The 57,671-nt window shown below is 58.7% G+C and carries 47 protein-coding genes and 3 pseudogenes (2 of these 50 cut by a window edge); 26 read left to right on the top strand and 24 right to left on the bottom strand.

Features of this window, described 5'->3' with window-relative positions:
• A protein-coding gene (locus AKN84_RS11075) for an MFS transporter (protein ID WP_050420739.1) crosses the window boundary here: on the top strand, positions 1–721 show its 3' portion. 611 nt of this gene lie to the left of the window's left edge; the window shows 721 of its 1,332 coding nt (coding positions 612–1,332); its start codon lies beyond the left edge, outside the window; it ends in the stop codon at positions 719–721.
• Between the two features lie 105 nt (positions 722–826).
• Here AKN84_RS11075 and AKN84_RS11070 read toward each other — a convergent pair whose 3' ends face one another.
• Complete coding sequence (locus AKN84_RS11070; RefSeq protein ID WP_050420738.1) at positions 827–1,831, bottom strand: nucleotidyl transferase AbiEii/AbiGii toxin family protein; 1,005 nt, start codon at positions 1,829–1,831, stop codon at positions 827–829.
• Positions 1,824–2,423: a DUF6088 family protein gene (locus AKN84_RS11065; protein ID WP_050420737.1), complete on the bottom strand. Its 600-nt coding sequence runs from the start codon at positions 2,421–2,423 to the stop codon at positions 1,824–1,826. Before AKN84_RS11065 ends, AKN84_RS11070 begins: the two co-directional genes overlap by 8 nt.
• Positions 2,424–3,194: 771 nt before the next feature.
• Between AKN84_RS11065 and AKN84_RS11060 the strand changes: the two are divergent.
• The 5 genes and pseudogenes from AKN84_RS11060 to AKN84_RS11045 all read left to right on the top strand — a co-directional run bounded on the left by AKN84_RS11060 (position 3,195) and on the right by AKN84_RS11045 (position 9,953).
• Positions 3,195–4,723, top strand: a pseudogene (locus AKN84_RS11060) (Wadjet anti-phage system protein JetA family protein).
• The gene (locus AKN84_RS11055) at positions 4,713–5,351 is read left to right on the top strand and encodes a DUF4194 domain-containing protein (protein ID WP_050420736.1); all 639 of its coding nucleotides are present in this window, start codon (positions 4,713–4,715) and stop codon (positions 5,349–5,351) included. The pseudogene AKN84_RS11060 and the gene AKN84_RS11055 overlap by 11 nt, the downstream one beginning before the upstream one ends.
• Positions 5,348–7,159, top strand: coding sequence for an ATP-binding protein (locus AKN84_RS48885; protein WP_244485024.1), 1,812 nt, complete (start codon positions 5,348–5,350; stop codon positions 7,157–7,159). The genes AKN84_RS11055 and AKN84_RS48885 overlap by 4 nt, the downstream gene beginning before the upstream one ends.
• Entirely contained in the window at positions 7,156–8,781 is a 1,626-nt protein-coding gene (locus tag AKN84_RS48880) for an SbcC/MukB-like Walker B domain-containing protein (RefSeq protein WP_244485023.1), read from the top strand. Before AKN84_RS48885 ends, AKN84_RS48880 begins: the two co-directional genes overlap by 4 nt.
• Before the next feature lie 2 nt (positions 8,782–8,783).
• The gene (locus tag AKN84_RS11045; protein WP_050420734.1) at positions 8,784–9,953 is read left to right on the top strand and encodes a Wadjet anti-phage system protein JetD domain-containing protein; all 1,170 of its coding nucleotides are present in this window, start codon (positions 8,784–8,786) and stop codon (positions 9,951–9,953) included.
• 690 nt (positions 9,954–10,643) lie between these two features.
• On the opposite strand, the gene AKN84_RS11040 is transcribed toward AKN84_RS11045, so the two are convergent.
• The 3 genes from AKN84_RS11040 to AKN84_RS11030 all read right to left on the bottom strand — a co-directional run bounded on the left by AKN84_RS11040 (position 10,644) and on the right by AKN84_RS11030 (position 13,885).
• Positions 10,644–12,449: an ABC transporter ATP-binding protein gene (locus AKN84_RS11040; RefSeq protein ID WP_244485022.1), complete on the bottom strand. Its 1,806-nt coding sequence runs from the start codon at positions 12,447–12,449 to the stop codon at positions 10,644–10,646.
• Between the two features lie 571 nt (positions 12,450–13,020).
• A complete protein-coding gene (locus AKN84_RS50335; protein WP_347337320.1) occupies positions 13,021–13,569 on the bottom strand; it encodes a Ulp1 family isopeptidase in 549 nt (182 codons plus the stop codon).
• Between the two features lie 109 nt (positions 13,570–13,678).
• Positions 13,679–13,885, bottom strand: coding sequence for a hypothetical protein (locus tag AKN84_RS11030; RefSeq protein ID WP_050420731.1), 207 nt, complete (start codon positions 13,883–13,885; stop codon positions 13,679–13,681).
• A gap of 1,166 nt (positions 13,886–15,051) precedes the next feature.
• Here AKN84_RS11030 and AKN84_RS11025 point away from each other — a divergent pair.
• Positions 15,052–15,954: a hypothetical protein gene (locus AKN84_RS11025; RefSeq protein WP_050420730.1), complete on the top strand. Its 903-nt coding sequence runs from the start codon at positions 15,052–15,054 to the stop codon at positions 15,952–15,954.
• 904 nt (positions 15,955–16,858) lie between these two features.
• Here AKN84_RS11025 and AKN84_RS11015 read toward each other — a convergent pair.
• The 3 genes from AKN84_RS11015 to AKN84_RS11005 all read right to left on the bottom strand — a co-directional run bounded on the left by AKN84_RS11015 (position 16,859) and on the right by AKN84_RS11005 (position 21,535).
• Positions 16,859–19,087: a hypothetical protein gene (locus tag AKN84_RS11015; protein WP_050420728.1), complete on the bottom strand. Its 2,229-nt coding sequence runs from the start codon at positions 19,085–19,087 to the stop codon at positions 16,859–16,861.
• 600 nt (positions 19,088–19,687) lie between these two features.
• Complete coding sequence (locus tag AKN84_RS11010; RefSeq protein ID WP_050420727.1) at positions 19,688–20,041, bottom strand: hypothetical protein; 354 nt, start codon at positions 20,039–20,041, stop codon at positions 19,688–19,690.
• A gap of 255 nt (positions 20,042–20,296) precedes the next feature.
• Positions 20,297–21,535 carry a cytochrome P450 gene (locus tag AKN84_RS11005; protein WP_050420726.1) on the bottom strand — a complete coding sequence of 413 codons (1,239 nt, stop codon included), beginning with the start codon at positions 21,533–21,535 and terminating at the stop codon, positions 20,297–20,299.
• 930 nt (positions 21,536–22,465) lie between these two features.
• Between AKN84_RS11005 and AKN84_RS11000 the strand changes: the two genes are divergently transcribed.
• Positions 22,466–23,344, top strand: coding sequence for a radical SAM/SPASM domain-containing protein (locus AKN84_RS11000; protein ID WP_128970661.1), 879 nt, complete (start codon positions 22,466–22,468; stop codon positions 23,342–23,344).
• Positions 23,345–23,811: 467 nt separating this feature from the next.
• On the opposite strand, the gene AKN84_RS44955 is transcribed toward AKN84_RS11000, so the two are convergent.
• Complete coding sequence (locus AKN84_RS44955) at positions 23,812–24,096, bottom strand: hypothetical protein (protein ID WP_193399644.1); 285 nt, start codon at positions 24,094–24,096, stop codon at positions 23,812–23,814.
• A 27-nt stretch (positions 24,097–24,123) separates the two neighbouring features.
• Here AKN84_RS44955 and AKN84_RS10990 point away from each other — a divergent pair, with 27 nt between their 5' ends.
• A complete protein-coding gene (locus tag AKN84_RS10990) occupies positions 24,124–24,387 on the top strand; it encodes a Pycsar system effector family protein (protein ID WP_050420723.1) in 264 nt (87 codons plus the stop codon).
• Positions 24,388–24,427: 40 nt separating this feature from the next.
• Here the strand turns inward: AKN84_RS10990 and AKN84_RS10985 are convergent, their stop codons facing one another.
• Entirely contained in the window at positions 24,428–25,168 is a 741-nt protein-coding gene (locus tag AKN84_RS10985; protein ID WP_050420722.1) for a hypothetical protein, read from the bottom strand.
• A gap of 1,715 nt (positions 25,169–26,883) precedes the next feature.
• Positions 26,884–27,324 (bottom strand): VirK family protein, encoded by a 441-nt coding sequence (locus AKN84_RS10975; protein ID WP_050420720.1) that lies wholly within the window; start codon positions 27,322–27,324, stop codon positions 26,884–26,886.
• 1,483 nt (positions 27,325–28,807) lie between these two features.
• On the opposite strand from AKN84_RS10975, the gene AKN84_RS48875 reads away from it, so the two are divergent.
• From AKN84_RS48875 to AKN84_RS10950, 4 genes are all read left to right on the top strand, one after another.
• Positions 28,808–28,996 carry a hypothetical protein gene (locus AKN84_RS48875; protein ID WP_244485021.1) on the top strand — a complete coding sequence of 63 codons (189 nt, stop codon included), beginning with the start codon at positions 28,808–28,810 and terminating at the stop codon, positions 28,994–28,996.
• A 2,020-nt stretch (positions 28,997–31,016) separates the two neighbouring features.
• Positions 31,017–31,706 carry a response regulator gene (locus AKN84_RS10960; protein WP_050420717.1) on the top strand — a complete coding sequence of 230 codons (690 nt, stop codon included), beginning with the start codon at positions 31,017–31,019 and terminating at the stop codon, positions 31,704–31,706.
• A gap of 26 nt (positions 31,707–31,732) precedes the next feature.
• Complete coding sequence (locus tag AKN84_RS10955) at positions 31,733–33,187, top strand: type II and III secretion system protein family protein (RefSeq protein ID WP_050420716.1); 1,455 nt, start codon at positions 31,733–31,735, stop codon at positions 33,185–33,187.
• Positions 33,188–33,196: 9 nt separating this feature from the next.
• On the top strand, positions 33,197–33,829 hold the full coding sequence (locus AKN84_RS10950) for a CpaD family pilus assembly lipoprotein (RefSeq protein WP_050420715.1): 633 nt from the start codon (positions 33,197–33,199) through the stop codon (positions 33,827–33,829).
• A 183-nt stretch (positions 33,830–34,012) separates the two neighbouring features.
• Here AKN84_RS10950 and AKN84_RS10945 read toward each other — a convergent pair whose 3' ends face one another.
• The 12 genes and pseudogenes from AKN84_RS10945 to AKN84_RS10895 all read right to left on the bottom strand — a co-directional run bounded on the left by AKN84_RS10945 (position 34,013) and on the right by AKN84_RS10895 (position 43,117).
• Positions 34,013–35,050: an EscU/YscU/HrcU family type III secretion system export apparatus switch protein gene (locus tag AKN84_RS10945; protein ID WP_050420714.1), complete on the bottom strand. Its 1,038-nt coding sequence runs from the start codon at positions 35,048–35,050 to the stop codon at positions 34,013–34,015.
• Positions 35,047–35,862 (bottom strand): type III secretion system export apparatus subunit SctT, encoded by an 816-nt coding sequence (gene sctT, locus AKN84_RS10940; protein WP_050420713.1) that lies wholly within the window; start codon positions 35,860–35,862, stop codon positions 35,047–35,049. The genes AKN84_RS10945 and sctT overlap by 4 nt, the downstream gene beginning before the upstream one ends.
• 300 nt (positions 35,863–36,162) lie before the next feature.
• Positions 36,163–36,330, bottom strand: coding sequence for a hypothetical protein (locus AKN84_RS48640; protein WP_210168519.1), 168 nt, complete (start codon positions 36,328–36,330; stop codon positions 36,163–36,165).
• Between the two features lie 231 nt (positions 36,331–36,561).
• Entirely contained in the window at positions 36,562–36,837 is a 276-nt protein-coding gene (locus AKN84_RS10935) for an EscS/YscS/HrcS family type III secretion system export apparatus protein (protein ID WP_025038819.1), read from the bottom strand.
• Between the two features lies 1 nt (position 36,838).
• Positions 36,839–37,504 carry a type III secretion system export apparatus subunit SctR gene (gene sctR / locus AKN84_RS10930; RefSeq protein ID WP_050420712.1) on the bottom strand — a complete coding sequence of 222 codons (666 nt, stop codon included), beginning with the start codon at positions 37,502–37,504 and terminating at the stop codon, positions 36,839–36,841.
• Positions 37,497–38,552 carry a type III secretion system cytoplasmic ring protein SctQ gene (gene sctQ / locus AKN84_RS10925; protein ID WP_050420710.1) on the bottom strand — a complete coding sequence of 352 codons (1,056 nt, stop codon included), beginning with the start codon at positions 38,550–38,552 and terminating at the stop codon, positions 37,497–37,499. Before sctQ ends, sctR begins: the two co-directional genes overlap by 8 nt.
• A 57-nt stretch (positions 38,553–38,609) precedes the next feature.
• Entirely contained in the window at positions 38,610–39,146 is a 537-nt protein-coding gene (locus AKN84_RS10920; protein WP_050420708.1) for an HlyD family secretion protein, read from the bottom strand.
• Positions 39,122–40,477: a type III secretion system ATPase SctN gene (gene sctN, locus AKN84_RS10915; protein ID WP_050420707.1), complete on the bottom strand. Its 1,356-nt coding sequence runs from the start codon at positions 40,475–40,477 to the stop codon at positions 39,122–39,124. The genes AKN84_RS10920 and sctN overlap by 25 nt, the downstream gene beginning before the upstream one ends.
• Entirely contained in the window at positions 40,474–41,097 is a 624-nt protein-coding gene (gene sctL, locus AKN84_RS10910) for a type III secretion system stator protein SctL (RefSeq protein ID WP_050420706.1), read from the bottom strand. The genes sctN and sctL overlap by 4 nt, the downstream gene beginning before the upstream one ends.
• Positions 41,094–41,714 carry a hypothetical protein gene (locus AKN84_RS10905; protein ID WP_050420705.1) on the bottom strand — a complete coding sequence of 207 codons (621 nt, stop codon included), beginning with the start codon at positions 41,712–41,714 and terminating at the stop codon, positions 41,094–41,096. The genes sctL and AKN84_RS10905 overlap by 4 nt, the downstream gene beginning before the upstream one ends.
• Before the next feature lie 22 nt (positions 41,715–41,736).
• Positions 41,737–42,599, bottom strand: a pseudogene (sctJ, locus tag AKN84_RS10900) (type III secretion system inner membrane ring lipoprotein SctJ).
• Positions 42,600–42,607: 8 nt separating this feature from the next.
• The gene (locus AKN84_RS10895; protein WP_157863280.1) at positions 42,608–43,117 is read right to left on the bottom strand and encodes a nodulation protein NolB; all 510 of its coding nucleotides are present in this window, start codon (positions 43,115–43,117) and stop codon (positions 42,608–42,610) included.
• A 205-nt stretch (positions 43,118–43,322) separates the two neighbouring features.
• Here AKN84_RS10895 and AKN84_RS10890 point away from each other — a divergent pair, with 205 nt between their 5' ends.
• From AKN84_RS10890 to AKN84_RS10850, 10 genes and pseudogenes are all read left to right on the top strand, one after another.
• Entirely contained in the window at positions 43,323–44,024 is a 702-nt protein-coding gene (locus AKN84_RS10890) for a secretin N-terminal domain-containing protein (protein ID WP_244485019.1), read from the top strand.
• 300 nt (positions 44,025–44,324) lie between these two features.
• Positions 44,325–44,951 (top strand): hypothetical protein, encoded by a 627-nt coding sequence (locus AKN84_RS10885; protein WP_128970659.1) that lies wholly within the window; start codon positions 44,325–44,327, stop codon positions 44,949–44,951.
• 616 nt (positions 44,952–45,567) lie between these two features.
• The gene (locus AKN84_RS10880; protein WP_050420806.1) at positions 45,568–47,373 is read left to right on the top strand and encodes an HrpF/NolX family T3SS translocon protein; all 1,806 of its coding nucleotides are present in this window, start codon (positions 45,568–45,570) and stop codon (positions 47,371–47,373) included.
• Positions 47,374–48,236: 863 nt separating this feature from the next.
• Positions 48,237–48,533 carry a hypothetical protein gene (locus AKN84_RS44945; protein ID WP_128970658.1) on the top strand — a complete coding sequence of 99 codons (297 nt, stop codon included), beginning with the start codon at positions 48,237–48,239 and terminating at the stop codon, positions 48,531–48,533.
• A gap of 73 nt (positions 48,534–48,606) precedes the next feature.
• Positions 48,607–48,813 carry a hypothetical protein gene (locus AKN84_RS10875; protein ID WP_050420703.1) on the top strand — a complete coding sequence of 69 codons (207 nt, stop codon included), beginning with the start codon at positions 48,607–48,609 and terminating at the stop codon, positions 48,811–48,813.
• A gap of 115 nt (positions 48,814–48,928) precedes the next feature.
• Positions 48,929–49,816: a SctD/MshK family protein gene (locus tag AKN84_RS10870; RefSeq protein WP_050420702.1), complete on the top strand. Its 888-nt coding sequence runs from the start codon at positions 48,929–48,931 to the stop codon at positions 49,814–49,816.
• A 33-nt stretch (positions 49,817–49,849) separates the two neighbouring features.
• Positions 49,850–50,389, top strand: coding sequence for a hypothetical protein (locus AKN84_RS10865; protein ID WP_050420701.1), 540 nt, complete (start codon positions 49,850–49,852; stop codon positions 50,387–50,389).
• Between the two features lie 2 nt (positions 50,390–50,391).
• On the top strand, positions 50,392–50,820 hold the full coding sequence (gene sctY / locus AKN84_RS10860; RefSeq protein ID WP_050420700.1) for a type III secretion apparatus assembly chaperone SctY: 429 nt from the start codon (positions 50,392–50,394) through the stop codon (positions 50,818–50,820).
• Between the two features lie 8 nt (positions 50,821–50,828).
• Positions 50,829–52,939, top strand: a pseudogene (gene sctV / locus AKN84_RS10855) (type III secretion system export apparatus subunit SctV).
• Between the two features lie 104 nt (positions 52,940–53,043).
• Positions 53,044–53,553 (top strand): tetratricopeptide repeat protein, encoded by a 510-nt coding sequence (locus AKN84_RS10850; RefSeq protein ID WP_244485018.1) that lies wholly within the window; start codon positions 53,044–53,046, stop codon positions 53,551–53,553.
• Positions 53,554–53,876: 323 nt separating this feature from the next.
• Here AKN84_RS10850 and AKN84_RS50650 read toward each other — a convergent pair whose 3' ends face one another.
• Positions 53,877–54,062 carry a hypothetical protein gene (locus AKN84_RS50650; RefSeq protein WP_128970657.1) on the bottom strand — a complete coding sequence of 62 codons (186 nt, stop codon included), beginning with the start codon at positions 54,060–54,062 and terminating at the stop codon, positions 53,877–53,879.
• Positions 54,063–54,839: 777 nt separating this feature from the next.
• Here AKN84_RS50650 and AKN84_RS10845 point away from each other — a divergent pair.
• The 3 genes from AKN84_RS10845 to AKN84_RS10835 all read left to right on the top strand — a co-directional run.
• Complete coding sequence (locus AKN84_RS10845) at positions 54,840–55,550, top strand: hypothetical protein (RefSeq protein WP_244485017.1); 711 nt, start codon at positions 54,840–54,842, stop codon at positions 55,548–55,550.
• Between the two features lie 739 nt (positions 55,551–56,289).
• Positions 56,290–57,039, top strand: coding sequence for a P-loop NTPase family protein (locus AKN84_RS10840; RefSeq protein WP_050420699.1), 750 nt, complete (start codon positions 56,290–56,292; stop codon positions 57,037–57,039).
• Between the two features lie 60 nt (positions 57,040–57,099).
• A protein-coding gene (locus AKN84_RS10835) for a hypothetical protein (protein WP_050420698.1) crosses the window boundary here: on the top strand, positions 57,100–57,671 show its 5' portion. Its footprint extends 148 nt past the window's final position; the window shows 572 of its 720 coding nt (coding positions 1–572); the start codon lies at positions 57,100–57,102; its stop codon lies off the right edge, out of view.

Raw genomic sequence — 57,671 nt, 5'->3', positions numbered from 1 at the left:
GCTCGGCGCCGTTACGCTGCCGTTCGGATTTTGGCTGCGGAGCGGCTTGCCCGAAACGTTGCACCGGCCCCAAGCGCCGGCTCCGGGCGTTCACCCTGTAAGAAGATTGCCTGCCACTCGCCGTATTATGAGCTTGGGATTCGTCGTCCTGGCCAGTTGCACGATCATCACCTACGTCACGGGATATATGACCACCTATGCACTGAACACCCTACAAGTTTCCGCGCCTCTCGCCTTTGGCACGACGCTCGTTAGCAATACGGTAGGAATTGCTGCCGCGCTGCTGGGCGGCTGGCTCGCAGACCGCGCGGGCCGCCGGCACATCATGATATGGCCGCAGATCGCTGCGTTGTTGATGACCTATCCGGTGTTCTTCTGGATCTCAGAGAGCCGCAGTGCCCTCGCACTTCTCGGGGGTCTCGGCGCGCTCACACTTATCGGAACGATTCCGTACAGCGCCTTCTATGTGGGCATGGCCGAAGGTTTGCCCAAGAACATTCGTGGTGGCGCCTTCGCGATCATCTACGCTTTTGCGATAGCGATCTTCGGAGGCACAGCTCAACCAGTCGTCACCTGGCTGATCTATCTTACCGGGAGCGCGCTGGCGCCCGCCTGGTACATGCTTATCGCTAGCGCGGCTGGGCTCCTTGCCATGCTCATGATGCCGGAGACGGCACCGCTCAAAATTAACAGCGCTGTAAACAAGCAAAGCCCGCTATAGCGGGGCGAACGTGCAGCAGCGCGTGCTGGGGCTCATCTTCGGCAATCCTCAGCACAGCTTCTATACGTCGGAAATCTTTCGAAGCGTCCGTTCCAGCAACCGGCCTTACTTACTATTTGCGCGCCGCTGCAGAGCTTCACAGCGCTTCATGAGCTGCTCAAACGGCTCAGGTTCGCCGAGAAGTAATCCAGCGTCGATCGTCTTTTGATAATCGGCCTCAAGGTCCTTACGCATCTTTTCGTCAGGAACTAACTGAAGCTTGCCGGATACCGCGGCGTGATAGTCGATGACATTGCCGTCGCGATCTTTCTCCCGGAAGAACTTGCTCTTCCAATCGGCGACTTCCTGCGCCAGCACTTTGTCATCGAAGGCAGCTTGCGCAAATCCCTTATCATCGAGCTTCACGAGATCGTACCAATGGCGCGATACACGATCGCTCGCGATACCCTGAGCGCAAAGAACGTGGACGGCCGTTGCTTTCTCCCAAACGGTGCGCTCGGGAAGCATGATTTTTGGGGTCGCTACAGGAAACTCGAGTCCGGGCAGGGATTTCGCCGCATCGCAGGTGATCTCTCTCGTCTCGGACGGCTCACCGGTCGAGCGCGCACCGAATTCAAGCTTGATCCAGGGCGGAACATAGTCCGAGCCCTGGATCAGCTTTTCATAGTCGACATAGATGACATCGTTCTCAACACGGAACGTGACGTCGACTCCTGTAGCTGCTGCGTGTTTCTGTAGGACAGGAAGGGTCTTGTCTTTGACCCAGTCGGTGAGCCGCTCGCGCGCAAGCTTTGTCCACTTGTCGGCCTGGCTTCGCGAAGCGGGTATGGGTGGGTCGCCCGTGGCAAGCTCAGGAATGATCCGGCGGATATCGTAAGTGAGATCGATATTCTCCGAGAAACGTTCGATGACGTCGTAACCTTTGGAGAGGGACGTACCTCCCTTAAAGACAAGATGCTCACCCAATTCAGAGTCAAAGAGTCCTTGCAGGGCCCAAACGGCCCAGATGTCCTTCTCCAAAAGATGGACCGGGCGGCCTGAGGCGGTGGCGGCGACGCCAAGTGCCTCAAGCCTCTCGTCACGAGAGAGCGTCAGGTAAAGTTCAGCCATGATTTAGAAGGGATTGGCTGACGGATTTCGACATCCACGGAGGCATCGCGCGACGCAGCGCGACGAGATCCTGCAAAGTGTCGTCGGGCAGCTTGCGCTTCAATACCTTAAGAGCCTCGCCCGCCTCTCGCTCGCCGAGCCAGGCAAGAGCCCGGATTGCCTGTCCAGCAATCGAGTCTGTCGGCAGAAGCATCCAGTGCGGTGCATGCCGCATCTCAACCGTCTGTGCTCCGAGACGAAACTGACGATCAGGACCGGAGGTCAAATAGACGAGCTTCGTCGGCACTTGCGTAGTGAGACCAAGTTTATTCGCGGCCGCGGCTCCGTGTGGAACGATCGTTTCCGCGTGCGTGGAAGCCAGCGCTTCGATGACCTTTTCGGCAGCCGGCGCGCGTATGCCAAAACGTGTTTTCACCGGCAGAGCGTAGAGCCCATGGGCAAGACGCATCAACTCGTTGCGTTTGGCGAGACGCTTCAAAGCTTGATCGACCGCAGCACGGCTTCCCAAATGCAAAACTTCCTTAGCACCGATCAAAGTGCCTTCTGGAAGTGCTTGGGCGTAACTCAAAATACGCTCGGCGACGGTTTGCATGGCTTCCCTGCGTTGTCAGAAACATAAGCCAATTTCTGACAATACGCAAGGTTTATCTAAATAAACAATAAAAATCAACAACTTATCCGCTGCTTGATATTACTTAGCAGGGGCCTAACGGCAAGTGAGCGTGTAGGGTCTCATTGCTCGGGGCATCGAACGGTGGGCTCAATCCTCAAGCCCTCCGTCGGCAAACGCGATAGAGGCGGCAGAAGCGCGGCGTGGAGGGCCAGGAAAAAACGTGGGATCGGACATCGCGAGCGCGATTCCGACTCTCCCTTGAACACTCTATTATGGGTGCTGGGTATCGAAGAACACGCACACTGAAAGATTGGCCGTTGCACACTTCAGCGGTTAGCAGGGCACAAACTACAGATCGCGACTACCTTAGCACCACGCCCGGCTTGGATACTCAACGGAGCCCTGCTCGTCCGTCAGCCCGGAGGCTTCCGTCCTCAATAGTTCTTCCCTAAGATCTCCGCGCCTACTTCGGCCGAATAGCGGGGCTTTTTTGTCTCAACATAGCTTGCCGAAGTTCTTAGAAAGGCCCTTCTCCGAAGACCCATCCCTCCTCAAAGTGCCGGCACGGAGCCCTGAGGCTCGACAGCTTCCGTTCGGCAAGCTATATACGAACATACAGCGAACAAAACCCTTCTAGTTGCGAGTGCCTCGCGATACATCTCGACTGAAGTATTTCCCCAGTAGATCATGAAGTTAGGGGCAGGCAGCTCGCCCCTTTTCTGGATGACGCCGACTCTGGAGTGGTAGCGATTGTCCTTGTTCCGTCATTTGCATGACGAGGCTTTTTTGGCCTTCTCGCGCGATCACAAGCACCTGTACGCGGCTTGTCTGCTCGACCTCCTTGAACGCTTCTTTTCAGGCGCGCCGTCGTTCCCAACTCCGCAACAGGTCGTCCACGCGATCTACGACGTCATGCGCGCCAACCCGGGCCTCTGGAGCGAAGGCGATGACTTCGGCACCCTGCCGGAAATGATCTCGGCAGGTCGCCGCCGTATCCGGAAGGCCGACATCGCGCTCGCGTCCGAGAAGGGCGACAAGGCGCTCGGTCTGGCGCGGCAACTCTACGCGCGGCTGCTCGCCTGGGGTTGGCTTGAGGAGGAGGAATACGGGCTCCGTGTCACGGTCGACATGGCAATGGGACCGCTGCTCGTGATCCAGCGGCTCGCGAGCCTCAATAAGGATCTCTCGCAGCGATTCGGCGGCTTGATCGTGCAGATCCGCCTCAATCTCGAAGCCGTCGAAAAGCTGAGGCCCGAGATCACCGACCGCAAGCAGCGCGAAGCCGCGCTCGCTGTCCGCGAAGCACGCAACCAGGCCGACCAGTTTACCAAGAGCCTGCGGGCCATTCTGGCCGACCTGAAGCGGATCCGACGGACCGTCATGGAATCGAAGACAGTGGCTACCCGGCTGGAAGCTTCTTCGAGGAGTTCGTCGACCAGCTCCTGCTGAAGGATTTCGAGTCCATCCTCACCGTCAACCATCCGTACCGCTTCCGCGATGCCATCGTCGATCTCGCACGGCGAATCTCCTACACCCCGGACACCATGCAGGTCCTCGCCGAGGAGTACACCGCTTCCAGCATGGCCGCCGACGTCGAGGACGGTCGAATGGCGGCGGCCGACGATCTGCTCGCAATCGAAAACATCTTCGAACAGATCGGCGAGATGTTCGAACGGATCGAGGCCTTCCGCAGGCAGCTCGAAGCCCGGGTCCGCAACACCATCAAGTACGCCGAGCGCGGCGGGCAGGGACTCGTCGGCCGGGCCGGCGACCTGGTGCGGCGGCTGGACGCTCTGCTGCGAGACGGCAGGCACGACAGGGCGACCGTCGAGTGGAGCATCGAGCCGCTGCGGTCGCCCTGGTCGGAGCACCATCAGGCGCCAGCCAGGCAGCCGCGCCGCCCGGTCGAGGCGAAGGAGCTCGCCGGCCCGCCCTCGGACCCGTTGTACGAGCTGAGGAAGAAGCTCCGTCTTGAGTATATCGCTCGCATCGCGCCCCGGCCCGAGGATGTCAGACGATTCCTTGAGGGCCAGGTGCCGCCATTCGCGACCAAGGAAGCTCGCTTCATGGAAATCGACACCGTAGACGACTTCCTCGCCTTCGATTGCGCCCGCCGCTATGCGCTGACGGGCGAGGTTCCGCCGCAGGTCGCGGCCGGATTCGATCTGGAGCCGCGCCCAGACACGCCGCCACACGACAGCGAATGGCTGCGTTGCGCGAACTTCCTGGTCAGGCGATCCGGCAGGCTCCGGAAAGCGGAGGAGCTCCATGCTCAGTGAGTTCGAACACGTCGAGCGCTCCTTCGGTGCGGAAAAGGCAGCCGACCTCCGCAAAGCGCTGCACTTCCTGCTGCGGCGGCAGTTCGTGTTCGCGGGAGATCCCAGAACCGGAACCGTCTACAACATGATCATGGACGGCCGCTTCCGCAACGCGGTCGATGGCTTCTTCGATAGTTGCGGATACCGCGTCCATCGCGATCCGGAGGCGCAGTGGGCCGGCATCGTCGCCATGGACGAGGACGTGCCGCTGCCCCGGATGAAGCTCGACGAAACCATCGTCATTTTGGTGCTGGCAGCGTACTGGCAGCAAGAGGTGAACGTCGGAGCGGTCGAAGACCGGGCCGTCGTGGTCGCCACCTTGAATGACTTGTTCGACCGCTACCGCGAGATGGCGCAACACGGCGGCGGAGGCGCGATCTCGGCCGCCCGCTTCCGCGACATTCTGCGCGAGGCTGCCCAGCGCAGCCTTGTCGAGATCGGCGACTTCGACGACGAGCAGCGGGACTGCGAGGTCAGGATCCGCCCGATGATCAAGCTGATCAGCGGCGGCGACGCGCTGCAACGGCTCGAGCGCTACGTGCGCAGCGAGGAGGCCCGTTTTCCGCAGCCCGCGGGAGACGAGGCATGATGGAGCTACGCCACCTTACGATGGTGAACTGGCACCTGTTCGACGTCGCGGACATCGACGTGACGGGGCACGTCGGCGTGCTTGGCGAGAACCGTTCCGGCAAATCGACGATCCTCGACATGGCCCAAGTCGTGCTCACCGGCGGCAGCCGGCGGTTCCTGCGCCTGAACGCGGTCGCCGGCGACAGCGGAAAGTCGCGTAGTGGCTCGAAGCGCAGCGTCGTCGACTACTGTCTCGGCACGCTCGGCGAGGACCAGCGCCGGCGCGACGAGGCGCGCACCTACATCGCGCTCGGTTTTGAAGACACGGAAGGCGCGCGGCCGCCGGTCACAATCGGCATGGCGCTCGAGGCGCGGAAGTCAGACAGCAGGGAAACCGTGCTGGCGCTGTTCGTCACCGTCGGCGCCGTTCTAAGCTCCAAGGACTTCATCGAACAGCGAGGGAAGTTGCAGTTTCCGGCGCAGTGGGAAGACGTGCGCGCCCGGATCGTCGCGGTGGTTGGCGAAGGCAACTTCGTCAACCACCGCGATCGGGCCGGCGACTACGTCCGCGAGTACATGCGCCATCTCCTGCCGCATTCGCCCTACGGCGAGCAGAACGCAAGCGCCCTGCAAAAGTCGATCGTCAATGCGATGACGCTCGATCACAACCAGACGGCCACGCAGTTCGTGCGGAACTATATCCTCGAGGACAGTCCGATCGGGATCAAGGAGCTGCGCGAGTCGATCCAGACCTACCGCAATATCAGCGAAACGATCCGGAAAATGCGCCTCAGACTCGAAGCTCTGAGGGCACTTCGGGGGGTTCTCGCCGCACTCGAAGAGGCGCTTGAGACCAAGTTCAGGGAGGAGTGGATTTCCAAACGCGCGGCCTGGCTCGCGGCGCGGGCGATCAACCTGGACTTTAAGACCAAAAGGCGTACCGAGATGGCGCGCCGAGATGCCGCAGCAAAAGAACTCGAATTCATCGAGGAGGACGTCAAGGCCATTGATCAGGAGATCGAACGCCTGACGGCGGCGATCGCCGAGCACGACGCCAAGACCGGAAGAAAGTCGCTGCAGCAGAGCGCTGATGTGGCCGCGCAGGCGGCGCACCGCGCCTCGGCCGAGTTCAAGGCACGCCTGGATAACATCCGTCGCCTGCATCCGCTCCGGGCGATGTGTGCGGACTCTTTCGAAGACTTCGTCCCTGCGCTGGAGCGTCTTCTAACCGCCGCCGTCGGGGCAGACATAGCGGGCGTCTCAGACGAGCTCTCCGCGGCCGAGAAATCCTTCGCGACCAGCGGTGCGAAATGGCTGCCGAAGATCGACGAAGCGCGTCAGGCGATCATCGCGGAGCTTTCCGGGCTGCGAGTCCGGCGTGACGAGGTGCTCGAACGGGTCCGACAGCACGCCTCCGGAGGGGCGCGGGCCTATCTTGGCGACGATACTGAACTCCTCTGCCGAAGGCTCCGGCAGAAGGGAATGGCCCCGCGCGTGCTCTGTGACATCATCGAAGTCGCCGAACCCGAATGGGTGGGGGCCGCCGAGGCGCTCCTCGGCCGCGACCGGGAGGCGGTGTTCGTGGACAGAGCGGACATCAGCGCCGCCACGGCGATGTTCAAGGAAGGCCGCCGCGAGTTTCGCCACGCATCCCTCGTGAGCCTGAACAAGCTCGAGCAGTTCCGGGCCAAGCCGGAGCGCGGCAGTTTCCCCTCCATCTTCCGGAGCCAGGATCCGGACGCGATGGCGTTCATCATGCGCCGCTACGGCACGGTCCGTCTCGCCGACACGCTCGATCAGTTTAATAAGCCCGGCCGGCCATCATGAAGGACGGCCTCTACGACGATGGACTCGTCAGGACCCATCGCTGGATCGAAGCCTCGCAGCACAAGATCGGAAAGGCGGCCCAGGCGAACGCCCTGCGCTCCCTGCAAGATCAGGCCGAGGAACTGGATCGGCTCCTGGCCGACAAGAGCAAGGAGGCCCAAGCCGCGGAGCAGGCCTATGCCGCTCTGAAGAACATCTGTGAGGGGCGTGACGACCTGAAGACTTTCGCTGCGGCCTTCGCGGCCGCGCAGACCGAGATCGGCGAAGCCCATTCCAGGCTCGATGCGCTCGACGGCGCGGGCGACGGCGGCCTTCGCGACAAGAAGCGAGCGCAGCAGAAGCTGAAGGACAAGAGGCTCGACGAGAGAAAGACCCAGCAGAAGGCGTTTGGCGAGCATGACGGCGAACTCAGATCGGCCGAGAGGAGGCTCGGAGATGGGGAGAACGTGCCGGGCTCCGAGCTCAATCTCCGGGTCGCCCGGTCGATCTACCGCAAGGCCTTCCCGCTCTACTCCGCCGCGAAAGGCAGGCTCGTCTACCGCGAGCGCCTCGATGCCGCAGCAAAAGGCGGTTTTGCTGAGAAACACCGTGCCATCGCAGACAAGGCGGTTAAAGATGCCGACGCCTCGGACGTCGAGCGCGTCCGGATCGAGCGACGGGTCCGCGAGCTCCTTTACGATTACTTCGATCAGTTTGGGATGAGCTCGCAAGTTGGCGCCGAAAGCGAGCCGCTACGCGAGGTGAAGCCCTGGATGGAGCAGCTCATCTCGGATATCGAGTCCAACGAGCTGCGCCAGTACGAACGGCAGGCCCGAGAAGCGGCAGAAAAGGCCTCGACGCTGCTCCGCGGCGAGTTCATCAACGCGCTCACGGCCCGGATCGGCAAGATGGAGCGGGAACTGCAGTCGTTGAACCGTAGCCTCTACGCACATCCCTTCCACAACGAGAGATATTCGTTCCATCGCACCCAAGTGGTGGAATTCCAGCCCATCCTGAAGATCATCGAGATCGCCAAGACCTCTCCGGAGGCGCTCGACATGCTGTTCCGGGGCGATGCGCCCGATGACTTCCCGCACAAGGATACGATCCTTGCACTCGAGGCGCTGCTAGAGGATCCCGACAAGGACTTCACCCAGTTTGAGGACTACCGCAATTTCTACACCTTCGAGATCCACATGGAGGATGTCGCTACCGGCCGCTCGACCCGCTGGGAGCAGCGGCGCGGCACCGGATCGGGCGCCGAACAGCAGGTCCCCATCTACGTCGCCATCGGCGCTTCGCTCGCCGGCGTCTACGGCAGCGCCGAGCATCGTACGGGCAAGCCCGCCGGCTTCGCTCTCGCTATGTTCGACGAGGCCTTCTCGAAAATGGATGGCAAGAACCAGCGGCAGATGATGAGCTTCTATAAGAATCTCGGACTCCAATTCGTGATCGCGGCGCCGTTCGAGAAGCGGGTCGCCGTGCTCGAGCACATGGATACGATCGTGGAAGTGGACCGCATTGGCGAGCAGTCCAGAGCCACCGTGGTGCAACTGAAAGAGAAGGCCAAGCGCGAGCTGATGGCCATCGATCCGGACCTGATGTCCGAAGATGAGCTCGCCAGCCGTCTGGCCGCCGAGTAGCCATGGCGCGGCGTTTCACGGACGCGAACGGCCTCTTGAATGACCTGCTCGATCGCTTCGAGGCCGGCGCGGCGAGCCCGATCGCCCACCCGGATTATGCCGCCTTCGCCTCGGTCGTCGCGGCGGACGCCTTCCTCAAACAGATCAGGGAAGCCGAAGCTACCGGCGCGGTGTCCGTTGGCTGGGGCCGAGGCGTCAAGCGGGATCAGGTCGCACACGTGCGGCTGGCCTCGGCGGAGATCCTATACCGATATCTCGACCGCACCCCCGCGTCGCGGATTGCGCAGGACGCTGCGGCAAGGCTTGCCGCCGGATCGGCGCTGCGCGACTCTCTGAAGAACAGCGCTTCCCAAATCGCCGAGGTCTGGGGACGGGGGAAGACGTGGCACGGATTCGCTTCGTCCGACGTCGAGATGCTGCGCGACGCCTTCGTTCTCGCCCAGGCCATCCTGGACAACAAGCATCTCGATGTCGACTACAAGACCTTCTCGCGACGGACGGTGGGTCACAGCAAGACGCTCGAACGCATCGAGGGTGCGGTCGTGCGGCTCCTGAGCGGCATCCTGGAGTTTCCACCCGGCGCGCGGCCCCGCGAGGCACTGCGGGCAATCGGACTGGAACGCTTCGCGCCACCGCTGCTGGTCGCAGGAAAAATCGACCTCGAGGGAGCCGACCTCTCCAGGATTTCTCCACATTATCTCGGAATCACTCCCAAGGAAGCAGATCGCGTCCGTTTTCGGGAGCCGCCGGCGTACATTCTGACGATCGAAAACTTCGCAAGCTTCAACCGGCACATTGCCGAGGCGGACCCCGGTCGACTGGGAACGACGATGTACGTCGGCGGTTACCCCTCGCTCGCCACCCAGCAGGCGCTGCGGATGATAGCAGGGTCGGTATCCGAACAGACGCCAATCTTTCATTGGTCGGACATCGATCCCGACGGGACCTGGATATTCCACACCATCGAGCGCGCCATCGGCCGACCGATCCGCCCCCACCTGATGAGCGTCGAAATTGCCGAGCGCTCGGGACAAGTGCCGTCCAAAAAATCCGCACCCGCCAGATGCTCACCAGAGTCCGGTATCGCGCGGCTGGCAGCGTACCTGGCAGAAGATGGAGCCAAGACGCTTGAGCAGGAAGAACTCGATCCCGTTTTGCCAGAGCTTCGTTAGAAAATCCGTGTCGGTGTGAGGCCGACATCGCGCCGTCCGCAGTTCAAGGATCTCGGCCGGCGATGGTTGAACAACACCTGTGATCGGCAAAGCGGACGCCATGAGTAAGGCGGCTGCTTGCCGGGATCGAAAAACGCCGTCGGCACGCGCTCGACACGCCCCTAAGCACCGCCTGCTCTCCGGAAGAGATCGCGTCCACCGTTTTTCCTGAGTTGCATACCCACCCTCGTGGTCAAGCGCATGCGTGCAAGGGCGGCGCCTGCGATCCGGGTGACGGCGCAGGACCATGTCCATCTCGCCGATGCCCGCGAAGGCGTCGTGGCCGATGTTGCCGTCCGGACGCAAGTGATGGGTAGTGGGGCGATGTCTTGCCTTGTCGACGAGCTCATCAATCGCGACACATATGCGCAGAATTCCGTCTGGTGCAGCCTGAATTCAGGACGAAGGAGTCTGTTCCGACCGCAAGCCGGCCGATCGCCAACTTAAGCCCGCCCCTGCCGCCTGGCGTCGCAGATTGGCAATCGGCACCCTGGAATACTTCACGTCTACCGGAGCACAGGGCCCCGATTCCATCATAGATGCCGAGGATGCTCTCTATGACGTGGGTAGCTCCTTGAACAGCGAAGGCATCTCGTCCGGCGATGCACCTTCTGTGCGGCGTCAACGCGCCGGGCCGATCATTCACTTCGCCTATGTCACTGACAAGCCGCAGTCGGTCAGGTCGACCACGACGTCACTTGTAGAAACGACGCCCTTGCGGTGAGTGATCGCCAGCACGGTCACATCTTTGGCTAGCGTACGGATATGGTTCATAATGTCCTGCTCGGTTTCTTCGTCGAGCGCGGAGCTGGCCTCGTCAAGAAGAAGGATCGCCGGCTCGCCATAAAGCGCGCGGGCAATAGCAATACGCTGGCGCTCCCCGCCGGAAAGCTTCAAACCACGTTCTCCAACGGCTGTATCAAATCCTTCAGGCAAGGCCTCGATCAAGGGGAGAATAGCGGCTTTTTCCGACGCAGCACGAAGGCGCACTTCGTTGCGGGGCCGCCCTAGCAGGATGTTGTCGGCTAGCGACTCATTGAGCAACATCACGTCCTGCGGCACGACAGCAACTGCGGCATACCAATCCGCGCGTTCGATGCCCGCTATATCGGTTCCATCTACCAGAATACGACCGCGGTCCGGTTCAATCGATTTCAAGACGAGCCTAAAGATTGTCGATTTTCCAGATCCCGATTCACCGACAAGGAAGGTGATCCCACCCCGCCCAGCCACAAACGAGACGTTCGTAACGCCACGACCGTTGTCGTAGGCGTAACCAACGCCCTCGAAAGAGAGCTGGCCACCGGAGGGCGTGAAATCTTGAGCGTGAGATGGTCGCCGCTCTTCGGGTGCGGCCCATAGTCTAGCCAGAGGGATGAGGTCGGCTCGCGACCGCGCCGCGTCAGAGATGGCACGCGCAACCATCTCGAATGGCATATTGAGCTGGAGTAAAAGCGTGTTGAATAGCACCATATCCCCGATGGTGACCGCCCCGACCTGGTATTCAGGTATGAGAAGGAGAAACGTGACCGCAAATTGTAGCGCGACGGCTGGGCCGAGCACGGCGATGTAGGCAACGCGTTGCAACACATAGGCGCGCCAGTTATCACGCACCTCCCGCGCCGTCATCGTAAAGCGCTGGCTCATCCAGGAATGACTGCCGAAATAGCGCAGGGTGTCCATGGAGCTCATGACGTTGCCAACGAAACGCGCATTGTCCTGTCCGGCTTCTCTGGCTCGTTCCAGGAACACGTACGCCCGACGCGTGGAACTCCACGTCAATGTAATCAGGACTGCCCCATAGACGACGACGATTGCAGCGATCTGGATATTGAGGAGCGCGCCGAGAGTAACGAACGTAAGTAGAAGTTGTGTTGCAGCAGGGATGAAGACCACGATCCCAAGCTGGACCAAAGCCGTCAGGGCGCTGCGCCCGCGCGCGGCCGCATTCTGTATTTCTACGGGATTGTGCTCAAGAAAAAAGGCTGCGGTTTTCCTCAGGATGCGATCAAAGAAGCCCGTTGCAGCGATGAAGCCCAGGTTCTCGGCTGTCATGAAGGACAGATACTGCAGCATGCGCTGCAATGCGGAGGCTACCCCAAGTAGGACCGCATAGCCTGCGAACCCCCACGCAAGCACCGACATGTCTTCCTCGCGCGGGAGACGGTCAATGAGACACGAAAATACATAGGGCGTTGCGACGCTGGTCGCGCTTGAGATCAGCACTACTGCGACAACGACGAGAAGCAACCACCGGTCGGAGCGCCAGTACGCATGCAAAATTTCGGAAACCGGTGATAACGTGCTGCCGTTCGACATATCTAGCGGATAGAGGAATGGGCTTTGCTTAGGTTGAAAGAGCCGACATAGCCCTTTCGCACGATGATTCCATGCGAGCGCATGAAGATGCTCGATGAGGCCTCGCCAGACTTTCCGTTTACCATTGCTTGGCTTCAAATCAATCGATCCAGCACGGTCATCAACTCACCAAGGCTGGTAGGTTGTCGTCCGCCTTCTCACATGAGAGATCATGTTTTGTGGCGGGGTGGCTAAACGCCAGCTGCGAATTTTGCGATTCTTGTTTGGCGATTGCGAACTCGACGGAGCGCTATGGGATTCACCTTGAAGCGCGCCGAGGCAACGTTAGGCAGGACGTTTTAACTCAACGATTTTAGCCGCGGTTAAATCTCGTCCCGGCCTTGGTGACAAAGTGGACCTCAGCAGTGCGCGTTGCCTAATCGTTGTTAAGCACCCTGTCCTTATCCGCGCGATCCCAAAGCTCCGGTGGGCGAAACTTGAACAGCTTCAGAGACAGGAACGCAACGGCTTTGATCAAATCGCAGTTGGCTTGGCCTCCGAACGGAGCCGGACGCACACATGTGCTCGGTAAGTTTTGATCTTTACCGGCAGGCGAGCCTTGGAGGCTTAGGGCGAGATAAATGTATCCGGGCGTTCTGAAGTTCGCGGCTATATTGGAAAGTATGGCACCCGGTGTGCTCAATCGGGAACACCGAGTAGCGACGTCCGCCTACATCGTCCGCCTGCCTCTTTGCCTTTGGCGGACCGATTTCGGAGTTGTCGGGATGCTCGCACGCGCGACGCGATCCAGCGCACTTCTTTTCCTGTCCACAGTGCTCCTCACAGACCGGCTGGCCGCGTCACCAAGAGCAGATCCAGCCAGCTCGACCAGGCGAAGCCTCATATGGGACGCGCCGAGTCGCCGGCGAGTCAAGACCGCGTTCAGCCTCTCAGACGGCTCTGCAGTGCCCCGCCGATCGACGACGAGGTTCCTAAGGTTCAGGTCTGGCTGCGGACCTGCCGCGAATCGACTGACCAGTGCCCGGGTGCCATCAACCACGAAGACGCCGCAGTCATACTCATTCCTCTGCTGGCTTATGGGCGCGTCTTGCAGGTTGGCCCCGACTCGTTCAGCGATCGTTGCTGCGAGTCTGTCATTATATCCTAGAACTGAGTCATAGTGATAGGCAACCAGCCGGCCTCGAACGCGGCGATCCACCAGCAGAAACGACCAATGGGAGCCACGGCGATTGAGGTCTGTAGCGCTAGCATCATTCACCGGCAAGAACAGGAAATCGGCTATAGCCGGAGGAGGAGGAGGACGCGGCCGCCGTCCAGCGAGTGGCCGGCGCCTCTATCCTCGTTCTATGCTTGGTTGTCTTCCGTCGTTAGTGCTGCACGCACGACGGATCGGTCAAACAGAAAAATAAGTCGCAGATACCATCCAACGGGTAATCCGCGCATTGAGGATATGACGTATCGGCTACCTGCACCTTGGTGGCGACCGGTTGGGCGGCAACCTCAGCAACAAAGGTCGGCACCGCCGCCGTTCCAAGCGCGAGGGCGCTCGCAGTCACAATCACGAATTTTTTCATTCTAGAGTCGCTTCCCTAGGTTGGCCCCAGCCCGTCCATCACGTCTATATGACCGCACCGCAAGTGGTAAAATTGATTTTCTTGATTGGGTCTATCTACGGAATGGATACGTTCGGATATCTCGGCAGGACCTCGCCTTAAGTCAATCGGAGTCAGCGGAGCCGTTTATGCTCGAGCTCTCGCCCAGCCATCGAAGCTATCGATGCAGCTGTCGAAGCAATCGAAGCACCCTCGTTTGTTGATCATGGCTCACTGTGCGTTGCAATGGTTGGAACCGCGCGGGTTTCCCGACGACCCCTGCGTCCCCTTGCGATAGTGAATACGCGATTTCTTCACGGCCGATACGACGATTATGGGGATCGCTCTGGTTCCTCTTTGTTATGGCTGCGCTGCAGACCACACCGCAAGGCTTGCTCGGCTGTAGTGCCAAGTCCGGCTGGCAGTTCAACGTCTCGGTCGCAGCGCCTTAGCGTTGGAAGCTTAAGCTATTCGCCGTGTGTTGCGGATGCCTGGCTCGAAGTTGCGCCGCGCGGGTCTTGTTCGCCACCAATGCCCTGCGTGCCCACGCGAATCCTCGCGCTCCGTCAGGAATCCTTGCAGAGCACAATCTGCTTCCACGCAACCCCAAGCGGTCACGAGCCCGACGGCTGTGACAAGATCGGCTATTCGGACCAGAGCCCGCGTCTCGAGCGGCACTTTCGGGACATCGATTCACGATCGATGCAAGCCTGCCTCGGCAGCCTTCCTTACGCAACTCAAGCTCAGGATCGTTGCGCCTCCGCCGGGCTGCGTCTGCCGGCCTTTCGCACTGCCGGATTTAGCGACGATGGCGCCATCTCGCCAAAGTCAGCTCTGCGATGAACAATGGACGGCCGGCACAGTCGCAAGGGCTGGATATTCTTCAAGCAATGAAATTCGTCAGCTGATCGACAGCTAAACCCTCTAGCATGATACCATCTCTATCCGGACAAGGCTGGGCTTGATGGGCTCATAATCTGGAACAGAAGAAGGAGCTGGATCCCCTCAACATACCGCCCCGTCGAGAACCAGATCCGCTTCCGTTTTATAGCCGTTTGTGCACTTCTCGGTTTCCGACCCTCGCGACTCGCTCAAATTGGATCAACTTGTCCGATTGATATCGACAAGGCTACCAAAGGGAAAATGGAATGAACCCGTTTGACAATATCGGCCCGTCTGCGGCTTTTACGAATTACGTCGAGCCGCAACAGGAAGAAACGGGGCAAGCAGACTTTGAGCAGCGGCTTGGAGAGCCTCAGCCAATCCTCCAAACATCAGATGGGGCCGGATCGTCCCGGACTGACACGAAAGGCAATTTGAGAGCGCAGGCTATTCAGGGGAACGAACGGTGCGCAGCTGCATCCTTTATCAGGACGCGCGCTCGGCTTGCCGCGACGCTGACCTGCGCAACCGTTGCGGAACTCAGAAGAGAAATCGAACTCGCGGCGCAAAAATCGGCACGATGGTCAAAAGCAACTGGGCCATCAGCCGGCGGCGTCGATAGTGGCCGCGTTTACGACGAGGTGGTGGCATCGTCGTACGCTGAGCTGCAGCGCTTTCAAAATCACGCCAGCCATTGCAAGCCACATGTACTGGACCGTCAAAGCGCGATGGACCATCTGCGTTCCATGGCGGCTTTGCGTTACGACGCCGCCCCCTGGAATATTTGGGGAGGCCAACAACTTGATCTGGGTCGCGCAGCGGCAGCGCACATGAGAGGGGACACTTATTCTTCGCCTTTTGTATCACTGTCCGAGGAGGCCTCACAACTGCTCCTGTCGCCGGACGATGACAACGAGTATGGCGGCAAAGCAATTGCGGAAAGCGCGAACGAGTTGCACACCTACACGGTGCCACGGGTCACCACCTGGACGGCCGAAGAGATCGTCAGTATCCTTGAGGACGGGACTGAGAATGATGAACCCAATCTTGCATGGGTGAGCGATACCCCAACCGAGGAGCACGAGGTACTATTTCTGGGCGGGAATCTGGATGACTATCGGACCGCTAGCGAATCGAATCCGTACAGAAAGTCAGAGACGAGAGGCTGAGGCTAAAGGGTGCGAGAAAGCGCGACATCTCTTGTCGCGCTGCTCGGAAGCAGCGTTCTGCGGCATCTATAATGCCTGATCTGAGTGGCCAGCGGGGGAGTTGGTCGGGTAGCGCACGTCGACCATCAAAGTGTCCGCCGAGATCTGTACCGTCTTCAAATTCGTCGCACTTGTCGTCGGAGGAAAAGCGAGGCATTTCGCTCGCCGATAGGCCAATATGGCCCCGTTATAGTCGCCAGAGCTCCACGCTCGAGTCCGCAAAGGCCAGCAGAGCACAACGAGCTTCCCGCCACGCCGACGCGGTCGTGGCCGTCACAGGATCAGTGTTTGCAGAGAAGCAGCTCCGCCCTCACCGGCTGGGACACTCGGAAGAACGAAAAGCCTCAGCACCTTCTGGGGGCCTGGAGGCCGGGATGCTGCGGCTCTCGTCGCCTTATCCAAGTGAAGCAAACGGACAGGCGGGCTCATTGTGCATTGCGAAGTCGATTCGTCAAACCAGAGCGCATCGTTTTCTTTTGGCATGCCAACCATCCGAAGCAATCCCTCTGGAGGTTTACTTGTCAGTTGGCGGCGCACATGCAGGCCTTTCGCAACGAGCGCGACGACATCCGGCCGTATCGTCTTCGGGATCACGCACATGTTTCTCCGGCTGCCGCGCTCAGCGGCTGGCTTTCGGCGCCACCAATGGCGTCATGTGAGAGCTTACTTGCCCGTGATCGAAAATGATCCGGCGCTCCGGCCGACGAGCCTCTCGTGGATTTGGTGCGTGTTCTCTTCCTCCGAGCTCCACCCGTTGGGGAGGTGGAACCTGAAGAGCCCGGTGCGGCTCAGGTAATCCGCCGAGCCGACCTGGAGGCATGAAAGCTGCCATCGAACGACATACTGCCGCAAGACAAGAAGCTCACTAGATTCCCAGTCGCCCCATCTGCGCTGACACGTGCCCAGCATCGGAAAGGTGGTACAACGCCTGGCCGCCAGCTGCGGTGCTCAACAATAACTTGCAAAACGCAGGTGTGAGCTTGCCGCGGTGGATCACGACGTTGTTGTGCCCCTCGGCGGCTCGAGCGTTCTGCCAGTGCCGATTATAGCCGCGCTGTTCATCGGACTTCACGTGGCAAGCTGCGAAGTCACGGTCCCCCAGCATTGGCAATTGCCAGGCATGTACCGGCCGCTTGGTATGGATGTGCACCCACATCGGGCTTGGCCTCGCACCACTGCTCAGCGCCTTGGGCTGCAGCTTGACCTCGAACAGCTTCCCTGGCTCTCCCTGCAAGGCGCGCGGTGGATCGACTGGCGCCAATTCCCCCGCCGCCCGCAATTGTTCAAGGTACCTTTGCGACGGAAACGCATAGGTCTTCATGCAATCGCTCGTGATTGCCGCCTTTCGCACGCTCAATGAGTTTGCCTGCCCCTGCACCTCGGACCGCATCGCCTTGAGCCGAAATATTTTTTCGTGCACTTCGGGCACTTGCACCGGCGTGAGCAGGCCCCGGCGGCGAGGCTCCTCCAGCGCGACTACACAGGCCTCAATCTCGGCAGCCTGTGTCTGCAAGCGCTTACTGACGAGATCCAAGACGTGGTCGGCGTCCTCGGGCTTCATCTGGCGCGCTTGCGAGATGGCACTTTGCTGAGCCGGCAGATCGAATTGCACCAGCTCGTCCAGTCGCTCGAGTAATCCCGCCAGCGCTTTCCTGGAGGGCGGAGCCTGCCACATCTGGAGGTGCTCGGTAGCAGAGGTTGACGCGCTCGCGCGTGCCTCCTCCGCGGTCGCGAGTTTTTTGGTACCGAGGTCCGAGAGCACGATAACCTTGCCGGTCGGGGCCGTGGCCGCATCGGGCCTGGCGAGTTGCGGCTCGGGCGGGCGCGCCGTCGAACTCCCCTCGCCTGCGGCCGCTGCGCGCCTTCCTTTACCCTTTCTGCGCGCTCTGCCGCTTTCGCCCACCATGGCGGTATTTTCCGGCAGCGCAGCCCAAGCCGGCGGTTCAATTGTGGCTGCCAACTTTGGCTGCACTGCCAGCAACCGCATGACTTCGTTCGCCGTAAGCCACGCACTTTCAACGATCTGGTCCAGCAACTGCAACGGAAGGTCAGCTCCTGATCCGGCTTCCCTCAGCGTGGCAACCATGGAACTCACCCCTGAAGCGAATTCCGAAAGCCGCTCCATGACACCTTCCAGAACGGCGCGATGCTCGGCGTCGAGCGGTGCCCCGTTGCTGTTCAGAACGGCATGGCCGGTCGAGACGAATGCTGGAAAAACATCTTCGATGAAGGTCCCGAGCAGACGCACCCGCCCGTTCTCGTCCATGAGGGATTCGTGCGCGTCTGGTTCCAACGTGCTCGCTTGCGAGTCAATCAAGAGCTCCGCGAGAGCTATGCGGGTTTGCAGATACATGCACTTCGTATTGAGCGCATGGCCGGTATGCAGCCTTAATGCGTCCTCTTCGGCCTTGCGCATCGCGGGCGTAGCGCTTGGCAAGTCCGCAGTAGCTGCGCAGACGGATTGCATCCGCTCCAAGCGCAGTGTCTTCTTTCCCCACCACTCCATGTGGGCCGCATAATGTTCCGCCACGCTTGCAACCGAGCGGCTCAGCTGGTGGGGCGTTGCGGTGCCTTTCAACCTCTCGAGGCATCTCAACGCTTCTGTTCTCTTCTTCTCCAGTTGGTCAACAATCTGCCTGGCCACGGTGTTACATTGGGTGGCTGCGTCAAGCACGTCATCGCGGAGAAGGCGGGCCCGATCGTCGGGCAGAATGCGACGCGCCAAATTTGGGGGCAGATCGGCGTAGTAGTCCAGAGCTGCTGAGCCTGCCCTGACGACTTGGTCGATCAGCTCTTGCGCCTCGGGCAAGTCCCGGGCGCGCATGGCCGCTTGACGACAAGTTTCAAGCTCCTCAAGGAGACTCTCCAATCTTTGCTTTGCTGCTCTGATCTCGTGCCGCGTTGGCGCCACCACATCTGAATCTGGTGGCTGGCTCGCGAGCGGCACGGCCCGCTCCTCCGGCCCGGAGCGCATCCGTTCCACGACGGCGTCGAAGGATTGACTGCGTTCCCCCGGGACGACGCCGAGTTCCCCGGTGCTGTCGGCTGCTGCCGCCCCAACATGCGATTTCCCGGATCGGCCAATGCCCGTCATGCTTTATCTCCGATTAAGTCGACGATGTGCAGCCTGTCTGGATAGACCGCTTGGCTGACGAGTAGCTGACCAAGAGCGGTCTCCAGGGATGCGCAAAAAAGCGTATGTCGCCTGTGGTTTCATTTCCCGTCGCAGCTCCTGTGTTGCTGAAGTGCGGGGATGACCGCGTGTGTTGCCGGATAGTCAGCTGAAGCACATGACCGCGGAGTGACCTGTCCTGGTCGTGATCTGCTTTGCCGAATGCGACAGTACCGGCCGCGAGGCGATCCGTGATCATCCTGCCTCCTGACCAGTGCACACGAACTGGACGAAGCCATCCAAATGCTGGAGAACACCAGGCAACGCTGTGGTCAGGCAGAAATTGGCCAGCGACGATTGATCAAGACCTACGGCCGCCCCGCACGCGTCTCACTATCCGGCAAGGAGGCTTCGAGAAGAGTTTACGAAGCCAGCGACCACGCACCGCCCCTGATGAAGCGTAGAAAGCCGATCAGCAACAACATTAGCCCCGGCCGAAGCGAGCAGAACCGACGGCGCGCAGGTCTTTTGCAACTACATCTCGGCGAAGCTGGTACCCATCCAGGCTCAGTCAGATCAGCCTCATAGACATACGGCAGCGAGCGTACCAAGCGCACCGAGCATCAACCCGATCAGCGAACCGGTCGTCGGAACGTCTCTAAAGAGGAGAAGAGTGAGTATCGGCTCCACCACCAGAATAGCTCCCACCGATATTGCGACAATGATCCAGATATTCTTCAGATGCATGTAGCCCAGCGCGTATCCGAAAACGAGAAGGATGCCACCGAAAGATATCAGGAGAAACATCGGCAGGAGCATTGTCACATCCCCGCCGGCCTTTCCAAACCGCCTTGAGGCAATCAACTCGGCGATGATCGAAATCGCTTCTCCAAGGAAAATCGCTGCCACCGCTACAATCTTCAATATCAAGCTCATCGGCTGTCCATGGCGGCCCGGATATGGGGAATTGGAGGGCACCGTTGGCGTTGCTTTTTCGCTTGTCCGGCGCCTGCACGGCGCCGGGCCGGCTCACCTGTCGCTCCTTACGCGGGCTCGTCAACGCCTGCCTGATTGCCGACCGGCTCGCGACATGCAGCGATTGCAAGCCGCTTTCGCTAGCGGCGTCAACGAATGCGGTTCAAGACGAGCCCAACCGCACCGCGTGCCGCCTGCCGCCGACGCGATCAGGGACTAGGCTGCAATCCGCACTGGGAGTGAGGAATAGCCGTGCACGAAATTAGATGCGATTCGCTCGGGTTCGCCGACAACGCTTACGTCTAGCCCTGCACGCAATATTTCGTCCCAGAGGATATTCAACTGCAGTTGTGCAAGATGCCGACCAACGCACCGATGGATACCAAATCCGAACGATAGATGCTGCCGCACATTCTTGCGGTCGATCACAAAGCTGTCGCCATTCTCGATGACTTCTTCATCCCGGTTGCCAGAGATATACCACATGACGACCTTGTCGCCCTTGCTGATCTGCTTGCCACCCAGAATGCAATCTGCCGCCGCGGTGCGGCGCATATGGGCGATTGGTGTCTGGTATCGAATAATCTCCGACACGGCGCTCGACACGAGCGCAGGGTTATCGCGCAGTTTTCGCAGCTCGCCGGGGTACTGATTCATGAATAAGACGCCGCCGGTCATCGAGTTGCGGGTGGTGTCATTGCCTCCGACAATCAGCAGGATCAGATTGCCGAGAAACTCATCCGGCTTCATATGGCGCGTGTCGGGCGAATGTGCCATCAAAGAAATCAGGTCCAGGCGCGGCTCGGCATTAATGCGCTCGTTCCAAAGTCGCGTGAAATACTCAAGACATCCGGACAGGATTGTCCTTCGCTTTTCCCAGCTGTCGATGGCATGGCCGGCTCTCGGAGCTGTAACAGCTACATCTGACCAATAGGTCAGGAGCCGTCGGTCTTCGAAGGGAAAGTCGAAGAGCGTGGCAAGCATCTGCGTCGTCAGCTCGATCGAGACCATATTCACCCAATTGAACGGATCATTGCGCGGCAACCCGTCCAGAATCACCCTGACCCGCGAGCGGATCAGGCTTTCAAACTTCGCCAGGTTATCCGGTGCAACTATCGGACTTACGGTATTGCGCTGCCCGGCGTGTTTTGGAGGACCCATCTTAATGAAGCTCGGGGTCCAGTGCTCGTCAGGCACATCGACGATCGTGACACCCTGTTCTGACGAGAATGCCTTATGGTTTGTATCCACCGCGACAATATCGCGGTACTTCGTGACGGACCAATAGGGGCCATAGCAGCTGTCTTGGCAGTAGTGAACTGGATCCTCCCTTCGCAACCGCTCGAAGTACCCCCATATGCTATCATCCTGAAATCGCTTGGCTTCGCTAACATCCAGCTTGCTCAGCGGGATACTCGACGCCTCATCGGCTCTACGTGCCGATCTCGCTTTCATGATAGTCTCCGCAGATTTTGTTCATTCGAGAGCATACGGGTCCGCATAGTCGCTCTCCACGACCGCCCTGATGTGTTGGCTGCGAGCATGTCCTCGCTCCAACAGAGTATCTCAAAGCGCGAGCCGGCCTCTCCTACCATTTCTGGCAGGACAGATCGCATTGACTTTCCAAGTCGATCCAATCCAGTGGACCTTAGAACCATCACGGCAACGCTGGCATGTTCGGCTATATCGCAGCTCGAAATCAAATAGCTGACATGCCACCACAGCTTTCCAGGTCTTGAAGATTTCAAATGCGAACCTCTTTGGCTCCTCACGGCCGCATTGAAGCTATTTTTGGGCCGCAGCGCGCGCGGCGACAATCATTAGCGCTGCTCACCCTCCATGACACCACTTAGCCGCAGCACCACCGAGGGTACGCAAATGTTCTGTTCGACCCGACAAACGCCTGCTTGATCCAACATCCTGGCGGGCAGCCCAGCAACTGAACGAGACAGGAGCTCTCGAGGACGATCGTCTCCGAGGCTACGATGCTCAATCGCTATCCACCCAGTTCATGGCCGCGGAACCGTTCGCAAGGACGATGGCTTGCGCGACAAGTAAAAAGGATGGTCCGGACCCTGGCACCGTCATAGGCAGAACTCCAAATAGCCCTTTCGCTCGGTCAGCTTCTGATCAGCATCGCCGCTGCTCGGCAAGCTCTTCGCAGACCATTGCGACGAGGAGGCCAGGCCTGGCACCCGGCTCACGCGAAAGCTAGACGAGGATGTCAGTGACAGCGAACGGTACTGTGCGCAGTCAGCACGTAGAAAGCGGTATTCGACCCCGAGAGATCGGTGCCACGTTCAGCAAGCGCGTTGTCGAACCCGGCGCATTGCCGACCGCCCCTTGCTCTCCTTCCGGCAGTTCCACCTGAAAGGATCAAAGAGAATGACGGCATACCCGACGACGTTGCAGAATCTGCGCGCGGCCGAACCTGGTAGCAAAGTATTGGAAATAACCACGACCACCGGCTGCATCGTCAGATGTTCTTATTGCTCCCAGGACAAGTTTGCAGATCGCCAAAGGCTCGTATCCCAAGCCAAGCATCTGGGCGTTCAGGATTTCAAGCGATGTCTCTCACGCGTACCGACAGCTACCGGCATTAGTTTTGCCGGATATTCGGAGCCCTGGTTGCATCCGCATTGCAGCACGATGGTTGAGCATGCTTACGCACGCGGCCACGATGTCCGGATCTTCACTACCCTTGTTGGAATGAACGGAACTGACGTTCGGCGCTTGCAAGTGCTCCGGTTCAAGACTTTCGTCGTTCACGTACCCGACGACGGCACCTATATGAACAGCCGCCTCGTCGGAAAAAACTACATCAATGTCATGCGCCGACTGATTGAGGCAAACATTCCCTCAATTCAATTGGTGGTCCTGGGTAAAATCCATCCTGATCTAGCCGACGTAGTCCCCGAAAAAAAGCTACAACGCTTGCGGCCGCTGAGTAGCAGGCGAGGACGTATAGATCTGAGAATGATCACCTCCCGGCAGCCGATCGCCGGCACTCTGACATGCAATGGGAAACAGCAGCATCGGAATGTCCTTCTTCCAAACGGCGATGTTACTTTGTGCTGCATGGATTTTGAGCGGCGTCATGTCCTTGGGAATCTTTTGCGCGACGAGTACGAAGATCTGTTCGAAGGCCGGATATTTAGCGAAATCGCCGACCGCATGAACGGTACGGATGGCTTTCTGCTTTGCAGGACGTGTGAATTTGCCAAAGCGGAGCCGGAATGTAGGAGCCCTGCCCGCGCGCTGTGAGAATGGCCATACCGATGGAAGCGCGCCGCACCAGCTGGACTAGTGCCAGAAGGCGGATGAAAGTCGCGCTTCGGCGAATGCACGACCGGGGACCAGCCCTTAGGAGAGCTCAAGGATCGCCGCCTCTCGTGATCGACATGCTCCAAGACCTGGGCCTTCTGCCGAGCCAGGGCGTCCCCATGACCTGTTTTTTGATCCACGGTCAGCCCTACGCGGCCGAAAGCCTACCCGGAGGCCGCATTCTTCTGTTTCATCGGCCGCAATTGGACTGAGTGAGGTGCTCGTTGGCACCTTGCACGGCTATTCAGGCCGCGAAACTACATCTAATCGTTTGCTTTCAGAGAACTTAAAACCGCAAGCGCATCAGAGGAGAGCTCGGCAAACTTGTCTCCGCGAGCGCGGAGAAGACTTTCAAAGACGCCCGTGGACAGCTTCGCCTTCAACGTCGGTGACGGCCAACGTGTCCTTCATATGAGAATGTCGGCATAGAGATGGACGCCGTCCACGCGGTAGGCGATGTTCGTCGAGAGGTTGGCAAGGTTGGTGTCCCGGACATACTCCTTGATTTCGATATCCTTGAGCGGCAACGCGTCGATCTTGGCGCCAATGCGCTTTTCCCAAGCGACGGCTTCGAGAGATATTGATGAACTCGTTGCACTCGGCATCCTGAAGAAAGGCGCAGCAGGCGGCAGAAGTAACCAGCTATTCTTTGATCGAGCCGATGGTAGAACGCTCATGAAGGATACGATCAAGAAGAAGCCTTCGAGAAGACGCTCTCCATGCAACTTGTCCGAACCATCGATTTCGTCAAGTTCGCCGAAACCAAGAATGCCGCCCTTCTTACGTTCTCCTCGCTTTGGATCATCGGCACGATCGACCTGCTAACGAGACAGGCCAGCTTGCCACTCGGTTACAACGTCGCATTCTGCGCGGCGCTTCCTCTCTTCGCTGTGGGCGGTCTGGTTTGTATTCTGTCGTTTGTCCCCCAGGTGTTGGCTCAGTTTTTCGAGACGGATGACGACTCCGTCAGCTTACTGTATTAGGGCGCCGCGCCGAGCACACATTCAAGCGCTGGCTTTGATCTTATTCCATATGCAAGGCGTTCCAACCCCTGAGGACCCAGGGTGCAAGTCTGGTATCGACGAGTTTGCTCCAGGACTTGCCTACTTCGATCCAGCGGCATTTTCGCGCGGGCAAGTTCTCCAGCACTTTTTGGGCAATAGGTGCGAGACTCGCAGCTTCGGAGGTTGGGTCAAGGCCAGCATCTGCAAGGATTTTCACGGCTGCCTCTTTGGATCGCATCCACGCCGCTTCGGTGAACCTGCTCCCCGAGAAATACTCGAAACAGGTGCGAAACGTCAGAGCACGGCCGATGACCTTATGGTTTGGTAATCCCGTCTCACTGAGCCATCGGCGCAAATGGTCGCACCATTCCTTGTTGCTGAAGTCGAGAAGATTGCCGCCTTCGAAAATCAAAAGCGCCGCCATGCCAGCGATTTCACATCGTACGTCCTCATCTTGTTTTTCGAACCATTCGCGGATTGCTTGCAAGGGCGTCCTCGGCATCTCGGCCGCGGCGGTCCGTTTGAACGGGACGACGTTTTCCAGTGGGGGCATGCGCGGCCAAGGCTTTCCCCTTGCGTCCCATAAGACCCAACGCTCTGCGATCGCTTTTGCTTCTTCCGGTGATCTGGTCCGCCAAAGCTCCTTGAGCGCCTCGTCGACGTAGTATGAAACATCCGCCTTCAGGCCACGTGTACGCGCGATTGCTGCTAGGCGTCCGGCGTCAAGGAGCCGGGCCGCGAAGTTGTTCTCTGCGTTCATTTTCCGAGGTCTTTCGCGCCCTCTCCAGCGCGTCCTGTTCATTCTGCTCTAACCGTACTACAAGCCCGCTATTCACGCCGTTGAAAGTTAGCGGCGACGTGACAAGACGCCCGCCGGAATCGGCCGAGCAGACGCCGTCTGCCTTATGTTACGTACCGCTAACTTCAGTGGCTAGCCACGGCCGCAACTTGCGATGGTAGCCATGCCCGGAAAGCCCCTAGGCATGGCTAGGGGTGTGCATTCTTCGTGCCAAGCAATAGTCGACAGTTTGGATGACGTTTGAGTTGGGTTTGTCTGCTTCCCGACATACTAAGGTCTCTATCCTAGCAGTAGAGCTTGTCCGCAGCGGACTCATCTTGATGCTGCCGTTTCCGCAACCACGCGAGCGACGTCGCTCGTGGATCAAAAAGCCTTCTGTTTTCGCGGCGCTTTAAATCGGCACCCCTGCAACAGCGCTGGGCTCCCTCATGGTTAGTTTAGTCCGTCTGGTTCGTAAAAAATTCCTGCTCCAAGCTGGTTGCGGTCACTCTTAGACACACAACCTGCGTTCCAATCATCTCAATAGCAGTCTGGCCATTGGTGATTGTGCTTTCTATCTCAGGCGTCTTCAGAATCTTCCGACAACGACGGCCGTTTAACGTCGCCGGCACGTGCATACGAGAGAGATGCACTGATACTCAATTGGGATAATTTTCATTCGTCGAATTTTGGACAACTTAATGAGCGTATCGCGTGCGGAGATCGACTCTAACAAACAGATCGTTCCAGTCCGAGGAGAATCATTTCTTTCCTTTCTTTCATCGCCAAAAAGGGGATGACTGGCTCTCAACTCTTGACGAGGTCGATCGGCGCCGTGTTGTGTTTGCCTTAGTCGAATAAGTAATCTATCGAGTTGGCGCGTCTGCTTCGCCGACTTGGCTCGACGCGCGCCGAGCCTCCCGTCCGGCCTTCGATTAGCCCCCTCGCGAGGGGCTCCGCCCCCAGCGCCCACGAGGACCGTTGCGCTCGCCGCGGCCGTCTCCCCAGCCTTCCGCGCTGCGCTTGTGCAGGCTGAGTGATCCCCTCGGCAGCGTCGTCCCTGCGTGCGCCCCCCGGTCTCAGTGGGCTGGGCATGACGGTTCAGCGTGGAAGTCTGCGCTGAATCGTTACCCCAAAAGGAAAACTGAAAAATCAAGAATTGCGTCCAAACGACAGCTTAAGCGGCGTGCAAACCCACCGCGGCAGTCGCGGCACGATCTTGAGCGGGATGGTTCAATCACTGTGACCACATTTGGAAGCACGAAACTCTCAGATGAAAGGACCAAAAAGACGCGGGATGCATGATACGAGCGCATTGTCGGGCGGCCGAGGAGTAAGCGTCATCATCGCGGGCCAGCAGCTTGATCGGGTTGAATCCTCACAGGATCGCAGATCAGGTGCGGACGTACTTTGGAAAGACCCGTCTGGAATGTTCAAATGATAGGCCTGTCTCCGAACAATATGAGGATAGCCGGAACCGCCGATCTTCCGATAACTGAGGTTCAATGAGGATCGATGGCCGTCATACGGTACCCTGAGACAGCAAGTTCGTGCACTCGATGCGCTTCAGGAAAAGACGGCCAGAAACAATCTGGCCGTCTCTCACGATCGAAACCATCCGTCATGACCTGCGAAGGTGTTTGCACGGTTAAAGGATCAAGGTTTCGAAGCGCGTCCCCCTGCGCTGTTCTCTTCGTTTACCAGATGAACTTAGCGCCATCCGGCAGTTCGCAGATGAATTCGCCCTGGTTCACGAGTTCGGTGGTCCCGACGACAAGCTTCGAAGCCCGCACCGTGAGCCTGCCTTCGCGGCTGAGGCTGTGGCGGATGTACTCGGTCACGGCATGTCCGGAGCTGTCCACCGTTTGGTGGGCATTGGCGAAGCTAATGCCGTTCTGGGGAGTCACCCTGAAGGCATTGATGACCAGACCAGCCTGAGTTGCCGACGCAGCTTTGCCACCCTCCGCGGCTGTACAGCGGCTCATGTCCAGTACGAGCTTCACATTCTTGCCGGTCTGCAGGGCATGGAGCACCTCGGTGTATTTCGGCGAGGGCTCATCGGCTCTCGCCATCGTGCTCACGCCTACGGTTGAAAGCAAGGACAATACGATCGCCAGTCCTTTGCCAGTACACTTCATACGCTCTTCTCCCTCGATAAGTACCACAGATCGCACGTTGCAAGACGCCGTGTAAGCCGATTGGCGGATTTAGGACATCAAGCGTGCCTGCGACAAAGACAATTTGCCGCAACTAGGCGCAAGTGGTTGTAACGGCTATTCCGACGTCACAACCTCGTAGGTCAGGTTTGCTAAAGCGGCTCGCGCCCGTGCGAAATCGACTAGAACGATTTGATCGAGCGTCGGTCGCTTGGAAACCAAAAAAGCGGTAACCGGTCGCGCTCGTCCATTGCAGGTCCGACGGCCGAGAGGATGCCGTTCTTGCATCTTTGTAAGCAAACGACTTGAAAAGAACACGGCGGCCCGTCGCATCCGCCAGCTTGTCCATGTGATAGCCGGGCAAGGACTGCTGCCCCAGAGGGCGTACCCGCAAAGAGGTGGTGGAACGAACCTGCCGCGGCGGTCCGAACGAGCTCAGTCAAGGGACCCGATCTCGGCCCATTCGAAACAGCAACGACAGAGAGCACAAGACAGCGCCGACTTGTGATCCCTGGCTTTGCGCGTCTTCCTTCTGGCTGACGATCGCCTCACTGACCAAATCCATCCGGCTCCCCTCAAAGGCCAAGGCAAATGGCTTCCTTCCTGGTCCGTCAGCTTCTCGAAAGCTGCGCCTGCAATAGTCTGCGCCAATAGCCGGCACTCGAATGGAGACTGAAATGAATGTTGATCCCCGGAATGCCGCCGACACTCCATTCGAGGTTCACGATGTGCTGCAGCAGCCGAGCCGGATCGACAGGCAATCAGACGAGCTTAGCGCCCAGACCAGCGCACCCCACACACAGTTCCGAGAATCAAGCAAGCTTTGAGCAGCAGCTGGATGACCTGGACCTCAATGGATTCGGTTTTGCCAAGGTCGGATTCAGTCTCGTCAGTGGCAAGCTCCACAACCGGCACGTCGTCGTCTGCGTCGAACCAGGCGGCCCCGGAAGCCGGTTGCTCTCCAGCCACATCATTTGTCAGCGCGCGCGCCCAACTTGTCGCAACACTTACAGGTGCCACTCTTGAATCGGTCCAGAACGAGATCAACCTTGCCGAGCAGAAATCGGCACGTTGGTCACCTGGCGACCGCACCTCCCGTCGATCGGGACCGCGTATTCGAGGACGTGGCTGGCTCGTCATATGTCACACTGCGGCGCTTTTAGAATTAGAACAGCGATTGCAAGCCGCGCAAGGAAGAAAACACAAGCGCAATATCGCATGTCCGTAACACGGCTCGGGATCACTCTTCCGTTGTTTACCCGCTAGAGCGCTATCCTCTGGACCGGGCGCGCCAAGCTGGCTGGCATATGCGCGGCCAGACGACCACATCTGCCTTCGTATCGTTGGCCGAGGATCCCGAAAAACTCGCCGTTCGCGCGATACTTGGGCGAGAGCGATCGCCAACAATGCGGACGCGCTGCACACCTACACGGTACCGAAGTCCGCGGTCTGGACGCCTGACGACGTGCTGAGCAGCATCGGTCTTGAAATGAATGCCGACAATCCGGACCACATCGACGGGGACGTCGATTTGATGTGCTCACTCGGCAGAACTCCAACCCGAGAGACTGAGCGCCTGTTCCTGGGCGGCAATTTGGAGAACTACCGGACCGCCATCGAAGCAAATCCCTACAAGCGCGGGAGTAATGCATAGATACTCTGTCGACCGCGCCATTTAGCAGGTTCGTTTGGGTTCATGCACCAAGACAACCACCTCAAGGTAGACCTGGAGCACGGCACACCTCACGCGTAACAGTTTGAGCATAGGGCGTGGCGCGACCGATGTCGGATCAACTCGCCGATCGAACGGGGCAGCCCCCTACGCAATGCGCTACGGGCGGTTGAGGGCTCCGAGAGGGAAAGTCGCACTACGACGGTCGGGAGAAGCTGGCCGTTCGGGGCATCCTGGTATCTTGGCTGTGCCGACATCGCACGGCATCAATTTGTTAGTGGCCATCACGCGTGGCCGGAGGCGTGATGAGGTAAACCTCTGAACGCGACGCATCGCCCTTTTTAGCTAGCTCGACCTGACATTGAACGCGCGATCAACGCTTTGGCCGCGATCGCTTCAGCTATTCACTCGTCTGCGACAGGCGATACTGTTGCAGCGGGGCCGATCCGTCACCTGGATGTGTTCCATCAAAACAATCGATTTTGCTGGTCACACCTAAGCCCCTCATAGTCGACCGCGATCTATGGAGGCAGCATTCAAAATGACGTCTGGCAATCGATTCTCTCCTCAGTTCCTTGATGATCAAATTGGCTCGCGCGATCGCTCGTCGGCATCTCGGCTATTAGCCCATGCCCGTCACGTGAACGCATACCCGCCCCGGTCTTCCCGCAATATTGCCACGCATGAGGCGGATCCGTCGATCCTCCGATTGTGATGTCATGGCTTTGCCCAAAGCCTGGCACGAACGACTGGCTCTTCGTGCACATCCACGGCTCTGGCGCTAAGCTTGATCGGACGGCGAAATGCTCACGACCTGGATAGCGCAAGACCGCCATGCGCAGGTCGATGGTCTGGTCCAAACTGTGTCGCCGTTATCTCACAAGGCTTTCGAGCCTGATGGCACCGCTACAAGCAGTCGTCAAAGGCACTTGAATCTCACCTAGCGTCAGATTGTAGGATTTCCGACAGTCTCGCGACAGAGCCCGCTCGCGTGAACTCTTCCTGACAGGTAGCAAGAATTGCGAACGTCTCAAAAACTCAATGCACGGCCGCTCCGCCTCGTTACACTGCTCGATGGCTTCTCTTCAGAGCGTACATCGTGCATCGCTTCTGCGCCCAGCGGAGGACGACGCGCCCCACGCGTAGCCAGGCCAGGATCCAGCGGGCGAGAAGAACGCGGGCAGTCGCAATTTTGTCCATGCCAGTCACACGCCGAGTCCGAGATCAGATCATTGTTTCGTGGTTTACCCCGTGTGACGACACGGAGCCTGCGTAACCACCTCAGGCGATGCGCGCTCGCAACGCCGGACTCGATTCCTCCTTCGTTCGCAGCATTCGCTCCGCGGCGGCATGGGAGGACTCCGGCGCGACCGCACTTCTGGACGGTTGGCACCTTGCGCGGCAATCACCGGCCAACGAGAGGATGTCTATCCAGCCGACAGGCGTATTGATCTTTCGTCGTGCATCTCGGCTTCTTCCAGCATATCGGCCAGATGCACAGCGCATGAACTGTCTTAAAAACGCGAAAAACCTTGCATTGTCGTGGCTTGACGACACTACAGGCTCAACAGCCTAGCAGGACCGACCGCGGATTAAGACGAATTGGGGGAGTTTCCAAATGTCAGCTTCGCTAGTCTGTTCGGCCAATTCAGCCGCTCTCGCCTGCGATTTCGTTTCACTCGCGCGGTTTGGCGCAATCGCTCCTGCAGGCGGCGGCCTCGGCCCACAGATGCATCAGCGCGCTGCCAAGGCTCTCAACCTTGTTGGAAATCGCGGAGCTCTTGCCGACATGCAGGGTCTTTTGAGCGGTGTCGCCGGCGGACGCGATGCGCGGCAGGCCGCCTATCCGATGACGACAGACCGGCAGACATTGATCGCCTGCCGCTATGCTCCATCCTGGCATTTCCGACTTTTCGAATTCACGTCAAAGCGGCCGCCCACCGAGCCACATGGTCAACCGTGACACGCTCAAGTCCTGCCGAGGATGGACGAGAGGCAATGAATGCGAATTCTCCTGGTTGATCATCATGCGGACTTTGGCCGCGCCGTGAAGGAAGCGCTCTTGAATTGCGGCTTCGCCGTTGATGTGACGCGCACACTGGATGAGGCGTCGGCCGCGCTGGAATGCGCGAACTACCACATGGTCCTGCTCGAATCTGTCTTGCCCGACGGAGACGGACTGGATTGGCTGAAGCATTTGCGGCGCGAGGGACGATCAATGCCGGCGATGATGATGAGTAGTCTCAATGATCTCAGCCGCCGAATTGCAACTTTTAATGCAGGTGCGGATGATTTCCTGCCCAAGCCCGTGTCTATCGACGAACTCATCGCCCGCATGCGAGCCATCCTGCGACGATCGACGCAAATGACGGCGCCGGTGGTGACATTTGGCAATCTGCATTTCGACCCGATCGCAAGGCAAGTCTCGGTTGGCGGCCGGATACTGAGAATTGCGCGGCGCGAAGTGTGCATTCTCGAACATCTGCTCAACCGCGCCGGCCGCACCGTGCCGCGCACATCGCTGGAAGATAGCTTGTATGCGTTTGACGACGAGGTCTCGACCAACGCGCTGGAAGTCGGGATCTATCGCTTACGCGCGCATTTGAACCAGGCCGGTGCGACGCTCAGGATCAAGACCGCGCGCGGGGTCGGCTACACTCTTGAACTCGTCGGCGCGGCATCGGCTGCCTAGCAATCTAACTTGAAAGCAACAATCCCTTGAAGGTCGTCAAGAATGCTGCCGGCGCCAATCTGCCGATGGTCATGATCGCGCAACGCTCTGCCGCTCTGCCCCGCTTGTGCTACGTCCTGTGCGGACTTGCTCTGCTATTTCCGCTTGCCGGCGCAGCCGAGACAAAACGGGACGGCAAAGGAGAGCCGCCACGTGCGGCGCCTGGCAGCACCACCGGCACGCTCAACCTCACCTCCTCACAGGGCAAGACGGTTCATCTGAGCGCGCCGGCAGCGAGCATTTTTGTTGCCGACCCGGCGATCGCCGACTATCAGGCGCCATCGAGCAGCACGATATTCGTATTTGGCAAAAAATCCGGACGAACCAGCCTGTTCGCCTTGAACGAAAACGGCGAGGCTCTCGCCGAGCTGCGCGTCGTTGTCACCCAGCCGATCGAGGACCTGCGTGCCACGCTGAAGGCTGAGATCGGCGATTATCCGATCCAGGTCAGCTATACCCCACGCGGCGCAATCCTTGGCGGTACGGCTCCCAACGCCGATATCGTCGAGACGGCCAGGAAGGTGACTGAGCAGTTTCTCGGTCCGGGTGCGCTGGTCGTCAACAAGATTCAGGTGGCAGGTTCGCTGCAGGTGAATCTGAGTGTGCGGGTGGCAGAAGTCTCCCGCAGTGCCGTCAAGGACCTCAATATCAACTTCACGGCTTCCGGTCCGAACGGCGCTTTCCTTGCCACCGGAAAAAGTGGCGGTTCCGGGCCGGCCCGCGGCGGCGGCACGATCGGCATCGGGTACAGCGCTGGCAATACCAACCTGAGCGCTGTTCTCGACGCACTCGCCAGCGAGCACCTCGCCTCGATCCTGGCTGAACCGAACCTGACCGCCATGTCCGGGGAATCCGCAAGTTTTCTGGCAGGTGGCGAATTTCCGATTCCGGTGATGCAGGACAACCGGCAAGTCTCGGTCCAATTCCGACAATTCGGAATCAGCCTGGAGTTCGTCCCAACCGTCCTCAGCAATAATCAGATCAATATCCATGTGAAGCCTGAAGTCAGCGAACTGTCGAAAGAAGGCGAGGTCAGCGTCAACGGAATATCGGTGCCCGGCCTCTCCACGCGTCGTGCCAGTACTGTCGTCGAGCTTGCCAGCGGTCAAAGCTTCGCCATTGGGGGGCTCATCAGGCGCAATTTCAGTACCGACATCGGCACTTTTCCTTGGTTAGGCGATGTTCCGATCCTTGGTGTGCTGTTTCGCTCCTCTTCATTTCAGAAGCAGGAGACCGAACTGGTCATCATTGTCACTCCCTACATCGTCCGACCGGGATCTAGCCCAGCCAAGATGAGCGCTCCAACTGATCGCATCGGGCCGCCTTCGGACGCAGGGCGCACCCTGACGAATACGCTGGCTGGTTCATCGAAGGGCCGTGAGGCGGCGCCCGCCACGGCCAGATCGGGTGCAACCGTCGGTGCCGGCTTTATCATTGAATGAGGACTGCCAATGACCTTGCGACACCTATGTCTTTTGATCCCAGTTGCGGCGGCCCTTGGCGGATGTGCAAATAGTGCTGCGATTTCTTCCGGACCGGCTGGACAAGCGGCTCGGGTGGAGCAGAAGACCAGTGTCCTGCTGCTTCAAAATCTTCGTCGCAACGAGAGGTACGGCCTGCGGGATTTCATTGCGAATGCCAGCCGCGGCCGGCGCGATGCACTCCAACTCGACGTCGCCGGCTCACCGCGGCTCGTAGCGCAGGTTGCCCATGAGGCGCGCGCGATGGGCATTGCCCCCTACAATATCCGCCTGTCCGCCTCTCCCGTCGATCTACCCGCACATTTCGGGGTCCGGATCGAGGCAATTACCTACGAGGCACATCCTGCCGTCTGTCCGCCGCTCGCTGTCACCGGCCCTTCTCTAGGCGACAATTCGTTCGATCCAACGCTTGGCTGCTCAGTCCGCAATAACCTCGCAATCATGGTCAACGATCCTGGCGACCTGCTAGGCAATGGCGCCGTCATGCCGACCAGCGGTGATCGTGCAGTGCTTCCCATCACTGCTCGTGGGCCCGCGGCGACCGGCAATCGCAGCAATTTGGAGGATGGAACCCAAAACAGGGGGGCGCCAGAAACCCAATAAGCGGCTCGCAACATCCGGGCAGGACGAACGACGCTGGACACTCTGGTTTCCATATCAGTCTTGCGATGAGCCGACGAGGCTCCTGGAGTCCTGTCTTTGCTCGGCCGTTGTTTTTGGATCGCGCAGCTTGTACCAGGTTCTGCGACAATAGGGTCTTTGCCCGAAGGTCTGAGCGTATCGACGCTATACAAGGCCGGCGGCAAACACCGCCTTTGCGACTCTCTCGAAACAATCCATCGGAACGGCCTTGCCCATCGCACCTTTGCGGATCAGCTGCCGCGCCAACACATGATCCTCGACAATGCTCAGACGCTGGGCCCGCGCCTGCGCCAGTAACTGTGACGCCACCGCGCCTTCACCGCGGCACACCAGCACCGGGACGCCTGTCTCGCCCCGAACGTAGCGCAGCCCAATCACCGTCGCCGGTCCACTCAGTATCAATGTTGCCCGGTGGATGCCGAGCGGAGACTCGTTCGCCGACTCGCGACGGATCCTGCGGTGTTCACCCTTGATGTGCGGATTACCATCCTGTTCCTTGGACTCGCGCTTGGCCTCGCTCTGCGTCATGCGCATGTCGCGCAGGAATAACCAACGCTGAATGAGCAGATCGGCCAGCCCACCAATCAAAAAGGCGCCGGCAGCAATCGTTATCAGTACTTTCAGCTCGTTAAAGACAAAACCAAGGCAGCTTAAATCGCACACCGGCAAATAGACCAGTGCCCTCCAACCTGCGAGCACAGTGAAGAGGAACGTGGCACCAAGAACCAATACTTTGACGAGGGACTTTCCAAGCTCGACAAGCGAGCGCTGGGAGACAATCCGCTTCAGCCCTTTGACCGGATCCAATTTCTCAAAACTGGGTTTCAACGGCTCGACGGAAATCGTCAACCCGCCGTTGGCCAAGACGCCGGCCAAGATGGCCGCAACCAACGCCGCACCCAGGATGGGAGCTACGGCTGCCATAGAAAGGTCCATCAATCCGACCAACGCCTGCCCGACGGCGCTGTTGAACGGCCGGCCCTGCAGCTTGTCGATGAGCCGCACGGCTTCGCGCCATGCGTCTACGATCGGGCCCGCCCTGAGGCACAGGCAGCCGAAACCAGCGCAAAGGCTTGCCGCGGTCACAAAGTCGGCGCTGCGCGGGCTCTGCCCTTTCTTACGCGCGTCCCTCAGCTTCTTGTGACTTGGTGGAAGCTTTTTCTCTTCACTCGTGTCGTTCATTTCAAGAACTTCTCGAGCCACTCCAGCACACCGTCGAACTGAACGATCTCGGCTCCCATATATTCGATCAGGAAGACGGCGTAGCTCACCATGATGATGCCAAAGGCGGCATTCTTGATAGTCGGAGAAAGATCGTTCAGCTTGATTTGCGGCGCAAAGCGCCCGAGCAGCATGAGGGATACGTCAATCAGAAGCAGCAGAGCCAGCACGGGCCCGGCGACCACGAGGGTCGTATGCATGATATGGTCGAGAAGCTTGATAAACTCCATTGCCCCCTGCTCGGTCAGGGGCGGTAGCAGTCGATACACGGGCCAGATCAGATAACTTCCGTAGAGGCACCTGACCATTGTCTGCAGGCCCCCCGATACAACGAAGATCGTAACCGCCGCAGTTCCGAGAAAGAGCCCCATTGCGGAGGTTTGACTGCGCGTCGCAGGATCGTCTACCTGGCTTGAGATGCCGCGCTGGGTATCAATGATGTCACCAACCGCTTGGATGCTCCAAAGTGGTATGCTGAGCAGAAAGCCGAATAATAGGCCGATAAATATCTCTTTCACGCCGAGGAGCGCGACCGCAATCATACGGGTGCCGGGATCCAGCGTCTGCAAGCCGCTCTTGATTTGCATCAAGCAAGGCAATCCAATCACAACCGTCGCGCTTGCGCGGATCATCCCGCTAATGTGCGGCCGGGTGAATACCGGATGAACCAGCATAATGCCAAGCGCCCGGGCCGCGCCAAGTCCGGCCGCAACGACGAATTCGACGGCAGTCTGAACCAGACTTTGCGTCTCGGTGGGTGACAACGCATCCATTTGAGCTCAGCTCGCCGCTCGCTTCAAGCCAATCTAATCGCCCGTGCCTCGCCATGATGCGAGTCGTCAAGCACTCTGCTGGTCATCTACCTCGTGTCCTAGCGGTTGCAGAGCGACATACCTGGCGCCAGGCCAGGTCATGCGCTTCAACTCTCCGCAGCCACGGCTGTCGCCAATAAGGTATGACCATTTCAAGATAGGACCCGCCGAATAGCGCCGCTGCAAGGCCAGCAAGCCAAGCTCCTTCTGGTCTCACCGGCCGCAGGGCGGTGCTGATGATCTGGAGGTTCGGAGCTTCCATCAATTCAACAGTTTGCGGCGATCGGTCTCGGGCGGCACCTTCATCGCGGCATGATCCATCAGAACGTTAAAACCGTGCGGCCGCTTGAGATCAAAGCGGTTCGCCTGTCCCCCTAGTTGATAGCTCGCCAGGTTAGGCATCGAGGGCCAGGCCTTACCGCAGGTCATTCCATCGTGAGCCAGATTTGAATTGAGTGGATGTCAATTTCAGATGAGATCATTCTTCCTCCGAAGGCCCATCGAGCCGAACAGGACAGTTCGGATATCTATCTGTCCCATGCTAGTGAGGCGAGCTTTCGGTAAGCTGACGAAACTCGCCTCTTCTGGTCACGGTTCACAATGAGGACAGACAAACGCGACGCCATAGCTTTAGGCCTGGTCAGCCTTGCGTTCCCCGCACTAATACCTCGCTGTAAGCGCGGGGAACTCAGTGAAGATATGCTGGGCTTGTTCGATTAGCGGCGCGCTCAGCACCGGGGCAAACAGAACGAGCACCGCGACGACGACGAGGAGCTTCACTGTCAGTGGCAAGGTTTGATCCTGCAGCTGGGTTGCTGCCTGCACGATGCCGATACCCAATCCGGCCACGAGAGCTGCCAGGAGCGGCGGCAGAACCCAGATCATGAACAGGACAAGTGATCGGCTCAGGTGGGTGAGGATGCTGGCTTCGTCCATCTCAACCTCCGGGCGTTGCGTAGCTTAACACCAATCCGTGCATGAGCCGCGACCAGCCGTCGATTGTGACGAACAGAAAGAGCTTGAAAGGAACGGATATCATTGTTGGTGACACCATTGACATGCCCATGGCCATCAGAATTGTCGTCACGATCAGGTCGATCGTGATGAACGGAAGATAGAGAAGGAAGCCAATCTCAAATGCACGCTTAAGTTCCGAGATCAAAAAGGACGGCACGAGAATTGCTAAATCATCGGCTGATGCGTTGCCGCGCATCTCATCCGACCAGATATGTTCCGTCGATGACAGGAAGAACGTGCGCTGTTCCTCAGTGGTGAACTTTTTGAGGTGGGCGCGCAGCGGCTCGCTGCCCTCCTTGGCGGCGATCAACCAGTCGTCGGCGGTTTGGTAGCGAAGTTGCGGATCAGTCACGCGATTGTAAGTCTGCTCGAACACTGGAGCGCCTATGAACACGGTAAGAATCAATGCAGCGCCATACAGGACGATATTCGGCGGTATGGACTGAGTTCCGAGCGCGTTGCGAACCAGGAAGAGAACGACAGAAACCTTTATGAAGGCGGTCGTTGTGACGACTGCGAACGCCAGCAGGCCAAGGCCGACCGTCGCCGCAAGAAGCGCGAGGATGCTCGGTTGAATGTCAACCATTGACTGCCAACCTGCTACGTAACCGGATCCCAAGCGCCTCACCGATGCGCACGATGTCGCCCCGGCCGATCAATTGACCGTTGGCTACAATATCGACTGGACCGTCCAGCGGCCGCCCAAGTTCGAACACGTGTCCCTCGTTGATGCTTCTCAACGTACCCAGCGGGATAGGCCAGCGGCCGCATTCAAAGACAAGCGTGATCTCAACACTGTCGATGTCGGCTTCCGAGGGCGGGATTGCTTGTCCCGTTTGGGAGCGTATCGTCATATCTACATACCTTAGAGGATGGGGTTGCAGGCGGAATGGTCCGCGAAGGACAAGTCTGTCGTCCGCGGCCTGCGCCGGCGCCCACAACTTGGCCGCCGTGAGGATCAGCTGGCTATGAGCAAAGGGAATGACGTCGGGCAGCAGTGCGTCGCCGGGCTGTGCTTGGCGAAGGAGCCTGACAGGCGCCCGCAGCGAGCCGATCTCTCTCGCAATCACGACCGGCAATTCCGACGAAATCTTGCCTTGCTCTCGCGGTAATTGGCCAATCAACTCGCCCAACAAGCGGAACGCAGAAGGAATCAGACCGTCAAGAGGCGCGAACAAGAACAGGCGGGCCTTTCCTGCCAGCGCTCCGATGGCAACATCGAGCTCCAGATAGGGGTCTTTCGCCGTTGCGTCTTCGATGCGGATCAGCTGCACATTCGATGCGAGCACGTTCTCTAATCCAACGATCCAGGGTGCCAGTGCAAGCTCGAGAACGAGCGAGCGGGTTGGGTCGGAGGGTAAAGTAAGGCCCTGCTGGACTGTTGAAATCAGTGTCTCGACGAGAAGGCGAGGCAAGGACAAAACAGCTGTCTCGCCTCCGGCGCGAAATACGCAGTCGAGCATCGACATGGCATATGGCTCGGACTGCCAGACAAGCCGGCTCACACGGATGGATAGCGGCTTGTCGCCAAGGCGGCTCTGCAGGACGGTGCGCCGTGCGGCAATCTCGTTGACCCACGAGACCACTTCATGCGCCAGCTTCACCGCTGGCTGAAAGAGTGCGGGTTCAGCCACGGCGCTTACCGACAGGTTGCACAGGCGCGGTTCGCGACGTCATAACAGAACCAGCCATTAGAATGCCCCGCTGATCGTCTGGCTGCGCGAACCACCCTGATATCGGAGCAAAACTTCATCGTCGGCGTCGATTTCGGCCGCAGACTCCGAACGGACGGCGGTCGCGCGCTGGACATTTCCCTCAATCTCTTGCCATTTCTGGCTCGCCGCCGAACGCCCGGCCCATAGTGCCCGCGCTTCATTCACCGCCCGCTGGGTCTCCTCGTGCGCGATGCGTGCCTGCACAAGCGCCTGACGCGCCGATTCGATCTCTGCTGCCAGTCGCCCAAGGACGAGGTGACACCGTCGATCGAGTTCGGTCACGGACGCTGTCTCGAGCTGCGCCAGTTCCCGATAAAGTTCAGCTTCGACCTTGGCGCGATGCTTCTGCGTGGCTTCAAGATCCTCAGACGCCCGCTGCAGCGCGTCGGCTGCAATTCGGCGCTTGTCTTCCATGCTCGACAATTCACGAAGCGCGCTTCGCTCCCTCATGTCTTTCACCAGCCGCAATTTCGACGCTTGCACGGGATTCAGGCCGTGAGACGCGACATCCATGAAACGGTCTCCTCAAAGCTGGACGGCTCGTCCTGTCCCTGGCGCAAGAATGCGCGCAGTTCCTCGATTGACTCGATTGCCCGATCAGTCAGCGGGTCGCTGCCGGGCTTGTATTCACCGACCTTGATCAGGAACTCAGCTTCATTGTAGCGCGAGAGCAGATCGCGGAAGACGGAAGCCGCCTTGCGATGTGGCGCGGAGGCGACCGCATCCATGACACGACTTCGGCTCGACAGCACGTCGATGGCGGGAAAATGCTCGCGCGAAGCCAGTGCGCGCGAAAGAATGATATGACCATCGAGAATGCCGCGCGACTCTTCGGCGATCGGATCGCCCGTGCCGTCACCTTCGACAAGCACCGTATAGAATGCCGTGATGGAGCCCCGCTCCCCCATACCGGCACGTTCCAACAGACCGGGCAACAGCGCAAAGACGGAAGGAGGAAAGCCGCGCCGGGTCGGCGGTTCTCCCGCGGCGAGGCCGATTTCGCGCATCGCACGGCTAAAGCGCGTCAGCGAATCCATCATTAGAACGACCTGCAGTCCTTGATCACGAAAATACTCCGCGAGTGCGGTCGCCATATGAGCGCACTGCGCCCGCTCCATTGCGGATCGATCGGATGTCTCAACGACAACGATCGTGCGCGCAATGGCATCTCCAAGATGACGCTCAATGAATTCACGCACCTCGCGGCCGCGCTCTCCTATGAGTGCAACTACGGTGACATCAGCGGCCGCCCCTTTTACAATTTGCGACATCAGCGTCGACTTACCGCACCCAGCATCTCCATAGATTCCGATCCGCTGACCTTCGCCACACGTCAGAAGCCCATCCAACACGCGAACGCCGAGAGGAAATGGTTGCTCGATGCTACGCCGTTTCATCGGGTTGGGTGCCCTGCCGCGGAGCGGACAAGTATGGACCGTCTTTATGGGCCCCTTGCCATCGAGTGGACGACCGAAGCTGTCGATCACGCGACCGAGCAGGCTGGGCCCGACTGACACTTCCTGCATGCGCCCGGTTGGGACCACTTCCGCGCGGTGTGACAGCCCCGCCATATCGCCGATAGGCGTCAGCAGAACCCCATCCGGCAACAAACCGATGACTTCGGCCTCAAGCGCCCATCCCGATGCGTGATCCTGCAACAGGCAAAGTTCTCCGACACGGGCCCCTGGTAATACGGCATGAAGTAACGTGCCGATCGCCCGCGTGATCCGTCCCCGCACAGCACGCGTATCGACGTCCTTTGCCGCGGACCTTACAGATGCCAGCGCCGCATGCAAATCTCCTTCTCCGGCCGCTTGATCATGGTCTGATCGTTGCACCGTCACGATTCGCCTTCCTGAGAGGACGGATCAAGCCTGAGACGTAATTTGCGGAGCTGTGCGGCAAGTCCTAAGTCCACATTGCCGAACTCGCTCCACAGAACGCACTGGTCAGGCCCCATAGCCGGGTCCGGATCAATTCTGACTCTCGGCCGACCATCCGTCCCGTCGAACGCCTGGAATTCATGTCTTAGTGCATCAGCGTTCACAGGAGACACGTGAAGGCATACTTCTGCGCTGCCATATCTTTGCTCGACGGCGTGACGAACGGTTCTTACCAGCATCTCGCCGGGATCAAAGGAGCCCAGCAGGTCGGTCAATATCTCAAGGACGAGCTGTGGCAACTCCTGCTGCAGAACGGCTTTTCGCCGGGCCACATCGGAAGCAGCTCGGGCGATCAGCTGTGCCATTTCGTCCGATCCTGACCTAAGACCCTCGCTGTGGCCGCGCTCCCGCTCTTGCTGATGGGCTTTGCTTGCCCACCTGCGGACCTGCCGCAGATAGCGGTCGGCTAGCGCACGCGTCTGCACCGCATCGTACCAGATGCCCAGTTCCGCGGCTGGTATGAGTGGACCAAGCGGCCGTATCCGTGGGCTATCTGGCCGGGCTATTTCATCGGCCGTCATGCCGCTGGCGCCTCGCTGGCCAAGTGGGCTACCACCAAAGACAGCAAACGACTCGCTGCGTTGTGGTGTTCGGCTGCTGGGGATTCGGCGGCGGTCCCCACAGGTAAACGGAAAAGGACCCGCACACGGTCAAGCTCTGATGCGTCCTTGAGCCAGGCACCAAGGCACGCATGTCCGTCATGTTCAATCTGGCTCGATAGTTTATGCGGATCGACAATCGATGTGGTCGCGACCGCGGCAGATAAGTGTCGGATTGAGAATGCATGCGCTTCCGCACCAATATTTTCGATCAGAATCGCCACATCATGCTTTGACACAAGCTTCAGCACCGAGCGGGCGTGCCAGATACTGCCAGCGAGCAGGGCCGCCCGACGCGGATCATGCCCGAGCAGAACGTCCCTGCCCCAGTCAGTTCCGTTCGAGGCCTCCTCACTTTTCAGCAGCAATTCGGCCAGTCTTTGCTGCAGCCTCGGAGTCTTCTGCAACTGCAGTACTGTGGCCTCCGACAGGAGCCCATCAAGATGGCCGGCCAAACGGCTGGGATGGATCAAGGCGGCAAGCTCGCGCAGGCGATCGGAATGCGCGTTGAGTAAATGATTCTGGTCGGGGAATACCATCGATACGGACCTGAATGCCCGCCTACTTCGCATCGGAGGAGAGCTTTTTGCCAACGGACTGGACCGCTGGCTTGCTGGCACCACTGCCGCGATTCATCAGCTTACGCCAGGATTGGCGAAGTTGGCCACCACGTACGCTCAGCAGTACGCAAGATAGGATACCCAATACACCGAGCGCACCTCCTGCGCCGATCGCAATGGGAGCCGAAACGAACCTGGTTGACTCGTGCGAAGCTGCCGCTGGCGTAACCGAGACCTCATGCTGAGTCCGCTCAACGGGCACGAACACGACCGCCACCTTGTCGTATGATAGACCTTCGATGCTGTTGGCGACGAGCATCTTTATCTGCGGCAGCAAGGCTGAGAGCTTCGCGTTGGAAGCGTGCCGAATGAAAACCGACGCCGAGGACGGGGTTGCATCCTGCCGCAAAAGATCATTCTTCGGCAGAACGACATGAACACGGGCGGAGAGAACCCCATCAATATCGTTGATCGTGCGCGACAATTCTTCGCTGAGGGCATAGACGTAGCGGGCCCGCTCCTCGACCGGAGAGGCAACGAGCCCCGACCCCTTGAACACCTCGCCAAGGCTCTTGAAGGGCTGGCGCGGCAAGCCTGGTCATTTAGCAACTCGATGGAATAGGCGAGCTGCTTTTCTTCCACCTGAATGGTGCTCGTCCCATCCTTGCCGATAACCCGGATGGCATCGACACCCCTGCTCAGCAGCAGCCCAAGCATCTCGTTGGCGTCACGCTCCTGAACTTTGGTATACAGATCGGTTTTGCAACCGGTGAGCATCGGTAAAAGCAGCAGCAGAACAAGAGCATGAAGCCGCTTGCTCGCGGGCCGACCGTTACCGATCTTGCCTTTCGTCGAGACAGCCAACGGCTCGCTCAGCCTGCCGATAGAAGCTTATTCAGAGATGAACTGACGGCACCTGTCCCTTTGGAGATGAGCGAAACCTGGACGACGCCGTTGTAAACATCGCGCAAATTCGTCAGCGCCGAATCGAAATGATCCGCACCTTCCGGCTTGCCCGCCGAATGCACCTCGACTTGCTGCGGCCGCAGGAGCGGTTGCGCGGCCGGCCCAAGCTGGAAACTCTTCGCGGGATCAGGGTCGCCGACGAGCGTCGGCGAAACTGCACCTCCAGGAAATGGTTTGCCCTGGTGGATAGCAGAAATGCCCTGAAGGACGCGATCGCCAAGCGGGCTCGCCGGCGTGACTGCGCGCTGCACTTCCGGCACCAATGACACCGGCGCGCGCTCGGTCACAGAAGAGGGGCCCCCCTGTTTCAAGGCGGCCTGCGCGAGACTCTCGTGAAACTGAGCGTGTGCCAGCGAACAGCCGCTGGAGGCACACTCGACGGGGTTGGCAGAGACCGACGCAATTCCAAGCCACATGGGAGAAATCATTTCTGTCACGTTGTGAGATTAGCCATTCGCTCGCATGAATGGGCTGGCACCCTAGAGAGGCAAGCTGACCAAAAGCTGACGAGCACCCGTCATCGAATGATCACGGTTGGCTTGCAATTTCTGGCGAAGCGCCGGCCTCCAAATTTTGGGACGAATTCCGATGCTTAGTCTCAAGTAGAAGAAAATCGCAGAAATGCTCATCTCGTCTACAAGGCTGCATATCTTGAAGAAAGTTCTCTATGTTGGTGTTTTCATTTGCTTGGGCGCCATCAAGGCGCTCGGCGCCCCGCTGGCGCTGCCTTCGACGCCGTATAGTTACACAGTGCTGGATCAGGACCTCGCGGCCGCGCTGCAGGAGTTCGGCAACAACCTCAATATCAGAGTCGATATCAGCACGGGGGTGAAGGGACGAATTCGCGGGCGAATGCCGGATCTCCCACCGCGCGAGTTCCTCGAACGGTTGACCAATCTCTACAATCTTCAATGGTACTACGATGGGCTGGTGCTCTACGTATCTGACGCGCATGAGGTGCAAAGCCGCCTTCTGGTCTTGAGTCCGATCAGCTTTGACGCATTCAAGGCGGCGCTCGACGCACTCAACATCTCGGACGACCGCTACCTCGTGAGAGCCGTACCGGGAGATGGCCTCGTCTTCGCGTCCGGTCCGCCTCGCTTTATCGCGCTTGTGGAGCAGACACTCAAAGGACTGGTGGCGGAGGCACAAGCGCGACGAAACCCGCACGGAGCCGAACAGCCACCGCATGAGTCGGTTTTGATGCTGTTTCGCGGATCTTCCAGCGTGGTCGTTCGCGAAGGACGCCCCAATGACGTTCCTTCGCCCGCACTATCACATCAAGACGGCGCGGTTCACGCACCTGATACTGGTAAGAAATGAACGGATGATAACAGATAGGTTGGGAAGAGGTGTAATTTCTACTTATGCCCTCTGTCAGCTTTTCGAAAGCCGCTGCTGTCATGATTAGAGGGCGGCTGTCCAGCGGCGATGCCGCAGGACAGGCAATAAACGTCCGGGCCCGCACCACGGGATGCGCGAGCCGGATCCGGGCAAGCAGTATCCGTGACCTGCTTTGCAGCCTTAGCGCTTCATGCGAGCCTTTGAAATGCTCTACGAAGTCCGTCATGAACTTCGTCGCATCGGATGAGAGCCACTCTTTACTGCAAAAGGAGGAACAGGATGGACTTCAATGCGCTAAGCGGAGCAGACAAGAGCCCACCACCCCACTCGGCCTCACCGCCCGCCGATCGAAGTGAGTTTGAGCGTGAACTGATGGCATTGCATGAAATGCCCGAATACAACCAGGACCTGATTTGGCAGGAACTGGGAGGCCAATCATCGCGCGGCGAGCCGTCATTGATTGGCAGCGAGCAGTCCAATTCCCAACAAGCGGCCGCTCAAGATCGCGCGGAAGCCTCCGATTTCGGCAACGACCCTGTTTGGCAAGATCTTGAGCATGGACTCCTACGGGCGGGGTCGCCTCACGCAGGACTGTCCCAAGCGGGACCCGCGCTGCCCGCACGCATCGCGCCGCCGGAACTTGGCGATTTCGTCATGGCGAACGGATATCTCGCCAGGGACAATTGGGTCTTCATCGGCCAAACAGCTACGCCTGCTCAGATCGAGATGTTGAGAGGCCGTGACGTCATGCCGAGCAGAAATGTCCGGACTACAACGTTCACCATCTTGGGTGTGCCTCACACGGCACAATGGCGCGCAGAAGGGTTCATTCGTCTCGAACCGTCGCTGGACGCCGCCCTTGGGCCTGCAGGTTCGAGCGAACATCCTGGTGACGAAGCACAATGACATTGACAGATGCAGAGGTGCATCTGAGATCCGAGGTGTCCGGAGTACCATGCGCCGCCCAAACTTTTGGGCGATGGATTGATTCGTGCGTCCACCCCGGCAATCTGATCCGATCATGCTGCATCGCCTCGATCGGGCAGACGCCAACACACTTGTTTGATACACAGGCACGAGCTGGCTGAGCGCTGGTGAGTTGCCGAGAGATGTTGCGGAACCGGGGATGTGTTGCATCAATCAGCACACGCGAATCCTGCGAAGAGCGGCAGACTCGTTGATCTGGCTGTCGCAGAGGAGAACGACCAAGCACCCAAGCAAGCCGATGCCGAATTGAGGACACCTCGTCGCGTTGAGCGACGCCATTTCGCAACTCATTGTGAAATCCTTTGAGCGCCGTCAGCTTCTCGAAAGCTAATCGCTCCTACCATACGGCGTGAATATCTAGACGGCGATATGCCTATAGATTGTAGCCAAACTGAGCGCTGGGAGCGCTGTGCAATCGGAAGCAAGCGGTAGGAGTCGTTGAGGCCTATCGACATTTCTTGCTCGTTGTTCGCCGCGATCTCAGGCTGCGCCACATAGCCAGCTAGTGGTGCGATCTCAAATCAGAGGACGTATGATGTCAGTCAACAATCTGCCGCTAACCACCAGCTCGAATTTGGCTTTGTCGGGGCTAGCTTCCGGGCCCTCGCCGGCGCGTGACTTTTCAAGCTTCGAGGCGGTGCTGGTCAGTTTGTCGTTGAAGGGCACGACTGACGAGCATTCCCCACCGCAAGGTCCGACGACCGAGGACTCGGCCAAGCAACTCACGGAAGAACTCACGCAAGAGGTGCGGAACATTATCCCGCCGGAGATCAAGGCCGCACTGGACGCATGTCAGGAGACCCCCGAGCCGTCCTCCGAGGAAGCCTCCTCCGCTGCGAACGCCCCAAAGATCGCAGAAGCTCCCGTACAAAGCTCCAGAATCACGTGGAACAGCGGCACCCTGACTGAGGCCGAGCTGCAGATTGTGTCGGTGCTGATCCGACACAAGGACAAATGCCCTCTGGATTGGAAATCTCTGGGAGATTTGGCCAACGATCCTTCCACACCGCCGGATCTAAAGGCGGCGATCGAGGCACTGCAGCGGGACCCCGAGCTCTTCTACGCGATAGGCTCGCAAGGCGACGGCCACTGCGGCGGCAAGATCAAGGCAGGTGATCTCTCCGGCTTCTCCGATTACCACCCGCAAGTTGCTGAGTTCCAGGAGCAGCGGGCAAAGAACTATACGCAAAACTACATCCCCTCCGACGGCAGCGGGAATGGCGAGCCATCGGTTATGATGCTGAGCGATGCATTGCGCGAGCTCTATCGCTATTCCGACAACCTGCCCAAGAACCTAAGCCTTTCGGATTTCAAGCAGATCATCGACGGCGAAGCTAAGACGGGCAAATGCCCGCCGCAGGTTCTCGCGGCCGCTCAATACTTCCTCGACCATCCGGATGAATGGAAGCAGTTGTACGGTGGCTCGATAGACAAGGTCCACAAAGAGGACTTCCTGCAGGTTGCTTCATCATCTGTGAATCTCACGAAAGCCGAGCTCGATACGCTCGACACGATCAGCAAGAACCAAAGCGCCTTTTTCGGGAAGGGCGATCTCACGCGGGAAAAGCTGGCGAGCATGGCCGATGACAAGAGCCTCGCGCCCGAGGTGCGAAAGGCGGCCTCCCAGCTGCTGTCCGATCCTGTGCTGTTCGGGTTAATGAACAACGCGATTACGGGCTACAAAACCCACCACAAGTTCTTCGACTTCGGCGGCGGCCATACGGTCGATTCCGGCAATATCAGCAAGAGCGACTTCAACCAGTTCTTCAGCAACATGTCCGGTGCGAACCGCACCGTTCAACATGTGAAGACGCATGCCGCCCGAACGGCCGCCGACAAGGACGCGGTCGCGGACATGACGATGGGCGTGGCAGACCAACCCGACGTCAAGTCTCCCAAAAAGAACGGTGGCGCCTTCATGCACGCAATCAATGACGTGCTCAAGGTTGGCTCTAAGGTACTCGACTGGGCTGCGACAGCAGTCGGTGTACTTAGCTTCATTCCAGGCTTGGGCGAATTGGCCGATCTGGCGTCAATGGTGCTCGAAGCCGAAGCGCAAGCTGCAAATCTTCTTCACACCGCCATCAGCGGTGGCAACATAAAGCAAGCGCTCGAAGAAGCCGGCCTGAGCCTTGCGGCACAGGCGGTAGGCTGCATCGGCGGCCCTGAGGTCAAATTGGCAATGCGAGAAGGCTTGGTGAAGCAGGCAATTCAAGAAGCGGCCACGGCGGGGGTCAACCTCCCGGTTTCGGTAGCCCAGTCCTACGCGGAGGACTACCTGAACAACTTGAAGGCTCGCATCGAGTCCGAACGCATGCAAGCTGCAGGCGCTAACGCCTAGTCGGATCACACTATCTGTCAAGATAAGGCTGAAAACGCCGGTCGAGCTTGTGCGGCTTACGCGCGGTCGGGTCTCCCTGCCGAGCAGTCGGTTGCGCAAGCTCTACCATCCTCGATGCCGTGCGCCGGATCCGAGGAACTTGCTCGCTCTTCACTGCTCACAATTTATGTAGGCCGCGCCCGATCGCGCGAGGGCCGACCTCAAATCCAGTCTGCCGCTGCGAACGTCAATCGGCTGCATATGCAGCCCGGCAAGAAGGTCGATGCATTAAAGCCGCGCGACAGAACCGGTCAGAGGTGCGGAGCCTGCCGGCTTGCGCAAGGATCAGAAGCACGCTGATCGCGGAGCGCCAGGGCGAAGGACCGCTTCTCGAGCGGCAGGCTGCTGTTCGCTCTCGTGAAGGCGGACCCCGATTGACGGATCCTTCATGAGCCCTCCAGGACCGAGGGATCATCCTTGACCGCGCAATCGCCGTCAATCTCGCTTTCCGCCCCGCTCCAAACCAGGTCAAGCTCCGTCCCGCTGCGCCCGGTTGCAAGAAAATTGTCAAAAGACCCCGCGGGCATCGAAAGTGACGTCAGCCCCGGGACTGCAGCGCAGTCGACTTCAAACGCGATCTATTAATAGTCGCGTTAACATCCGCCTGCTGAAGCTTTCGACTTGATGAGCAGCGATCCGACGCGATCGAGCTCCACAAACGAACGTTTGTCCTGGTACATACCATCTGATCTGCAGCTTTCGCAGATCCAGCATCGGCCCATTGCATTTTGTAGACCTCGTCAGCTTCTCGAAAGCTAACGTTTGCACATTGGTGGGCGGAGACTGCCTCCATTGGCACGATTGAATTGACAGAGGAGAACCCGATGCGCGTTACAAGCTCCAGCGCCACTGGGCACGTTGATGCCGACCTCCATGCGGCTGGCGGCAAAAGCAGCGGCAAAAAAGGATCTCATAAACCTGACGAGCGCGATGATCATGGCCGATCGCCAGACGCGAACATTCCCGTAAACGGCGGCGCGTCCACTCCAGGCGGAACCACGCGAGAAGCCGCTATGCAGCAAGCATTCAACGTCGCTCTCGGAGCCGCTGCTCTACAGCTTGCAAATAGTGCAATGAGCAATTTCGACGACGTCATGGCCGAAACAGAAGAGGATTCCTGACTTCGCATGTTGCGGCGTCAGGAAAATCGGAGCCGCACGTTGCGGCGAAATTCAAGCAAACAGGAGAACTAATATGACTAAAGGTGTTGGTGCAGCTGGCACCGCTACTGCTGTCGCCGGCTCCACGGCTGCTGAAGTTGCCGGCGAGGCGGCATTCCAACGGCAACTCGCCGCTCTGACTACCACAAGCACCAAGGCTGCTGAGAGGGATGTGGAACTTCGCGTCGTCTCGACGGAGCTCTCGACCGTCAAGAAAGCAGCCGACGAGCGGGTGCAGTAAGGTATGAGGCGGGGCGATGTACGTCGCCCAGTTTCCCGGGCTGCCTAGTCCGTGAAGTCTCAACGGGCCGTACGGTTTTGCCGTACGGTTCCGTTCGCTGTTCAGGAGAGCGACCGTGAATGAACCACATTGCCAGCGCTTCGAAGTGCTGCTGGGGTGCTATTCTGGGCTGACAGGTAAAGTGGGGGTCAGATCGTGTCTGATCGGCAGCAGCCTCGATGCTGATTTAATCTTTGTCGAACAAGGCCTCGAGCCGCACCATCTTCGTGTCACCCCGCATTCCAACTCGATCGAGATCGAGGCATTGGCGAGCGACGTTCGTGTCGAGGGGCGTGAGACTGTTTTGCCAAACACGCCGATCGTTGTCCCTCTTCCTGCCGTCTTTCATGCCGGAGAAATGTCGATCCGGTGGTCTATCGAGGGTCTCGAAAAAGCTGGCTCTATCGATCGCCGGCGTGTATCGCTCGCCGGACTCGCCATGGTCGTTATCAGCTTTGCCGCGGTTGGCACATTCTCGACCAGTTTTGTCCAGACCGACACGGCTGCAGTACCAAGTCCGCCTCCTGCCGCGGAGGTTGCACCCAAGCTGGCGCTCAGCGCTCCTGATGCTCCGGCCACCGATACAACTGCGGAGCTGCTACAAGAGGAAGTTGACAGAGCAGGCCTTGTCGGCATCAAAATTGGTTCTGCGCCCGGCGTTGTCACCGCCGACGGCAGCGTTACGCCCGCTGCACTTGCCACTTGGCAAAACATCCAGCAACGGTTGGATCGCGATAGCAACGGCGCTTATACGCTCGTCAATGCAGTCGTCGTCAAGGATGAGAAGACACCCTCTGCAATTGGGATCCAGGCGGTGTGGCGCGGCAGCGACCCTTATATCGTCATTGCTGGTCAAAAATACTTTGTTGGCGCGCTTTTGAGCAATGGATGGACCGTCAACGGAATTGAGGAAGGGCGTGTGTTGTTGAGCCGGAATGGCCGGCTTGCCGCTCTGTCCTATTAGCCTTTCAGGCCGCAGGTAAGGAAGCAAAGTGCCATGACTAGGCTGCCCCCGAATCCCGTCGAGTCTGGCACCTCTTTTCAGGGACCAAACGTCGATCATCATGCATCTGGCATCACGCCGGGCAGTTCTCGAGCCAGGTCCATCGGGATTGACCGGACGCGTGGCAATGATGACAAGAGCCGCAGCGCACTTTCCCGGCATAACGACGCGCCGGATCGCTTGGTTGAAGCCACGATCGATAGCGCGCTCGAACTCAGCTCGATCAATGCGATTTCGCGCGTCAATCTCGACGAGGCCCGCGCCGAGCCAGGCCAGATCGAGCCGGGCTCGGAACTCGCGTGGCTTAACGGGCCTAATCTCGCGCATAGCCTGCTCTCTTTCGTGACGCCGCGCCTACGTCATTCGCACGTTCTGCGTCCTGAGCAACACGGCCCTCTTTTGGAGCGTTTAGCCAATACGCTATCTGCCGCGCCAGAGGATTTGGTGGCACGTGAAGGAGCCGCCCTTCTGCAGCTGGAGCTGAAGCGGTTAATCCTACTCCGGCAGAGCCACAACGGCTTGATCAAAGGCTAGCAATGGCCGAGCCAGGCAGCGTGCAACACGTCACATCTTCACAACCGCCAAACATTTCCGAAGCAGATGCTGACGAGCTGGTCTCTGGGCCGGAGCGAGATTTGCTCTGCGTGCTTTCTTATATTTATCTATCGTGCGGGCAGAGCGCAAAGAGCCTGGCTCTGTTGCGGCTGGTTGCTCACGAACAGTCTCGAGACATCGGCCTGCTGCGGATCCTGGCCTATGCTCTCATCTCGGAGCGTCGCGGTGACGAAGCACTGTCGGTATTGGATCGGCTTGACCAACTAGATGACGAACCATCTTCATCTATGCCCTTGATGCTAATGCGCAGCCACGCCCTACGCCACGCCGGCCGCATGACCGAAGCGCAGGCCACCTTCAAGCGCTATGTCTCATTGCGGGGCAACATTGCTGCAGCTAGTCAACAATAAGGCTTTTCATGGCCAACGTTTTACGAAATCTCATCACGCGCGCGCCTGCGCACCCGGATTTGATGGTCGCGCTGATGCTTCTTCTGGCGATCGGAATGATGATCATGCCGATCCCGATCGTCGTGATCGATATGCTGATCGGCTTCAATCTGGCTTTGCCATATTGCTGCTCATGGTCGCCCTGTATCTCAACACGCCACTCGACTTTTCGTCGCTGCCGGGCGTCATCCTGATCTCCACTGTTTTTCGTCTCGCTCTTACCGTTGCAACGACGCGGCTGATCCTGTCCGAGGGTGACGCCGGCAGCATTATCCATACGTTCGGCGATTTCGTCATATCCGGCAACATCGCCGTCGGCATTGTCATATTCCTGATCGTAACCATGGTGCAATTCATGGTTCTCGCCAAGGGCGCCGAACGAGTGGCAGAGGTGTCGGCGCGCTTCACGCTTGATGCGCTCCCGGGCAAGCAGATGGCGATCGACGCGGAACTGCGCAACGGCCATATCGACCAGCATGAAGCCCGCAGCCGGCGCGGCGTGCTGGAGCGGGAAAGCCAGCTTCACGGCGCGATGGATGGCGCCATGAAATTCGTGAAGGGCGATGCCATCGCCGGACTCATAGTCATTTGTATCAATATGCTAGGTGGCATCACGATCGGCTCGCTCTCCAGGGGCATGTCCCTTGAGGAGGCGATGCATCAATACACTATCCTGACGATCGGTGATGCGCTCATTTCGCAGATCCCAGCGCTGCTGCTGTCAATTACAGCCGCAACCATTGTCACTCGTGTCAACGGTCCTTCCAGACTCAATCTCGGCGCTGATATCGTCAACCAGCTTACGGCCAGCACACAAGCGCTCCGGCTGGCCGCCTGCGTCCTGCTTGTGATGGGACTCGTTCCTGGCTTCCCTTTGCCCCCCTTTGTCATACTGGCCGCGCTCTTTTCCGCCGCCAGCTTTGTCAAGGTTGGCGTGCCAGAGAGCAAGACCGCTCCCAAGGCCGGCGTCAGTCCCACCGGTTCGGCTCCCGCGGCCACGCAGAGTCAGAAGCAAACCGTGCCGGCCGAAGCACTTCCGATTACCCTGTTGCTGGCGCCGAACCTGATGAGGGCAATGGACGTGAGGGAACTCGAGCAATGCGTCGCACGGGTTTCAGCACTGGTCTCAGCTGATCTGGGTATCACAATTCCACGCATTCCCGCCCAAAGCGCCAACCACTTGGCCCGATCGCAATTCAGTGTGGCCGTCGAGGGCGTGCCCGTAGAAGAGGGCGCTATTGATCCGACAAAGCTCTTGCTTGATGACGACGTAGCGAACATCGAATTGAGCGGCATCCCCTTCTGGCAGGATCCAGACACGAATCGGATCTGGATCGAACAGGGCCATGCGGCTGCTCTCAAAGCGGCCGGCATAGGGCATCACGGACCGAGCGAAATCATCGCCTTGCGCGTCCGGTCCACGTTGACGCGCTATGCACAGCGCTTGGTTGGCATTCAGGAAACGCGCCAGTTGCTTGGCCGGATGGAGCAGGAATATGCCGATCTGGTGAAGGAGGTGCTGCGCACGACACCGATCCCTCGGATCGCGGATGTCCTGCGTCGTCTGCTGGACGAGGGCATCCCCATCCGGAACACCCGCTTGGTTCTGGAGGCGCTTGCGGAATGGAGCGAACGGGAGCAAAACGCTGTACTGCTCACCGAATATGTGCGCTCTGTTCTGAAGCGGCAGATCTGTCACCGCTATGCCAACGCACATCGCGTTGTGGCTGCCTTTATCGTCGAGCGCGAGACTGAGGATATCGTGCGGGGTGCCGTGCGCGAGACCGCCGTCGGCCCGTACCTCGTTTTGGAGGACCGGCAAAGCGAAATGCTGCTCTCCCAATTTCGCCAGATCCATTCGAGCATCGCGCGCAGCCAAAACCAGCCAGTTATTCTGGGTTCGATGGATATCCGGCGTTTCGTTCGCGGCTTTCTCACCCGCAACGGAATCGACCTACCTGTCCTTTCTTATCAAGACCTCGCCGCGGATTTCACGGTCCAGCCGATCGGATCCGTGAAGCTGGCACCTGCCAAGGACAAGAGCCCTTCGCCGGGCGGTCTCCTGAGCGCTGCGAGTTGAGACAGCACGAGCAGGCCATGAATTCAAGTGGAACCAAACGTCGGCGGCGCTTGTGCTTCGCTAGTCCAGGCCCATGGTCGGTTCTGCCTGCGATGATCACTATTATGATGCTCACCGGTTGCGCGAGCCTGTCCGATCTTCGCGAGCAGTGGTCCACGTCAGACCTAGCAGACGCCAAAGAGTTTGATCCGGCCATGCGCGAGCGCATCTCGCGCGCTCTCATTGATGCTGATGAGCAGAATCTACGCGCGGCCTTGGACCAACGACCGGACAACGTCAATGCGGCAATTTCTCTTGCGCGGGCCTTGTTGGCGCGCAACTCCTCAGATGAGGCACTTCAGGTGCTCAATGAGGTACTATTGGCAGCCCCCGGCGACCTGCGCGCATTGAATGCAAAGGGCGTCGTGCTCGATCAACAGGGGCGCCACGAGGAGGCGCAAGTGCTATACCGTCAAGGCCTCGCGATCGAGCCCACAAATTCAATGTTGCGCAACAATCTCAAGCTGTCGGCCGCACTTGAAGGCAAGACGGGTAGCCAAAACTCCAATCAGGAGTTGCAAACTGGCGACCAGTACACGTTAGCCAGATCGAGATCTCACAGCCAACAGCGGTAAATCGCGGATGCCTACCATGTCGGTCGTCTGACCGACAGACAGCTGGATAATGAGATTACAGGGCACATTTGCTTTCGAACGATGTTGTCGCGAGGAGCCCAACTTTATCGTGTACAATCGCGAGAGCCGAGCGCCATCTCTTGGCTGGATGGCGTGAGCCCGACACGCCCTCGCTTCGATGGAGCAGGCCTCTACCCTCAATTAGAAGCCAATAGGTTCAAACCGATCTCTCACACGACTGCCTAACCAAGTCATCCAGCCACAATTCCATATCTTGAATTTACCCATTCTCGGGCAGCGGATCTTTGAATCGTCCGGCCACTTCAACGAGGACACGCAGTCGAACAATCAAAATATCTCTCAAGCTCCGCAACTGCACGGTCTTCCCAATCTGCAGCTTGCGCCAGCAATGAGCCCCCTTGGATTGGCCGAAATGCGGCAGCCTGCCGGCACAGAGACGCAATCGCGCGATAGCGGCGCACATTTTCCATAACGGCCAGTCCGATCATGTGCAGATATTTCCCCTGCGGTCCCAGGCGAGAACTTGCTGCATAACAGTTTTTGATCCGTTAGCGGCAAGGACGAAAGGCGTGAATGGTTGGCAGATTCTTGCCGGCTTGACGGCCGATGAACTTTCCCGAGGAGGACGTCTTCCATCAAGCGCGTCTCGGCGACGCCGGCCAAGGTCGCCGTTGCTCCGCGTTTGCTCGGCAACAAACTCAGCCAGGCAAGAGCATAGATGACGAACAGGATCGAGCGCGCTTCTCGGCTTACACATCAATCAAGCGACCTGTAATGCTGATTGGCTTCCAATGTGAAGTCACAAGCGGCCAACGCATTGTCAACCCCCTCGACGAGGCCAAGGATTGGGATCGACTCCGACGCAGTTTGACATCCCTTGGTGCCAGTCCGAACCCCGGTGCCATGCCACACGACAGTGCACGGTCCAGGCTGACCTATCCCTAGGCCGAACCAGCGGCGTCGCTGGAGCTTGGCACACTAAAAGTACCTGTCAGCATGACAGCCCCGCGGAGGCTGCACTCTCGACGTCGGCGCATCATCTTCCCCCTCCAATTGAGGAGTCTGGTTTTCGATTTGCAGCCCTAGGCCACAAGTACTTGCTGCCCTTTCGGGTGGCGCTTCGGCCAAGGCAGACGTCTCCGATCTAGAATCAACTCGCCAAAGCATCTAGGTGACGGTACGTGTAGTTTGCAGCAGACTGCTGTACGAGCGCACGATTCACGATGGCACGCTGGAGCGCTCGCACCGCGATTAGGGGCACTCAGATGATCACGCCTGTTCAGCGGCACTGGAGTCCAAACGAACTATTCAATTCTCTTACGCCAACGATGTTCAACGCTGAGCCATCGGCTATATGTGCGCGTTGGAATAAATTGTGGCCTGACCTATACACGGAATATGACGCCCGGCACCTGAAACAAGAGTTAGCCGACCGAAAACTCATCGTTAGCGATGAAGCTGCGGCATTCTTCAACGCCTGGGCGATCGACGAGGAGCGCCACACCGATGGCTTCATCCGCATCATTGAACTCGTCGCTAATGGATCCGAAAAGGATCTTCGGGAGAGATTGGACGGTCGGTCGCACGATTTTGGTCCAATCGTTGAGCACCTGAAGGATGAATTCTCCCTCATGGTTATGATTGCATTTGATGAGATGTGCACTTGCCGTGCCTATGCAGCAGAGAAGCCCTTCTATGACGCCCTTGGTAACAACACGTTTCATCACTGGCTGAGGGAGGTGATTGCTGACGAGGCGGTTCACTCGATGAACGCCGTCAATGTTATCCGTGCGCGCTACCGCGACCGCATTGGCCGAGTGGACTCAATTCTCGATAATCTAATCCGCGCGACCGAAAGTCTATGCTATTCCGGAACCTTCGTCCTCGACTACTTCGGCGCAGTTTACTCTAAAGAACTGCTCGCCAACTCTCGCATCGTGACCATGAGAAATATCGCCAGGCCATTCTCTTTGTAGAGCAGAATGTTGACAGCGAGCCTATCGAAACTTGAGTCGGCGCCACATCGCCGCCCTGCCCCGTCAATTTCCGTTGTGCCAGTTGACTCCAGCTTTTCGTTTGCGTTCGAGCGTTTCGAATTTCGACGATCGCATCGGGAACGCCCGATCTTCTACAAGTCCGCCCTAGCTCGATAGATGCAGCTGTCGTCACGCGCGATGTTGTCGGACCGGCGCCCGGGCGATTTGCGTCGTCGCGGATTTACGAACTAACGAGACGCATTCTAGCGAAAACGTCGTCACGCTTTTGGAGATACTAGATCAGGCCAACCCATGTCGAACGAGCTAGATCCGCGACTACTCTCCAGGCAGTGTAGCACCACCTTAAGCGTGTTTACATCGATACTACAAGCTGACGCCGCGTAAGGTTCACGTCCTTCATGACGATCCAACGATCGGTAGATAGAACGCTATCGCAACGATCATCAGGCTCACGGCTGATCCTTCGACGCCCGGCCTTCCGGCTACTCACGATCCTGACGTAAATCACGAGCAGGAGCGATTACTTGCTACTCTCAGCGTGCGCCGACGTCTCAGTCAGACCGCGCAACTCGCTCGATGTTGAAAACGTTGGTCAACCTGAGGAGCTCTCGCGTCGAAAATTCAATTACCCTTCTTTCTGCCATGTTCTCACCCAAAGCAGTAACGCGCCGATTGCGCACTTCGCGCGCGGCAAGAGCGAGTGCCTCAGGAGAATTCAATGGTGAAGCCAGTTGTGATTGTGGTGGGTGCAGACAAGGGAGGAGTCGGCAAGACGACCGTATCACGAACGCTGCTGGACTACTTCAGCGTCAACAACGTGCAAACACGCGCTTTCGATACGGAGTCTCCGCGGGGAACGCTGAAGCGCTTTTATCCCGAGATCACCGAGATCGTCGACATGACGACGACCGCGGACCAGATGAAGATTTTCGATACCCTGAACTCCGGGCTATCTGTCACCGTCATCGACGCTCGCGCCGGATTGCTGTCCTCAGCGCTGGCCTCCTTGCGCGACATCGGATTTCTGGATTCGGCGCGGTCCGGCCAGGTTACCTTTGCCGTATTCCACATTCTAGGATCGTCTATCGCTTCGCTCGACGAGATCGAGGAGACCGCTAACTTCATGAGCGGAGCAAAGTACTATCTGGTCAAGAACTTCATCAACGACACTCAGTTCTTCCAGTGGGACCAGTCGACCTATAACTCCTATTTTCACCGCATCAAACAGGCGACCGAGTTGACCATCCCGAAACTTAACGAGATGGCCTATGAGCAGGTCGAAGTCGCATCCGTCCCGTTCGTAGATTTCGTCGCAAACAAGGGCCGCAACGATGAGCCCGCGAACAACTCCTTCGTGCTACGCGGTTATGTCCGGCACTGGCTTGCAAATGTCTGGAGCGAATTTGATCGCATCAACTTGACGGAATTGGCCGGCGCCAAGTCCGCAACGCGGAGTGGCGAGAAGTAGTCGCATATTCTTGCGGGCCAAGAGAAGGCCGACATACGAAACGAGATTGATCTGCTGGCTATGTTAGCAACCCCTATCTACATCATCTGCTCTCCTAGCCCGCAGGTCGGAAAAACCCTCATCGCTCGCGTCCTGAGCGAGTTCTTGCTGCTCAAAGACGGCACCGCCCTGTCGTTCGATGTCAATCTAAAAGAGCCATCACTGCTTGATTATCTCCCTAAGATCACCGAGACCGCGGATGTGACGGACACTTACGGCAAGATGCAGCTGATGGACCCGCTTATCATCCACGATCGGGTACCCAAGGTGATCGATCTCGGCTTCCATGCCTTCGACGAGTTCTTCAAGATGTGCGAGGAGATCGGCTTCTTAAAGGAGACGGCGCGCCGCTATGTCGCTCCTATCATTCTCTTCATCGCAGGCGCTGACCGCATTTCCTTTCGCGGTTATGACATGCTGCGGCGGCAGATTCCGCCAGCATCGCTGGTCACCGTCCACAATGAATTTGCGCTGCGCGGCGGATTACCTGAAGTCATGGATGGCGAGCGGGTGCTCCGGATTTCCGCGCTGCCGCCGTTTCTCAAGAGATACATAGACCGACTTGGCTTTTCCTTCACCGGATATCTGCGGGA

This window comes from Bradyrhizobium tropiciagri (genome assembly GCF_001189845.1).
Lineage (GTDB): Bacteria > Pseudomonadota > Alphaproteobacteria > Rhizobiales > Xanthobacteraceae > Bradyrhizobium > Bradyrhizobium tropiciagri.
The sequence above is the reverse complement of the archived record's forward strand: the minus strand, read 5'-3'. Positions and strand labels throughout refer to the sequence as shown.

Excerpts from the sequence above, each read along its gene's own strand:
- AKN84_RS10865 (WP_050420701.1), top strand. The coding sequence starts at position 49,850 with ATGACTAGGCTGCCCCCGAATCCCGTCGAGTCTGGCACCTCTTTTCAG.
- AKN84_RS10935 (WP_025038819.1), bottom strand. The coding sequence starts at position 36,837 with ATGGACGAAGCCAGCATCCTCACCCACCTGAGCCGATCACTTGTCCTG.
- AKN84_RS10890 (WP_244485019.1), top strand. The coding sequence starts at position 43,323 with ATGCTCATCTCGTCTACAAGGCTGCATATCTTGAAGAAAGTTCTCTAT.
- AKN84_RS10845 (WP_244485017.1), top strand. The coding sequence starts at position 54,840 with ATGATCACGCCTGTTCAGCGGCACTGGAGTCCAAACGAACTATTCAAT.
- AKN84_RS10985 (WP_050420722.1), bottom strand. The coding sequence starts at position 25,168 with ATGAACGCAGAGAACAACTTCGCGGCCCGGCTCCTTGACGCCGGACGC.
- AKN84_RS50650 (WP_128970657.1), bottom strand. The coding sequence starts at position 54,062 with ATGATCGGACTGGCCGTTATGGAAAATGTGCGCCGCTATCGCGCGATT.
- AKN84_RS11055 (WP_050420736.1), top strand. The coding sequence starts at position 4,713 with ATGCTCAGTGAGTTCGAACACGTCGAGCGCTCCTTCGGTGCGGAAAAG.
- sctY (WP_050420700.1), top strand. The coding sequence starts at position 50,392 with ATGGCCGAGCCAGGCAGCGTGCAACACGTCACATCTTCACAACCGCCA.
- AKN84_RS10885 (WP_128970659.1), top strand. The coding sequence starts at position 44,325 with ATGGACTTCAATGCGCTAAGCGGAGCAGACAAGAGCCCACCACCCCAC.
- AKN84_RS10880 (WP_050420806.1), top strand. The coding sequence starts at position 45,568 with ATGTCAGTCAACAATCTGCCGCTAACCACCAGCTCGAATTTGGCTTTG.
- AKN84_RS11000 (WP_128970661.1), top strand. The coding sequence starts at position 22,466 with ATGACGGCATACCCGACGACGTTGCAGAATCTGCGCGCGGCCGAACCT.
- AKN84_RS10840 (WP_050420699.1), top strand. The coding sequence starts at position 56,290 with ATGGTGAAGCCAGTTGTGATTGTGGTGGGTGCAGACAAGGGAGGAGTC.
- AKN84_RS10895 (WP_157863280.1), bottom strand. The coding sequence starts at position 43,117 with ATGTGGCTTGGAATTGCGTCGGTCTCTGCCAACCCCGTCGAGTGTGCC.
- AKN84_RS44945 (WP_128970658.1), top strand. The coding sequence starts at position 48,237 with ATGCGCGTTACAAGCTCCAGCGCCACTGGGCACGTTGATGCCGACCTC.
- AKN84_RS11005 (WP_050420726.1), bottom strand. The coding sequence starts at position 21,535 with ATGAAAGCGAGATCGGCACGTAGAGCCGATGAGGCGTCGAGTATCCCG.
- AKN84_RS48885 (WP_244485024.1), top strand. The coding sequence starts at position 5,348 with ATGATGGAGCTACGCCACCTTACGATGGTGAACTGGCACCTGTTCGAC.
- AKN84_RS11030 (WP_050420731.1), bottom strand. The coding sequence starts at position 13,885 with ATGAAAAAATTCGTGATTGTGACTGCGAGCGCCCTCGCGCTTGGAACG.
- AKN84_RS11025 (WP_050420730.1), top strand. The coding sequence starts at position 15,052 with ATGAACCCGTTTGACAATATCGGCCCGTCTGCGGCTTTTACGAATTAC.
- sctL (WP_050420706.1), bottom strand. The coding sequence starts at position 41,097 with ATGACGGCCGATGAAATAGCCCGGCCAGATAGCCCACGGATACGGCCG.
- AKN84_RS11010 (WP_050420727.1), bottom strand. The coding sequence starts at position 20,041 with ATGAGCTTGATATTGAAGATTGTAGCGGTGGCAGCGATTTTCCTTGGA.
- AKN84_RS10875 (WP_050420703.1), top strand. The coding sequence starts at position 48,607 with ATGACTAAAGGTGTTGGTGCAGCTGGCACCGCTACTGCTGTCGCCGGC.
- AKN84_RS10905 (WP_050420705.1), bottom strand. The coding sequence starts at position 41,714 with ATGGTATTCCCCGACCAGAATCATTTACTCAACGCGCATTCCGATCGC.
- AKN84_RS10945 (WP_050420714.1), bottom strand. The coding sequence starts at position 35,050 with ATGAACGACACGAGTGAAGAGAAAAAGCTTCCACCAAGTCACAAGAAG.
- AKN84_RS10960 (WP_050420717.1), top strand. The coding sequence starts at position 31,017 with ATGCGAATTCTCCTGGTTGATCATCATGCGGACTTTGGCCGCGCCGTG.
- AKN84_RS11065 (WP_050420737.1), bottom strand. The coding sequence starts at position 2,423 with ATGCAAACCGTCGCCGAGCGTATTTTGAGTTACGCCCAAGCACTTCCA.
- AKN84_RS48640 (WP_210168519.1), bottom strand. The coding sequence starts at position 36,330 with ATGACCTGCGGTAAGGCCTGGCCCTCGATGCCTAACCTGGCGAGCTAT.
- sctT (WP_050420713.1), bottom strand. The coding sequence starts at position 35,862 with ATGGATGCGTTGTCACCCACCGAGACGCAAAGTCTGGTTCAGACTGCC.
- AKN84_RS10920 (WP_050420708.1), bottom strand. The coding sequence starts at position 39,146 with ATGGATGTCGCGTCTCACGGCCTGAATCCCGTGCAAGCGTCGAAATTG.
- AKN84_RS10990 (WP_050420723.1), top strand. The coding sequence starts at position 24,124 with ATGCAACTTGTCCGAACCATCGATTTCGTCAAGTTCGCCGAAACCAAG.
- AKN84_RS10975 (WP_050420720.1), bottom strand. The coding sequence starts at position 27,324 with ATGAAGTGTACTGGCAAAGGACTGGCGATCGTATTGTCCTTGCTTTCA.
- sctR (WP_050420712.1), bottom strand. The coding sequence starts at position 37,504 with ATGGTTGACATTCAACCGAGCATCCTCGCGCTTCTTGCGGCGACGGTC.
- AKN84_RS10850 (WP_244485018.1), top strand. The coding sequence starts at position 53,044 with ATGATGCTCACCGGTTGCGCGAGCCTGTCCGATCTTCGCGAGCAGTGG.
- AKN84_RS11070 (WP_050420738.1), bottom strand. The coding sequence starts at position 1,831 with ATGGCTGAACTTTACCTGACGCTCTCTCGTGACGAGAGGCTTGAGGCA.
- AKN84_RS10950 (WP_050420715.1), top strand. The coding sequence starts at position 33,197 with ATGACCTTGCGACACCTATGTCTTTTGATCCCAGTTGCGGCGGCCCTT.
- AKN84_RS11015 (WP_050420728.1), bottom strand. The coding sequence starts at position 19,087 with ATGACGGGCATTGGCCGATCCGGGAAATCGCATGTTGGGGCGGCAGCA.
- AKN84_RS48880 (WP_244485023.1), top strand. The coding sequence starts at position 7,156 with ATGAAGGACGGCCTCTACGACGATGGACTCGTCAGGACCCATCGCTGG.
- AKN84_RS11045 (WP_050420734.1), top strand. The coding sequence starts at position 8,784 with ATGGCGCGGCGTTTCACGGACGCGAACGGCCTCTTGAATGACCTGCTC.